The organism is Streptomyces sp. NPDC001970, from assembly GCF_053594115.1.
Genome location: NZ_JBSFDW010000043.1, coordinates 1 through 55,584, shown reverse-complemented (window position 1 = coordinate 55,584; position 55,584 = coordinate 1). Strand labels below are relative to the sequence as shown.

Annotated in this window: 56 protein-coding genes, 1 pseudogene and 1 riboswitch (1 of these 58 only partly in view); of the genes and pseudogenes, 30 read left to right on the top strand and 27 right to left on the bottom strand. The window is 72.0% G+C overall.

Annotation, left to right across the window (positions count from 1 at the left end; genetic code table 11):
* Positions 1–250: the 5' portion of a protein kinase domain-containing protein gene (locus ACWCP0_RS35760; RefSeq protein ID WP_451082926.1), read on the bottom strand. The gene continues 1,379 nt to the left of window position 1, outside the view; only the first 250 of its 1,629 coding nucleotides appear in the window; the start codon lies at positions 248–250; its stop codon lies off the left edge, out of view.
* 199 nt (positions 251–449) lie between these two features.
* Here ACWCP0_RS35760 and ACWCP0_RS35755 point away from each other — a divergent pair, with 199 nt between their 5' ends.
* The 16 genes from ACWCP0_RS35755 (at position 450) to hypE (ending at position 15,870) form a co-directional block, all read left to right on the top strand.
* The gene (locus tag ACWCP0_RS35755) at positions 450–740 is read left to right on the top strand and encodes a hypothetical protein (protein WP_351224699.1); all 291 of its coding nucleotides are present in this window, start codon (positions 450–452) and stop codon (positions 738–740) included.
* 251 nt (positions 741–991) lie between these two features.
* Entirely contained in the window at positions 992–2,707 is a 1,716-nt protein-coding gene (locus ACWCP0_RS35750) for an enoyl-CoA hydratase-related protein (RefSeq protein WP_451082925.1), read from the top strand.
* Positions 2,708–2,765: 58 nt separating this feature from the next.
* Positions 2,766–3,854 carry an NADH-quinone oxidoreductase subunit B family protein gene (locus ACWCP0_RS35745; protein WP_451082912.1) on the top strand — a complete coding sequence of 363 codons (1,089 nt, stop codon included), beginning with the start codon at positions 2,766–2,768 and terminating at the stop codon, positions 3,852–3,854.
* Between the two features lie 66 nt (positions 3,855–3,920).
* Complete coding sequence (locus tag ACWCP0_RS35740) at positions 3,921–5,699, top strand: nickel-dependent hydrogenase large subunit (protein WP_451082911.1); 1,779 nt, start codon at positions 3,921–3,923, stop codon at positions 5,697–5,699.
* Positions 5,696–6,274, top strand: a complete 579-nt coding sequence (locus ACWCP0_RS35735) for a hypothetical protein (RefSeq protein ID WP_451082910.1) — start codon at positions 5,696–5,698, stop codon at positions 6,272–6,274. The genes ACWCP0_RS35740 and ACWCP0_RS35735 overlap by 4 nt, the downstream gene beginning before the upstream one ends.
* Positions 6,271–6,924: a DUF5947 family protein gene (locus ACWCP0_RS35730; RefSeq protein ID WP_451082909.1), complete on the top strand. Its 654-nt coding sequence runs from the start codon at positions 6,271–6,273 to the stop codon at positions 6,922–6,924. The genes ACWCP0_RS35735 and ACWCP0_RS35730 overlap by 4 nt, the downstream gene beginning before the upstream one ends.
* The gene (locus ACWCP0_RS35725) at positions 6,921–7,562 is read left to right on the top strand and encodes a DUF6084 family protein (protein WP_451082908.1); all 642 of its coding nucleotides are present in this window, start codon (positions 6,921–6,923) and stop codon (positions 7,560–7,562) included. Before ACWCP0_RS35730 ends, ACWCP0_RS35725 begins: the two co-directional genes overlap by 4 nt.
* The gene (locus tag ACWCP0_RS35720) at positions 7,559–8,974 is read left to right on the top strand and encodes a hypothetical protein (RefSeq protein WP_451082907.1); all 1,416 of its coding nucleotides are present in this window, start codon (positions 7,559–7,561) and stop codon (positions 8,972–8,974) included. Before ACWCP0_RS35725 ends, ACWCP0_RS35720 begins: the two co-directional genes overlap by 4 nt.
* A complete protein-coding gene (locus ACWCP0_RS35715; RefSeq protein WP_451082906.1) occupies positions 8,971–9,504 on the top strand; it encodes a hydrogenase maturation protease in 534 nt (177 codons plus the stop codon). The genes ACWCP0_RS35720 and ACWCP0_RS35715 overlap by 4 nt, the downstream gene beginning before the upstream one ends.
* Entirely contained in the window at positions 9,501–9,605 is a 105-nt protein-coding gene (locus ACWCP0_RS35710; protein WP_451082905.1) for a DUF6893 family small protein, read from the top strand. The genes ACWCP0_RS35715 and ACWCP0_RS35710 overlap by 4 nt, the downstream gene beginning before the upstream one ends.
* A gap of 152 nt (positions 9,606–9,757) precedes the next feature.
* The gene (locus ACWCP0_RS35705; RefSeq protein ID WP_451082904.1) at positions 9,758–10,162 is read left to right on the top strand and encodes a hydrogenase maturation nickel metallochaperone HypA/HybF; all 405 of its coding nucleotides are present in this window, start codon (positions 9,758–9,760) and stop codon (positions 10,160–10,162) included.
* A 3-nt stretch (positions 10,163–10,165) separates the two neighbouring features.
* Entirely contained in the window at positions 10,166–10,861 is a 696-nt protein-coding gene (gene hypB / locus ACWCP0_RS35700) for a hydrogenase nickel incorporation protein HypB (RefSeq protein ID WP_451082903.1), read from the top strand.
* Positions 10,858–13,299, top strand: coding sequence for a carbamoyltransferase HypF (hypF, locus tag ACWCP0_RS35695; protein ID WP_451082902.1), 2,442 nt, complete (start codon positions 10,858–10,860; stop codon positions 13,297–13,299). The genes hypB and hypF overlap by 4 nt, the downstream gene beginning before the upstream one ends.
* Positions 13,300–13,335: 36 nt before the next feature.
* Positions 13,336–13,656, top strand: a complete 321-nt coding sequence (locus tag ACWCP0_RS35690) for a HypC/HybG/HupF family hydrogenase formation chaperone (protein WP_451082901.1) — start codon at positions 13,336–13,338, stop codon at positions 13,654–13,656.
* Complete coding sequence (gene hypD, locus ACWCP0_RS35685) at positions 13,653–14,777, top strand: hydrogenase formation protein HypD (RefSeq protein ID WP_451082900.1); 1,125 nt, start codon at positions 13,653–13,655, stop codon at positions 14,775–14,777. The genes ACWCP0_RS35690 and hypD overlap by 4 nt, the downstream gene beginning before the upstream one ends.
* Before the next feature lie 34 nt (positions 14,778–14,811).
* Positions 14,812–15,870: a hydrogenase expression/formation protein HypE gene (gene hypE / locus ACWCP0_RS35680; RefSeq protein WP_451082924.1), complete on the top strand. Its 1,059-nt coding sequence runs from the start codon at positions 14,812–14,814 to the stop codon at positions 15,868–15,870.
* Positions 15,871–15,962: 92 nt separating this feature from the next.
* Here hypE and ACWCP0_RS35675 read toward each other — a convergent pair whose 3' ends face one another.
* A complete protein-coding gene (locus tag ACWCP0_RS35675) occupies positions 15,963–17,243 on the bottom strand; it encodes an RNA polymerase sigma factor (protein ID WP_451082899.1) in 1,281 nt (426 codons plus the stop codon).
* The gene (locus ACWCP0_RS35670) at positions 17,240–17,575 is read right to left on the bottom strand and encodes a YciI family protein (RefSeq protein WP_451082898.1); all 336 of its coding nucleotides are present in this window, start codon (positions 17,573–17,575) and stop codon (positions 17,240–17,242) included. Before ACWCP0_RS35670 ends, ACWCP0_RS35675 begins: the two co-directional genes overlap by 4 nt.
* A gap of 158 nt (positions 17,576–17,733) precedes the next feature.
* On the opposite strand from ACWCP0_RS35670, the gene ACWCP0_RS35665 reads away from it, so the two are divergent.
* The gene (locus tag ACWCP0_RS35665; RefSeq protein WP_451082897.1) at positions 17,734–18,030 is read left to right on the top strand and encodes a hypothetical protein; all 297 of its coding nucleotides are present in this window, start codon (positions 17,734–17,736) and stop codon (positions 18,028–18,030) included.
* Positions 18,031–18,204: 174 nt separating this feature from the next.
* Complete coding sequence (locus ACWCP0_RS35660; protein ID WP_451082896.1) at positions 18,205–18,456, top strand: DUF6296 family protein; 252 nt, start codon at positions 18,205–18,207, stop codon at positions 18,454–18,456.
* Positions 18,457–18,485: 29 nt separating this feature from the next.
* Here ACWCP0_RS35660 and ACWCP0_RS35655 read toward each other — a convergent pair whose 3' ends face one another.
* The gene (locus tag ACWCP0_RS35655; protein WP_451082895.1) at positions 18,486–21,284 is read right to left on the bottom strand and encodes a SpoIIE family protein phosphatase; all 2,799 of its coding nucleotides are present in this window, start codon (positions 21,282–21,284) and stop codon (positions 18,486–18,488) included.
* Positions 21,285–21,457: 173 nt separating this feature from the next.
* Here ACWCP0_RS35655 and ACWCP0_RS35650 point away from each other — a divergent pair, with 173 nt between their 5' ends.
* Positions 21,458–22,336, top strand: a complete 879-nt coding sequence (locus tag ACWCP0_RS35650) for a YhjD/YihY/BrkB family envelope integrity protein (RefSeq protein ID WP_451082894.1) — start codon at positions 21,458–21,460, stop codon at positions 22,334–22,336.
* 38 nt (positions 22,337–22,374) lie between these two features.
* Here ACWCP0_RS35650 and ACWCP0_RS35645 read toward each other — a convergent pair whose 3' ends face one another.
* Positions 22,375–23,283 carry an NAD(P)-dependent oxidoreductase gene (locus ACWCP0_RS35645; protein WP_451082893.1) on the bottom strand — a complete coding sequence of 303 codons (909 nt, stop codon included), beginning with the start codon at positions 23,281–23,283 and terminating at the stop codon, positions 22,375–22,377.
* Between the two features lie 154 nt (positions 23,284–23,437).
* On the opposite strand from ACWCP0_RS35645, the gene ACWCP0_RS35640 reads away from it, so the two are divergent.
* Together ACWCP0_RS35640 and ACWCP0_RS35635 are read left to right on the top strand one after the other, a co-directional pair.
* The gene (locus ACWCP0_RS35640; RefSeq protein WP_451082892.1) at positions 23,438–24,280 is read left to right on the top strand and encodes a PP2C family protein-serine/threonine phosphatase; all 843 of its coding nucleotides are present in this window, start codon (positions 23,438–23,440) and stop codon (positions 24,278–24,280) included.
* Between the two features lie 61 nt (positions 24,281–24,341).
* Positions 24,342–25,328 carry an MASE1 domain-containing protein gene (locus tag ACWCP0_RS35635; RefSeq protein ID WP_451082923.1) on the top strand — a complete coding sequence of 329 codons (987 nt, stop codon included), beginning with the start codon at positions 24,342–24,344 and terminating at the stop codon, positions 25,326–25,328.
* A 72-nt stretch (positions 25,329–25,400) separates the two neighbouring features.
* Here ACWCP0_RS35635 and ACWCP0_RS35630 read toward each other — a convergent pair whose 3' ends face one another.
* Both ACWCP0_RS35630 and ACWCP0_RS35625 read right to left on the bottom strand, forming a co-directional pair.
* Complete coding sequence (locus tag ACWCP0_RS35630) at positions 25,401–25,763, bottom strand: DUF952 domain-containing protein (protein WP_451082891.1); 363 nt, start codon at positions 25,761–25,763, stop codon at positions 25,401–25,403.
* A 91-nt stretch (positions 25,764–25,854) separates the two neighbouring features.
* The gene (locus ACWCP0_RS35625; RefSeq protein WP_451082890.1) at positions 25,855–26,634 is read right to left on the bottom strand and encodes a DeoR/GlpR family DNA-binding transcription regulator; all 780 of its coding nucleotides are present in this window, start codon (positions 26,632–26,634) and stop codon (positions 25,855–25,857) included.
* A gap of 148 nt (positions 26,635–26,782) precedes the next feature.
* On the opposite strand from ACWCP0_RS35625, the gene ACWCP0_RS35620 reads away from it, so the two are divergent.
* From ACWCP0_RS35620 to ACWCP0_RS35600, 5 genes are all read left to right on the top strand, one after another.
* Positions 26,783–27,667 carry an SIS domain-containing protein gene (locus ACWCP0_RS35620; RefSeq protein ID WP_451082889.1) on the top strand — a complete coding sequence of 295 codons (885 nt, stop codon included), beginning with the start codon at positions 26,783–26,785 and terminating at the stop codon, positions 27,665–27,667.
* A 3-nt stretch (positions 27,668–27,670) separates the two neighbouring features.
* A complete protein-coding gene (locus tag ACWCP0_RS35615) occupies positions 27,671–28,543 on the top strand; it encodes a class II fructose-bisphosphate aldolase (RefSeq protein ID WP_451082888.1) in 873 nt (290 codons plus the stop codon).
* A 232-nt stretch (positions 28,544–28,775) separates the two neighbouring features.
* Entirely contained in the window at positions 28,776–30,767 is a 1,992-nt protein-coding gene (locus ACWCP0_RS35610) for a GTP-binding protein (protein WP_451082887.1), read from the top strand.
* Between the two features lie 45 nt (positions 30,768–30,812).
* A complete protein-coding gene (locus ACWCP0_RS35605) occupies positions 30,813–32,051 on the top strand; it encodes a cytochrome P450 family protein (RefSeq protein ID WP_451082886.1) in 1,239 nt (412 codons plus the stop codon).
* Between the two features lie 122 nt (positions 32,052–32,173).
* On the top strand, positions 32,174–32,620 hold the full coding sequence (locus ACWCP0_RS35600; RefSeq protein WP_451082885.1) for an SRPBCC family protein: 447 nt from the start codon (positions 32,174–32,176) through the stop codon (positions 32,618–32,620).
* A 155-nt stretch (positions 32,621–32,775) separates the two neighbouring features.
* On the opposite strand, the gene ACWCP0_RS35595 is transcribed toward ACWCP0_RS35600, so the two are convergent.
* From ACWCP0_RS35595 to ACWCP0_RS35560, 8 genes are all read right to left on the bottom strand, one after another.
* Positions 32,776–33,303, bottom strand: a complete 528-nt coding sequence (locus tag ACWCP0_RS35595; RefSeq protein WP_451082884.1) for an SRPBCC family protein — start codon at positions 33,301–33,303, stop codon at positions 32,776–32,778.
* Entirely contained in the window at positions 33,300–33,647 is a 348-nt protein-coding gene (locus ACWCP0_RS35590) for an ArsR/SmtB family transcription factor (RefSeq protein ID WP_451082883.1), read from the bottom strand. The genes ACWCP0_RS35595 and ACWCP0_RS35590 overlap by 4 nt, the downstream gene beginning before the upstream one ends.
* Before the next feature lie 93 nt (positions 33,648–33,740).
* Positions 33,741–34,130 (bottom strand): hypothetical protein, encoded by a 390-nt coding sequence (locus ACWCP0_RS35585; protein WP_451082882.1) that lies wholly within the window; start codon positions 34,128–34,130, stop codon positions 33,741–33,743.
* A 111-nt stretch (positions 34,131–34,241) separates the two neighbouring features.
* Entirely contained in the window at positions 34,242–35,288 is a 1,047-nt protein-coding gene (locus ACWCP0_RS35580; RefSeq protein ID WP_451082881.1) for a PHP domain-containing protein, read from the bottom strand.
* A gap of 14 nt (positions 35,289–35,302) precedes the next feature.
* Positions 35,303–35,671, bottom strand: coding sequence for a VOC family protein (locus ACWCP0_RS35575; protein ID WP_451082880.1), 369 nt, complete (start codon positions 35,669–35,671; stop codon positions 35,303–35,305).
* A gap of 60 nt (positions 35,672–35,731) precedes the next feature.
* The gene (locus ACWCP0_RS35570; protein WP_451082879.1) at positions 35,732–36,415 is read right to left on the bottom strand and encodes a glycoside hydrolase family 75 protein; all 684 of its coding nucleotides are present in this window, start codon (positions 36,413–36,415) and stop codon (positions 35,732–35,734) included.
* A gap of 33 nt (positions 36,416–36,448) precedes the next feature.
* Positions 36,449–36,934 (bottom strand): NUDIX domain-containing protein, encoded by a 486-nt coding sequence (locus ACWCP0_RS35565; protein WP_451082878.1) that lies wholly within the window; start codon positions 36,932–36,934, stop codon positions 36,449–36,451.
* A gap of 70 nt (positions 36,935–37,004) precedes the next feature.
* Entirely contained in the window at positions 37,005–37,760 is a 756-nt protein-coding gene (locus ACWCP0_RS35560) for a hypothetical protein (protein ID WP_451082877.1), read from the bottom strand.
* Between the two features lie 262 nt (positions 37,761–38,022).
* Between ACWCP0_RS35560 and ACWCP0_RS35555 the strand changes: the two genes are divergently transcribed.
* Complete coding sequence (locus ACWCP0_RS35555; protein ID WP_451082876.1) at positions 38,023–39,438, top strand: NADP-dependent succinic semialdehyde dehydrogenase; 1,416 nt, start codon at positions 38,023–38,025, stop codon at positions 39,436–39,438.
* A gap of 96 nt (positions 39,439–39,534) precedes the next feature.
* Positions 39,535–40,431, top strand: a complete 897-nt coding sequence (locus ACWCP0_RS35550) for an ABC transporter substrate-binding protein (RefSeq protein ID WP_451082875.1) — start codon at positions 39,535–39,537, stop codon at positions 40,429–40,431.
* A gap of 280 nt (positions 40,432–40,711) precedes the next feature.
* On the opposite strand, the gene ACWCP0_RS35545 is transcribed toward ACWCP0_RS35550, so the two are convergent.
* From ACWCP0_RS35545 to ACWCP0_RS35535, 3 genes are all read right to left on the bottom strand, one after another.
* Positions 40,712–41,098 (bottom strand): VOC family protein, encoded by a 387-nt coding sequence (locus tag ACWCP0_RS35545; RefSeq protein ID WP_451082874.1) that lies wholly within the window; start codon positions 41,096–41,098, stop codon positions 40,712–40,714.
* A gap of 120 nt (positions 41,099–41,218) precedes the next feature.
* Positions 41,219–42,670, bottom strand: a complete 1,452-nt coding sequence (locus ACWCP0_RS35540) for an FAD-dependent oxidoreductase (RefSeq protein WP_451082922.1) — start codon at positions 42,668–42,670, stop codon at positions 41,219–41,221.
* A gap of 15 nt (positions 42,671–42,685) precedes the next feature.
* Entirely contained in the window at positions 42,686–43,075 is a 390-nt protein-coding gene (locus ACWCP0_RS35535; RefSeq protein WP_451082873.1) for an ArsR/SmtB family transcription factor, read from the bottom strand.
* 109 nt (positions 43,076–43,184) lie between these two features.
* Here ACWCP0_RS35535 and ACWCP0_RS35530 point away from each other — a divergent pair, with 109 nt between their 5' ends.
* Positions 43,185–45,245 carry a heavy metal translocating P-type ATPase gene (locus ACWCP0_RS35530; protein WP_451082872.1) on the top strand — a complete coding sequence of 687 codons (2,061 nt, stop codon included), beginning with the start codon at positions 43,185–43,187 and terminating at the stop codon, positions 45,243–45,245.
* A gap of 824 nt (positions 45,246–46,069) precedes the next feature.
* Here ACWCP0_RS35530 and ACWCP0_RS35525 read toward each other — a convergent pair.
* The 9 genes from ACWCP0_RS35525 to dhaK form a co-directional block, all read right to left on the bottom strand.
* Complete coding sequence (locus tag ACWCP0_RS35525) at positions 46,070–46,600, bottom strand: PadR family transcriptional regulator (protein ID WP_451082871.1); 531 nt, start codon at positions 46,598–46,600, stop codon at positions 46,070–46,072.
* A 32-nt stretch (positions 46,601–46,632) separates the two neighbouring features.
* Positions 46,633–48,648 carry an oxidoreductase gene (locus ACWCP0_RS35520; RefSeq protein WP_451082870.1) on the bottom strand — a complete coding sequence of 672 codons (2,016 nt, stop codon included), beginning with the start codon at positions 48,646–48,648 and terminating at the stop codon, positions 46,633–46,635.
* 94 nt (positions 48,649–48,742) lie between these two features.
* Positions 48,743–49,579, bottom strand: a complete 837-nt coding sequence (locus ACWCP0_RS35515; RefSeq protein WP_451082869.1) for an energy-coupling factor ABC transporter ATP-binding protein — start codon at positions 49,577–49,579, stop codon at positions 48,743–48,745.
* Complete coding sequence (cbiQ, locus tag ACWCP0_RS35510) at positions 49,576–50,325, bottom strand: cobalt ECF transporter T component CbiQ (protein ID WP_451082868.1); 750 nt, start codon at positions 50,323–50,325, stop codon at positions 49,576–49,578. The genes ACWCP0_RS35515 and cbiQ overlap by 4 nt, the downstream gene beginning before the upstream one ends.
* Before the next feature lie 6 nt (positions 50,326–50,331).
* Positions 50,332–50,688, bottom strand: coding sequence for an energy-coupling factor ABC transporter substrate-binding protein (locus ACWCP0_RS35505; RefSeq protein ID WP_451082867.1), 357 nt, complete (start codon positions 50,686–50,688; stop codon positions 50,332–50,334).
* Positions 50,685–51,377 carry an energy-coupling factor ABC transporter permease gene (locus ACWCP0_RS35500; protein WP_451082866.1) on the bottom strand — a complete coding sequence of 231 codons (693 nt, stop codon included), beginning with the start codon at positions 51,375–51,377 and terminating at the stop codon, positions 50,685–50,687. The genes ACWCP0_RS35505 and ACWCP0_RS35500 overlap by 4 nt, the downstream gene beginning before the upstream one ends.
* A gap of 29 nt (positions 51,378–51,406) precedes the next feature.
* Positions 51,407–51,660: riboswitch (cobalamin riboswitch) on the bottom strand.
* A 17-nt stretch (positions 51,661–51,677) separates the two neighbouring features.
* The gene (gene dhaM / locus ACWCP0_RS35495) at positions 51,678–52,079 is read right to left on the bottom strand and encodes a dihydroxyacetone kinase phosphoryl donor subunit DhaM (RefSeq protein ID WP_451082865.1); all 402 of its coding nucleotides are present in this window, start codon (positions 52,077–52,079) and stop codon (positions 51,678–51,680) included.
* Entirely contained in the window at positions 52,076–52,726 is a 651-nt protein-coding gene (gene dhaL, locus ACWCP0_RS35490; protein ID WP_451082864.1) for a dihydroxyacetone kinase subunit DhaL, read from the bottom strand. Before dhaL ends, dhaM begins: the two co-directional genes overlap by 4 nt.
* A gap of 2 nt (positions 52,727–52,728) precedes the next feature.
* Entirely contained in the window at positions 52,729–53,721 is a 993-nt protein-coding gene (dhaK, locus tag ACWCP0_RS35485) for a dihydroxyacetone kinase subunit DhaK (RefSeq protein WP_451082863.1), read from the bottom strand.
* 534 nt (positions 53,722–54,255) lie between these two features.
* Between dhaK and ACWCP0_RS35480 the strand changes: the two are divergent.
* Positions 54,256–55,459 (top strand): annotated as a pseudogene (locus ACWCP0_RS35480) (RNA-guided endonuclease InsQ/TnpB family protein); the annotation flags it as partial.
* Between the last annotated feature and the right edge of the window lie 125 nt (positions 55,460–55,584).

The window sequence follows — 55,584 nt, the reverse complement described above, 5'->3', positions numbered from 1 at the left end:
TGGCCGCGCCCTCCGGCGCTTCGACGTACTCGTACAGCCGCACCACGTGCGGTGTGTCGAGCCTGCCGAGCAGTCGTGCCTCCGACCTGAACTCCCGTACGAAGGCCTCGTCCCGGCGCAGCCGTTCGCCGAGGTACTTGACGGCCACCGGGATGCCCGTCGCGTCGTGGACGGCGAGGACGACGCGGCCGCTGCCGCCCGCACCGAGTTCCCTGGTCTCCGTGTACCCGGGGACCGACCAAGCGTTCATTCCGCCCCCCTCGGCGGCCGGGCCCGCCCGGTTGGTGCGGGCCTCGGGTGCTGTCCCCACGACAGACACATTTCCGTCACATCCGGTTCCCGGCGACGCCGCGAAGCCTGCCGTAGCCCGCCTCGCCCCCTTCGCCCCACCTGCGGGGGTCTCAGACCGGACTTAGTCTGAGGTGGGGGCGGCACTGCGGAGGTGTGCCATGTCGCGCAACCACCACTTCCACCTGGACCAGGGCAGTCACTCGATCACGGTGAACGTGGGCCCCGGCAGACACGGCGGCATCGAACTCCTGGTCGATGGCAAAGTGATCGCATACCGGCGTGAGCACGGCACGGGAACGACGGTACTGTCCGGCGAGTTGCCGGACGAACCCGTCCGCAGTTTCCTCGTGCGGGTGCACCAGCCGCACCTGGTGCGGGTCAAGCCCGGCTGCACGGTGGAACTGGACGGCGTGGAACTGCCGATGCCGGAGAGGTACGCCGCGTTCTGAGCGCCCGGGAAGATCGAGCAGGGCGGCCCCGCGCGCAGGTCCGCTGAGGACTCCACGCCGAGGGCTCCGCATGAGCACTCCGCTGAGCACTCCGCCGGCTGGTCGGCCACAGCCGATCGGTCGGCTGTGCTGTCCGCTTTCGAGTGACACCCCGGCCCGGCAGCGGCACGCCCCCGGCCCGGCGGGCCCACGATCGCAGGCAGCCGGATCCGCTTCCGGCCATGAGCCGCCGGATCCGGTGGAAGGCCGCCATGCACATCCTGCTCGTCGCCAGCGCGTACAACAGCCTCACGCAGCGAGTCCATGCCGAACTGCGGGACCGCGGACACAGCGTCGCCGTGGAAGCGACCCCGAACGGAGCAGCCGTACGGGACGCCGTCCGCCGGCACGAGCCGGACCTGGTGCTGGCGCCCCTGCTGAAGGCCGCCGTCCCGCGTGACGTGTGGTCCGCACACACCTGTCTCATCGTCCATCCTGGGCCGGTGGGCGACCGCGGGCCGTCGTCGCTGGACTGGGCCATCCACGAGGGTGCCCGTACCTGGGGCGTCACGGTCCTGCAGGCGGACGAGGAGATGGACGCCGGCGACGTGTGGGCCACGGCGAGCTGTCCCCTACCGCCCGTCGCCAAGAGCGACCTGTACCGGAACGAGGTCTCCGACGCCGCAGTGGCCGCGGTCCTGCTGGCCGTCGACCGCTTCGCGTCCGGTCGGTACACCCCGCAGCCGCAGAGCAGCCTGCCGATCGCGGCCATCAGGACCCGTCCGCACGTCCGCCAGGAGCTGCGGCGCGTCTCCTGGGAGGACGACTCCACCGAGACGGTCCTGCGCACGCTGCGCGCCGCCGACTCGCAGCCCGGTGTGCTGGACGAGCTGCTGGGCGACGAGTGGTTCCTCCACGGCGGCCACCCGGAGGACGGGCTGCGCGGCCGCCCCGGGGCGCTGCTCGCGACCCGCGCCGGTGCGGTCTGCCGGGCGACGACGGACGGTGCGGTCTGGATCCCCGAGCTGCGCCCCCGCCGCAGGCCCGGGGGCCCCGCCACGTTCACCCTCCCCGCGACGCTGGCCCTCGGCGCCCGGCTGCCGCCGCTGCCGGAACTCCCCGCCCCCCTGCACCGCGACGAGCGCCGCCGGACCTGGAGCGACATCCGCTACCGGGAGGAGGGGCAGGTCGGGATGCTGTCGTTCTCCTTCCCCGGCGGCGCGATGAGCACCTCGCACTGCCGGCGACTGCTCGACGCCTACCGGGTGGCCTGCTCGCGGCCGACCTCGGTGCTGGTGCTGGGCGGCGGCCGGGACTTCTTCTCCAACGGCATCCACCTGAAGGTGATCGAGGCGGCCGCCGACCCGGCGGCCGAGTCCTGGGCCAACATCAACGCGATGGACGACCTGGTCGAGGCCGTGCTGACCACCACGGACCGGCTGGTGGTGGCCGCCGTCGGCGGCAATGCCGCGGCAGGCGGGGTGATGCTCGCGCTGGCCGCCGACGAGGTCTGGTGCCGGGCGGGCGCGGTGCTCAACCCGCACTACCGGCTCATGGGGCTGTACGGCTCGGAGTACTGGACGTACACCCTGCCCCGCCGAGTGGGTGAGCCGATGGCCGAACGCCTCACCCGGGAGGCGCGGCCGATGACCGCGACCGCCGCGCTGCGGACCGGTCTGGTGGACCGGGTCGTCGACTGCGGACCGAAGGAGTTCACCGCCGAGGTGAGCGCACTGGCCGCCCGGCTGGCCCCGTTTCCCGCGACGCAGTCCCGCATCGCCGCGAAGAAGGCGGAGAGCGAGCGCCGGGAGGCCGTCAAACCGCTCGCCCGCCACCGGGAGGAGGAGCTCGCCCGCATGCTGCGCACCTTCCGCGACCCCACCGCCCCGTACCACGCGCTCCGCCGCGCGTTCGTCCGCAAGGAGTCCCCGCCCGGCGGCCCCGCTTCGGAGCAGCGCGCGGTGGCAGGGGGACCGAGCGCCTGTTAGCAAGAGAGAAGTCCCGAACGCGGGACTTTGTCGTCATACCTCCCCAGGAGGCGTCCTCATGGATGCAGCAACGCCGACCACGGTCGACGCCGCGGACTCGTCCGGCGGCGCGGCCACGGACGAAAAGCCGATCCATATCCTCTGGATCAACGCGGGACTGAGCTGCGACGGCGACTCGGTCGCCCTGACCGCAGCCATGCAGCCCAGCATCGAGGAGATCGCGCTCGGCGCGCTTCCCGGCCTGCCGAAGATCCAGGTCCACTGGCCTCTGATCGACTTCGAGTGCGGACCGGTCGGCGGCGCCGACACCTTCATCGAGTGGTTCTTCAAGGGGGAGCGCGGCGAGATCGATCCGTTCGTGCTGGTCGTCGAGGGCTCGGTGCCCAACGAGTCCATCAAGCAGGAGGGTTACTGGTGCGGCTTCGGCGACAATCCGGAGACCGGACAGCCCATCACGACCAGTGAGTGGATCGACCGGCTGGCGCCCAAGGCCCTGGCCGTCGTCGCGATCGGCACCTGCGCCACGTACGGCGGCATCCATGCGATGCAGGGCAACCCGACGGGTGCCATGGGCGTGCCCGACTATCTGGGCTGGGACTGGACGTCGAAGGCCGGAATCCCCATCGTGTGCGTCCCCGGCTGCCCGATCCAGCCCGACAACTTCGCGGAGACCCTGACCTATCTGCTCTACCAGGCCGCGGGGTCCGCGCCGATGATCCCGCTGGACGACAAGCTCCGCCCGACCTGGCTGTTCGGCGCGACCGTGCACGAGGGCTGCGACCGGGCCGGCTACTACGAGCAGGGCCAGTTCGCCGAGACGTACGACTCGCCCAAGTGCCTGGTCAAGATCGGCTGCTGGGGCCCCGTCGTCAAGTGCAACGTACCCAAGCGCGGCTGGATGAACGGCATCGGCGGCTGCCCGAACGTGGGCGGCATCTGCATCGCCTGCACCATGCCCGGCTTCCCCGACAAGTTCATGCCGTTCATGGACGAGCCGCCCGGCGCCCGGCTGTCCGTCACGGGCAGCGGAGCGTACGGGGCCTTCATCCGCAGACTCCGATCGATCACCGCCAGGACGGTGGACAAGGAGCCCAAGTGGCGGCACACGGGCGAGAAGATCACCACCGGCTACCGGCCCCCGTGGTGACCCGCCTTCAGGACATCGACCCACCCCCTCCTGCTCGAAGACGTGAAGAAGGGCACCGCACTCACAATGGCGACACAGGCGAAAACGACCGGCGACGGCCTGGTGGAGATGTCCTGGGATCCGATCACCCGGATCGTGGGCAGTCTCGGCATCCACACGAAGATCGACTTCAAGCAGAAGCGGGTCGCGGAGTGCTACAGCACCTCGTCGGTCTTCCGCGGCTACAGCGTCTTCATGCGGGGCAAGGACCCGCGCGACGCACACTTCATCACGAGCCGCATCTGCGGCATCTGCGGCGACAACCACGCCACCTGTTCGGTCTACACGCAGAACATGGCCTACGGCGTGAAGCCGCCGCACCTCGGTGAATGGATCATCAACCTCGGCGAGTCCGCCGAGTACATGTTCGACCACAACATCTTCCAGGAGAACCTGGTCGGGGTCGACTACTGCGAGAAGATGGTCCGCGAGACCAACCCGGGCGTCTGGGAGCAGGCGCAGCGCACCGAGGCGCCCCACGCCGCCGAGCACGGCTACCGCACGATCGCCGACATCATGCGCTCCCTCAACCCGCTCGAAGGCGAGTTCTACCGCGAGGCCCTCCAGGTGAGCCGCTACACGCGGGAGATGTTCTGCCTGATGGAGGGCCGCCATGTGCACCCCTCCACGCTCTACCCGGGCGGCGTGGGCACGGTCGCGTCCGTCCAGTTGTTCACCGACTACATGACCCGCCTCATGCGCTACGTGGAGTTCATGAAGCGCGTCGTGCCGCTGCACGACGATTTGTTCGACTTCTTCTACGAGGCCCTGCCGGGGTACGAGGAGGTCGGCCGCCGGCGTGTGATGCTCGGCTGCTGGGGCGCGCTCAACGACCCCGAGTACTGCGACTTCACCTACGCCAACATGAGCGACTGGGGCCGGCGCATGTTCGTCACCCCCGGCATCGTCGTCGACGGCAAGCTCGTCACCAACGACCTCACCAAGATCAACCTCGGTATCCGCATCCTGCTCGGCAGCTCGTACTACGAGGACTGGGAGGGCCAGGAGCAGTTCGTGACGCACGACCCGCTCGGCAACCCCGTCGACCCCCGCCACCCCTGGAACCAGCACACCATCCCCGCCCCGCAGAAGCGGGACTTCGCCGACAAGTACAGCTGGGTGATGGCCCCGCGCTGGTTCGACGGCAAGGAGCACCTGGCGCTGGACACCGGCGGCGGACCCATCGCCCGGCTGTGGTCCACCGCGCTGTCGGGGCTCGTCGACATCGGCTACGTCAAGGCGACCGGGCACAGCGTCGTCATCAACCTGCCGCGCACGCTGACCAAGCCGGAGACCACCTTCGAGTGGAAGATCCCGCAGTGGAGCAACGCGCTGGAGCGCAACCGCGCCCGCACCTACTTCCAGGCCTACGCCGCGGCCGTCGCCCTGCACTGCGCCGAGAGGGGCCTCGACGAGGTGCGTGCCGGACGCACCCAGACCTGGGAGAAGTTCGACGTGCCGGACGAGTCCATCGGCGTCGGCTTCACCGAGGCCGTACGCGGCGTCCTCTCCCACCACATGGTCATCAGGGACGGCAAGATCGCCAACTACCATCCCTATCCGCCGACGCCGTGGAACGCGAGCACCCGCGACACCTACGGCACCCCCGGCCCGTACGAGGACGCCGTGCAGAACACGCCGATCTTCGAGGAGAATCCGCCGGAGAACTTCAAGGGCATCGACATCATGCGTACCGTCCGCAGCTTCGACCCCTGTCTGCCCTGCGGCGTCCACATGTACGTGGGCGACGGCAGAACGGTGAAGTCGATGCACGTGCCCACCGGACTGAGCGGCCTCGCCGGATGAGCGCGGTGACCGCGGAGCAGGCAGGCCGCCGTGTCGAGGAGATCCTCGACCGGCTCGCCGCCGACGGCGACGGGCAGGCGTGTGCGGCCGCCGAGGAACTGGTGCGGGTCCTGATGGACTTCTACGGCGCCGGGCTGGCCAGAACCCTCGAAGTGCTCGGCCGCCCCGCTGCCGTGCGACCCGGCGGAGACCCCCTCGCCGGGCTCCTCGGCGACGAACTCGTCGCGAGCCTGCTGGTCCTGCACGACCTGCACCCCGAGGACGTCCCCACCCGGATCGCGCGCGCCCTGGGCAGCGTCCAGCACTCCGTCGAGTCGGCGGGGTTCGACGAGGCGACCGGCGTGCTGCGACTGCGGGTCACGGGCGCGTCCGGCTGCGGCTGCCCCAGCACCCAGGAGGTCGCGCGGCAGGCCGCCGCCGAGGCCCTGTCCCGCTTCGCACCCGAAGTGACCGCTGTGGAGCTGGACACGGCGGCCGTCTCGCGCGAGCCGGCCCTCCTCCAGATCGGCTCGGGCCCGCCCCACGCGGCGCCCGCCGAGGCCACCGCCGGCCGCACCGCGGCCACGGCACGGTGAGCGCGATCCGCACCGGGCCGGATGCTCCCGGCCCCCGGGGCCTGCGCCGCTTCACCGGACCCAGGCCGCCCCGCGAGGAGCGGTGCGAACTGTGCGGGGTCGCCCTCCCGGACGACCGTCACCGGCACCTCGTGGACATCGAGAAACGGGCACTGGCCTGCGCCTGCGTCCCCTGTGCCCACCTGATGGACCGCCCGGGCGCCTCGCAGGGCCGCTTCCGGGCGGTCCCCGGCCGCTACCTCGCCGACCCCGGCCACCGGATCGACGACAACGCCTGGGAACTGCTGGGCATCCCCGTCGGCGTCGCCTTCTTCTTCCGCAACGCCGCACTCGACCGGCTGGTCGCGCTCTACCCGAGCCCGGCCGGCGCCACCGAGAGCGAACTGGACCCGGCGTCCTGGCAGAGCGTCCTCGCGGGCACCCGGCTCGCCGCCCTGCTCGAGCCCGACGTCGAAGCCCTGCTGCTGCGCCGCTCCGGCGGACGCATCCAGTGCTACCTCGTGCCGGTCGACATCTGCTACGAACTCGTCGGCCGGATGCGGCTGCACTGGCAGGGCTTCGACGGGGGAGCGGAGGCCCGCGCCGCACTCGACGCCTTCTTCGACCACGTGCGACAGCAGGCCCGCGAGCCGCAGGGGAGCCGGTCATGACCGATTTCACCTTCAGCTGCACCGGCGTGCGCGCCGACCCGTACGCCGCAGGTCCCACCCTTGTCTTCCGGCTGCGGATCACCGCATCGGAGGAGACCCGGGTCCACGCCCTCGCGCTGCGCTGCCAGGTGCGCATCGAACCGGCCCGGCGCGCCTACGCGCCCGCGGAGGCCGACGGGCTCACCGACCTCTTCGGTGACCGCTCACGCTGGGGCAGCACCCTCCACCCCGTGCAGTTCGCCCAGGTCTCCCTCATGGTGCCCGGCTTCACCGGAGAGACCGAGGCGGACCTCGTCGTGCCCTGCACGTACGACATGGACGTCGCCGCCACCCGCTACTTCCACGCGCTGTCCGAGGGCGACGTGCCGCTGCTCATGCTCTTCTCCGGCACCGCCTTCACCGGCGCCGGCGGATTCCACGTCGAACCGGTGCCCTGGGACCGGGAGACCGTCTGCCGGATGCCGGTGAAGGTCTGGCAGGAGATGGTCGATCAGCACTTCCCCGGCTGTGGCTGGGTCCGGCTGCCCGGCGACACGCTGGACGCCCTGCTCGCCTACCGGTCGCGGCGGGCGCTGCCGTCCTGGCAGGCGACGGTCGAGGCCCTCCTGGACGCGGCGGGCGAGAGGACGGCGCCGTGACCGACGCCTCGTTCCCCCCGGCGACGGAAGCCCGGCTCGCCACCGCCCGGCACGTCGCCGACGCCGTCCTCTTCGAGGGCTATGTGCTGTACCCGTACCGGGCGTCGGCGGCGAAGAACCGGCTGCGCTGGCAGTTCGGTGTGCTCGTACCGCCCGCCTGGAGCGCCTCCTGCGAGGAGCACGAATTCCAGCACACCGAATGCCTGATGGAGCCGAGACCCGGCGCGACCCTCGCCGTCGAGGTGCGCTTCCTGCACACCCGGCGACGCATCGTCCAGCAGGCCGGTGCGGACGGCCGCTACGAGACCGTGCGCGAACTCCACCTCGACGACCGCGTCGTGGTTCCCTGGGACGAGGGCGTGGAGGAGCGCGTCGAACTGACGGTCCCCGTGGCCGAGTTGACCGGGGAGGGAACAACGGTCCCCTTCACGCGGCCCGCGCGCGAGGAGACCGAACCCGTCCTGGACACGGCCGGGCGGACCGTGGGGCGGCTCGTCCGCCGGCGCGAGGAGGTCAGCGGTGCCGTCCGGCTCCGTGCCGCCGAACTCGACGGCCCGTACCGGACGATGAGGCTGACCGCCGTCCTGGAGAACACCAGCACCTGGATGCCGGAGCCGGGCGGGGACCGCGATGCGGCCCTGCCGCACTCGCTCGTCGCCAGCCATCTGCTGCTGTGCCTGGACGCCGGGGCGTTCCTCTCGATGACCGACCCGCCCGAGTGGGCCAAGGGCGCCGTCGCGTCCTGCCGGAATCTGCACACCTGGCCGGTGCTCGCGGGCAGGACCGGCGAGGCCGACCTCGTGCTGTCGTCCCCGATCATCCTCGAGGACCATCCGGCCATCGCGCCGGAGAGCCCCGGGGCACTCTACGACGCCACCGAGATCGACGAGATCCTCGCGCTGCGCACAGCGGCCCTCACCGACGAGGAGAAGCGCGAGGCGCGGGGCACGGACGCCCGGGCGGCGGCCGTGATCGACCTCGCCGACTCGATGCCGCCCGAGGTCCTGGAGCGTCTGCACGGCGCGGTGCGCAGCATGCGGGAGGTCACCGCAGGACCCGGGCAGCCCGCCTCCGCCGAACCCGGTGCGGACGTCCTCCGGCCGGACACGCCCTGGTGGGACCCGGGGAGCGACACGAGCGTCGACCCGGCACGCGATCGCGTCCTGGTCGACGGCCGGCAGGTCGGCGCCGGCAGCCGCGTCCTGCTGCGGCCCGGCCTGCGCCACAGCGACGCCCAGGACCTCTTCCTGCACGGCCGCAGCGCACACGTCGAGGCCGTCCTGCACGACGTGGACGGGGGAGTGCACATCGCGGTGACCGTCGAGGGCGACCCAGGTGCCGACATCCGCCGCGAACAGGGCCGCTTCCTCTACTTCCAGCCCGACGAGGTCGAACCCCTGGAGGACGCGTGAACGGCAGCGCACCGGACACCGCCCGGACGCTCGTGGCCGGCGTCGGCAACATCTTCCTCGGCGACGACGGCTTCGGCGTCGAGACCGCACGCAGGCTGACGGAACAACAGCTGCCGGACGACGTCCACGTGGTGGACATCGGCATCCGGGGCGTCCACCTCGCGTATCAGCTGCTCGACGGATACGACACGCTCGTCCTGATCGATGCCGTCGCCCGCGGCGGCGAGCCCGGAACGCTGTATCTGATCGAGCCGGGGACCCCCGCCACCGACGCCCCGGCGAGCGTTCCTCTCGACGGCCACCGAATGTCCCCCGACGCCGTTCTGGCCCTGCTGGACACCCTGTGCGCGGGCACGGGCGCCACGCCGCCGCGGCACACGTTCGTCGTGGGCTGCGAACCCGGCTGCCTCGACGAAGGCATCGGACTCGGCCCGCAGGTGGCCGCCGCCGTGCCCGAGGCCGTGCGGATGGTCATGGACCTGGTGCGGCACAAGGCCCCGACGAACACCCTCACGAGGAGAACACCATGAAGAAGAACATCATCGGCGGCGCTGCCGTCGCCACCGTGGTCGCCGCTCTCGTCCACTTCCTGCCCGACATCAGACGCTATCTGCGCATCCGAGCGATGTGACGAGGCGCCAGGGGGCCGCAGGCTGCTGCCGGCCCGGGCGCTGCACCGAATGACGTACGCAACCGTGTGGTGTCGGCGTGCCGGTGCACCAGCCCCGTGGCCCCGCCCTGTAATGGCCCTGGGGGCCCGCCCGCCGCGCAGGACGGAGACCGATGCACGAGATGTCCATCGCGCTGGCCGTCGTCGACCAGGTCGAGGAGGCGGCGCGCCGCTCCGGCGGCGCCGCCGCGGTCAAGGCCGTACGGCTCCAGGTCGGTGAACTGGCGGGAGTGGTCCCGGACGCCCTCACGTTCTGCTTCGAACTCGCCTGCGCCGGCACCGTGCTGGAAGGCGCGGAACTGATCGCGGAGCCGGTCCTCGGCCGGGCCCGCTGCCAGCCGTGCGCGGACGTCTGGGCGGTCGGGATGCCGCCGCAGCTGTGCTGCCCGGCGTGCGGCACGGCGACCGCCGAGCTGGTCTCGGGCCGTGAACTGAGGATCGCCGCCGTGGAGTGGGACGACGACCCGGCGTACGCATCCGTCCGCCCCCATCGCGAACCGATCTCCGAGGAGAGCTGACCCATGTGCCGTGTCGTGGATCTGCAGCAGGCGGTGCTCGCCAAGAACGACGCCGCAGCGCACACCCTGCGCGCCGAACTCGCCGCCCGCGGAACCACCGTGGTCAACCTCCTGTCCAGCCCCGGCAGCGGCAAGACCGCGCTGCTCGAGGCGGAGCTGCTGCTGGCACGGGAACGGGGTGTGCGGGTCGCCGCACTGACGGCCGATCTCGCGACCGAGAACGACGCCGAGCGCCTGGCCCGCTCCGGCGTCCCGGTCAAGCAGGTGCTCACCGACGGGCTGTGCCACCTGGAGGCCGGAATGCTGGCCGGGCATCTGGACGGCTGGCTGCCCGAGGACACGCGGCTGCTGTTCGTGGAGAACGTGGGCAACCTCGTCTGCCCGGCCTCGTACGACCTCGGTGAGTCGCTCCGCGTGGTCCTCGCCTCGGTGACCGAGGGCGAGGACAAGCCGCTGAAGTACCCGACGGCCTTCGGCCTCGCGCACCTGGTGGTCGTCACCAAGACCGACATCGCCGACGCCGTCGGATTCGACGAGGCCGCATTCCGCACCCATGTCCAGCAGGTCAATCCGGGTGTGGACGTGATCCTCACGTCCGTACGCGCGGGACAGGGGGCCGGCGCCCTGCTCGACCGCGCACGCGCGGCGGCCGACGGCACCCCCGTCCATGCGCCGGTCATGGCGCAGGCCCGCCCGTGAGCTCCCCGCGGCCCGGGTCTGCGGCGGCAACCTCCGTTCGGCGCCGCCGGGTCACCGTGCGGGGCGTGGTGCAGGGCGTCGGCTTCCGGCCCTTCGTGTACTCCCTGGCCACCGGACTGGAGCTGACGGGGCATGTGACCAACACCGGGGACGGGGTCGTCGCCGAGGTCGAAGGCACGCCGCTGGCCGTGGCGCGGTTCTGCACGCGCATCGGCAGGGACGCCCCGTCCCTGGCGATGGTGGAGTCGGTCCACGACGAGGAGGTCCCCGCGACCGGCGGCAGGGGTTTCGTCATCATTCCCTCCGTCACCGAAGGACCCGTCCGCACACTCGTCTCCCCGGACACCGCCACCTGCGCCGACTGTCTGGCCGAGCTCGCCGACCCGGCCGACCGGCGCCACCGGCATCCCTTCATCACGTGCACCCACTGCGGGCCGCGCTTCACCATCGTCACGGGGCTGCCCTACGACCGTGACCACACCACGATGGCCGACTTCCCGATGTGCCCCGACTGCGCCCGGGAGTACACCGATCCGGCCGACCGCCGCTTCCATGCGCAGCCGGTCGCCTGCCCCTCCTGCGGGCCCCGGCTGCGGCTGATCATCGCGCCGGCCGCCCCGGGGCTGCGGCCCCGGCAGGTGCACGCGCCCGATCCGAACGACCGTAGCCTCGGCGGCCCGGCGGGCGCGGCGGACCCGGTCGCCGAGGCCCGCGCACTCCTGGCAGGTGGCGCGATCCTCGCGGTCAAGGGGCTCGGCGGCTACCACCTCGCCTGCGATGCGACCAACTCCGGGGCGGTCGCGCTGCTGCGCCGCCGCAAGGCCCGCGGTCACAAGCCGTTCGCCCTGATGGCCAGGGACATCGCCGCCGTCCAGCACCTCGTCCACGTCGGCGCCGAGGAGCGCGAGCTGCTCACCGGCAGCGCCCGGCCCATCGTCCTGATGCGTCGCCGCAGCGTACCCGCGCCGGCGTCGGGCGCCCCCCGGATCGCGGACGCGGTCGCCCCCGGCAGCCCCGACCTCGGCGTCATGCTCCCGTACACCCCGCTGCACCATCTGCTGCTCGGGCTCGACGGCGACGAGGCACCTGCGCCCCGACTCCTCGTCATGACGAGCGGCAACCGCTCGGGCGAGCCCATCGTCACCGACGACACCGAGGCGCTGGACCGGCTCGGCCACCTCGCCGACGCGTGGCTGCAGCACGACCGGCCGATCCATGTCCCGTGCGACGACTCGGTGGTGCGCGTGTGCGACGGGGAGGCGCTGACGCTGCGCCGTTCTCGCGGCTACGCCCCGCTGCCGGTCCCGCTGCCCGTGTCCGTGGCGCCCGCCCTCGCCGTCGGCGGCGATCTGAAGAACGCCTTCTGTCTCGGGACCGGCCGCAAGGCCTGGCTGTCCGCGCACGTCGGCGACATGGACGACCTCGCCACGCAACACGCCTTCGAGGAGGCCGAGGAGCAGCTGGAGGCGATCACGGGAGTACGGCCCGGCCTCCTCGCGGCCGACCGGCACCCCGGATACCGCTCGGGCACGTGGGCCCGGCGCCACGCCCGAGAACGGCCGCTCGTCCAGGTCCAGCACCATCACGCGCATGTCGCGTCCACCATGGCCGAGCACGGCCTGGACGGCAGCCGGCCCGTGATCGGCGTCGCGTTCGACGGCACCGGATACGGGGAGGACGGAGCCGTGTGGGGCGGGGAGTTCCTGCTGGCCGACTACGACGGCTTCGACCGCTACGCCCACCTCGCGTACGTACCGCTCCCGGGCGGCGACGCGGCCGTGGAGCGGCCGTACCGCATGGCCATCGCGCATCTGCGGGCGGCGGGCCTGGACCTGACCGCCGGCCTGCCCTGCGTCGATGCCTGCATGCCCGGGGAACTCGCGCTGCTCGACCGGCAGTTGGAGCGCAACCTCAACTGCGTACCCACCTCAAGCATGGGCCGGCTCTTCGACGCCGTCTCCTCCCTCGCGGGCGTCTGCCACCGCGCCGGATACGAGGCGCAGGCCGCCGTCGAACTCGAAGCCGCGGCGGTGAGCGCCGCCGCCGACGACGACCGCCGTTACGCCTTCGCGCTGCGTGCGCCCGGTCAGGACGGCCGCGCCGCGCTGGCCGCCGACCCGGCGCCCGTGCTGGCCGCGGTCGTCGACGACGTACGCACCGGCACTCCGGCCGCCCTTGTCGCGGCGCGCTTCCACGGGGCGGTCGCCCGGCTCGTCCGTACCGTCTGCGGCACGGCACGCGAGCAGCACGGCCTCGGCACCGTGGCACTGACCGGGGGAGTGTTCGCCAACGCGCTGCTCTCCTCGGCCTGCGCACGAGGACTGCGGGAGGACGGCTTCACCGTCCTGCGCCACCACCGGATCCCCCCGAACGACGGAGGGCTGGCTCTCGGCCAGCTCGTCGTGGCCGCCCGTACGGCGGCCGAGCCCGCCGGATGACGGAGCGCGCAGCGGCGCGACAGCGAGGAGACACACATGTGCTTGGCGGTACCCGGCAAGGTGCTGGCCATCGAGGACCGGGACGGCACACGTATGGCCACCGTCGACTTCGGCGGAGTGGTCAAGGAGGTGTGCCTGGAGTATCTGCCCGACCTCCAGGTCGGTGAATACGCCATCGTCCACGTGGGGTTCGCCCTGCAGCGTCTCGACGAGGAGTCGGCCCGGCAGACGCTGGAGCTGTTCGAGAGCCTCGGCATGCTCCAGGAGGAGTTCGGTGATCCATGGGAGCCGGTCGCCGAAGCGGACGGACCGCCGCCGCCCGCCGCCGGCAGCGTCCCCGGGGAGGCAGGGCGATGAAGTACATCGACGAGTTCCAGGACCCGGAGCTGGCCCGGCGGCTGCTCGACGAGATCCGCGCCACCGTGACCCGGCCCTGGGCGCTGATGGAGGTCTGCGGAGGCCAGACGCACACCATCATCCGGCACGGGATCGACCAGCTCCTCCCGGACGGGATCGAGTTGATCCACGGTCCCGGCTGTCCGGTGTGCGTCACCCCGCTGGAGGTCATCGACAAGGCCCTGGAGATCGCCTCACGCCCCGACGTGATCTTCTGCTCCTTCGGCGACATGCTCCGCGTGCCGGGGACCGGCCGCGACCTGTTCCAGGTGCGCAGCGAGGGCGGTGACGTACGGGTGGTCTACTCACCGCTCGACGCCCTGGGCATCGCGCAGCAGAACCCGGACCGCGAGGTCGTGTTCTTCGGCATCGGCTTCGAGACCACCGCTCCGCCCAACGCCATGACGGTCCATCAGGCCCGCAGGCTGGGTATCCCCAACTTCAGCCTGCTGGTCTCCCATGTGCGGGTCCCCCCGGCGATCGAGGCGATCATGCAGTCGCCGAGCTGCCGCGTCCAGGCCTTCCTCGCCGCCGGGCACGTGTGCAGTGTGATGGGCGTCGGCGAGTACCCGCAGCTCGCCGAGAAGTACCAGGTTCCCATCGTGGTGACCGGATTCGAGCCGCTGGACATCCTGGAAGGCGTGCGCCGTACGGTCCGGCAGCTCGAAAACGGCGAGCACACCGTGGAGAACGCCTATCCGCGAGCCGTCAGACCCGAGGGAAACCTCGCCGCACAGGCCATGCTGGACGACGTCTTCGAGGTCACCGACCGCGCCTGGCGCGGCATCGGGGTGATCCCCGGCAGCGGCTGGCGGCTCTCCCCGCGCTACCGGGGCTACGACGCCGAGCACCGCTTCTCGGTGACCGGCATCGACACCCGAGAACCGGCCGAGTGCCGCAGCGGCGAAGTCCTGCAAGGACTGCTGAAGCCCCACCAGTGCGAGGTCTTCGGCACCACCTGCACCCCGCGCACCCCGCTCGGCGCCACCATGGTCTCCAGCGAGGGCGCCTGCGCCGCCTACTACCTCTACCGGCGGCTCGACCTGGCCGCCGCCGCCCGGGAGGAAAGCCCCGTTGTCTGAGACGACCCAGTCCGCGACCACGCCTGCGCCGGACATGCTGGCGTGGACCTGTCCCGCCCCGCTGCGGGACCAGCCGCGTGTGGTGATGGGCCACGGCGGGGGCGGCGCCATGTCCGCCGAACTCGTCGAGGAGGTCTTCGCGCCCGCCTTCGGCGGCCCTGCGCTGGCCGGTCTCGGCGACTCCGCGGCACTCGAACTCGGCGGTGTGCGCCTCGCGTTCTCCACCGACTCGTTCGTGGTGCGGCCACTGTTCTTCCCCGGTGGCAGCATCGGCGACCTCGCGGTCAACGGCACCGTCAACGACCTCGCCATGAGCGGGGCCCGGCCCGCGTACCTGTCCTGCGGCTTCATCCTCGAGGAGGGGGTCGAGCTCGCGGTCGTCAGTCGCGTGGCCGAAGCCCTCGGAGCCGCCGCCCGTACCGCGGGAGTGGAGGTCGCGACCGGCGACACGAAGGTCGTGGAGGCGGGCCATGGCGACGGCATCTTCATCAACACCTCCGGCATCGGCCTCATCCCGCAGGGCGTCGATCTGCGCCCGCGGCGCGTCGTCCCCGGTGACGTCGTCATCGTGAGCGGCCCGATCGGCGTCCACGGCGTGGCGATCCTGAGCGTGCGTGAGGGCCTGGAGTTCGCCGTGGAGATCGAGAGCGACTGTGCCGCGCTCGGCGGCCTGGTCGAGGCGATGCTCGCGGTCGGAGGGGAGCGCGCGGGCGGGTGTCCGCTCCACGTGCTGCGCGACCCGACGCGCGGCGGGCTCGCCGCGGCCCTCAACGAGCTCGCCGCGGCATCCGGCACGGGCGTCGTCGTCCAGGAGCGCGCGGTCCCGGTCCCACCGGCCGTGGCCAACGCCTGCGCCGTCCTGGGCCTGGACCCGATGTACGTCGCGAACGAGGGCAAGCTCGTCGCGTTCGTCGCCCGCGAGCACGCCGACGCGGTCCTGGCGGCCATGCGCGCACACCCGCTCGGCAGGGACGCGACGGTGATCGGGGAGGCGGTCGCCGACCATCCCGGCATGGTGGTCGCGCGCACCGGACTCGGCGGCACGCGCGTCGTCGATATGCCGCTCGGGGAACAACTGCCCCGTATCTGCTGAGCCTTCGCATCGAGGAGAGGGCGTGCCGCACCTGCGGCCCGCCGTTCCCCGCGGGCGACCGGGGGGAACGGCGGGCGGGAGGAGCCGCGGCTCTACCCGTCCAGCTCGGCCAGCCGGCGCTCCAGCTCGGCCCGTTCCACCGTGTTGGCGCTGAGCTCGATCGCCCGCTCGTAGGCCTCCCGTGCCGCGCCGGTGTCGCCGGCGCGCCTCAGCAGGTCGGCCCGGGCTGCGTGAAACGGCTGATAGCGCGTCAGCCGGGAGTCCTCCAGCAGCGGTTCGAGCAGCGCGAGACCGGCACGCGGACCGGAGGCCCGGCCGACCGCCACCGCGCGGTTCACCTCGACGACCGGCGACGGGGACAGCACCGTCAGAGTCCCGTACAGGTCGGCGATCTGCTCCCAGTCGGTCTCCTCCGCGCTCGGCGCACGGACGTGCAGCGCGGCCACGGCGGCCTGCACCTGGTACGGGCCCGGGCGGCGGAGCGCCAGCGCGGAGTCGAGCGTGTCGAGGCCCTCCATGATCCGTGCCAGGTCCCAGCGCGTGCGGTCCTGTTCGTCGAGCGGTACGTAGCGCCCTTCGTCGTCCACCCGCGCGGCGCTCCGGGCGTCGTGCAGCAGCATCAGCGCCGGCAGTCCTCGCACCTCGGCGTCGCCGGGCATCAGTGCGCACAGCAGCCTCCCCAGCCGGATCGCCTCGCCGCACAGTTCGCCGCGCACGAGCCGGTCGCCGCCGGTCGCCCCATAACCCTCGTTGAAGATCAGGTACACGACCGACAGCACGCCCGTGAGCCGCTCGGGGAGAGCCTCCGCACCGGGTACGCGATACGGGATCCCGGCATCGGCGATCTTCCGCTTGGCGCGAACGAGGCGCTGCGCCATGGTGGTCTCGCCGACGACGAAGGCACGGGCGATCTCCTCCGTGCTCAGGCCCCCGAGCGTCTTCAGCGTCAGCGCCACCCGGGCGGGCAGCGCCAGCGCGGGATGGCAGCAGGTGAAGATCAGCCGCAGCCGGTCGTCGGTGACATCGCCGTTCTCGTCACCCGGCCGGTGCTCCTGGGCGTCCAGTCGGGCGAGCTCGGCCAGCCGCGCTGCCCGGTCGGCGACGGCACGCTCGCGCCGCAGCCGGTCGATCGCCTTGCGGCGCGCGGTCACCATGATCCAGGCGCCCGGATTGCCGGGAATCCCCTCCCGGGGCCAGGTCGCCACCGCTGACACGAACGCGTCCTGGACCGCGTCCTCGGCGAGCTGGAAGTCCCCGACATGACGGATCAGCGTCGCCAGGACCGCACCCTGCTCCTCGCGGAAGGCATGCTCGGCGGCGGCGGCCGGGTCCTGGCCCGGCCTCCGCCGCCGTCGGTCGTCGCCCGTGGTCACGCGCCCCAGGCCGGACGCACCTCGACCGGCCCGTAGCTGCTGTTCGGCATCTCGGCAGCCCACTTCAGAGCCTCGTCCAGATCGGCCACGTCGATCACGAAGAACCCGGCGAGATACTCCTTCGTCTCGGCGAACGGCCCGTCGGTGATCTGCGTCTTGTCGTCGCGGACCCGCACGGTCGTGGCCGTCTCCGGCTTGGCCAGACCCGAGTTGGCCACGAGGATCCCGGCGTCCAGCATGGCCTTGTGGTAGGAGCCCCAGCGGGCGCCCACCTCCTCGGACGTGGGCTCGCCACCGTCGGGCAGGTAGGTCAACAGGACGTACTTGGGCATGGCGCTTCTCCTTGCACTCGCATCACCGCGCGTTTCGCGGCCTCATCCACGACGACGCCGCACGTGCACCCGATTCGACACTTCTCGGAAGATTTTTTGTACGAAGCGGTCGTGCGTGTTCCACGGCGCTCGGGCGACGCGGCCGCGGCAGCTCGGGCGTGGCTTCCGGCCGCTTCGGGCTGCTCCTGGCCACCGTCGGAACGTCGGACTCCCGGTCCGGGGTCGTCCACCGTGGCGCAGGTTTCCGGCGCACCGCCACCCCCGGCCTCAGGATCGCCGCACCGTGCGCGTTCGAGCCGGATCCACAGGGAACCGGGTACGGCGCGGGCGGGCGGCGTACGCCCCGGGCGGGAACGGACGACCGTCCGGCGGCGATCGCCCAGCGCCGGCCCATCGTCACGCCCGAGACGATCGACCGGTTCGAGGAGGTCATCACCGCGCACGCGCGGCTCTGAGCCTGGTGAATCCGCTGGAATCCGCGTCCGCATCCGGGTGCTGGAACGATCGCTCACGGTCGTCCGTTGATCACACGGCGCTCGCGTCCGGAGTGAACTCCCTGATAATGGTCATTCGGGTCTATATCAGGACGCGATGCACGGCTGTACGCCTGCACGCCAGAGGAGGGCGTTATGAACCGGGACGACACAGGCGGGGAGTACGAGCTGGTCTTCTCGCACGGCGAGCCGACCACGAAGGGCGAGGGCGAGGATGCCGTCGTGGTGCATCGCACCGACCGCAAGGGCCCCGGCGGCCATCCGGTCTACGCCGACGACACGGGCATCGTGCAGGCGGAGATCAGCGACCGCGGCGAAGTGCGGATGATCGCCAGCGGCGGCCACCAGCAGCCCCGGTCGGGGGTCGAGGCCCGGCCGGTCGCCTGAGCCTGCCGGCCGCCTGAGCCTGCCGGGCGTCACCAGGCCAGTTCGTCGTCGAACATCATCATCGCCGACTCCTCGGGCAGCTCGCCCGCAGGCGCCAGTTCGGCCCAGATGATCTTGCCTCCGGTGACGTACCGGGTTCCCCAGCGCTGCGAGAAGTGCGCCACCAGGAACAGTCCCCGCCCGCCCTCGTCGGTGGTGGCGGCCCGGCGCAGATGCGGCGACGTGCTGCTGCCGTCGGACACCTCGCAGACGAGCGTGCGGCCGTTCAGCAGCCGGGCCCGCACGGGCTCGGTGCCGTAGCGCAGCGCGTTCGTCAGCAGCTCGCTCAGCACGAGCTCGGTGACGAACGACGACTCCTCCAGCCCCCAGTCCACGAGCCTCCGGGTGGCCTCGGCGCGCACCCGGGAGACCTCCGCGACATCGAGCGGCACGTCCCACACGGCGACGTTCTCCGCCGGGAGCAGCCGTGTGCGGGCGACGAGCAGCGCGATGTCGTCGCTCGACTGGCTCGGCGGCATCGCGGTCGTCACCGCCAGGCAGGTCTCCTCCGGAGTGAGACCGGGCGGGGCGATCGCTGTCCGCAGCAGCTCGAACCCCTCGTCGATGTCCCGGCGGCGGTCCTCGATCAGCCCGTCCGTGAACAGGACGAGCCGGCTGCCCTCCGCGAGATCGACCTCGATCTCCTCGAAGGGGTGTCCTCCGATGCCGAGCGGCGGCGACACCGGCATCTCCGGATACGTCACCCCCCTGACCGGATCGACCAGCGCCGGCGGAGGGTGCCCGGCGTGTGCGAGCGTGCAGCGCCCGCTGACCGAGTCGTACACGGCGTACAGACACGTGGCGCCGGTCACCGGCGCGCGTTCGTGGTCCTCGGCCCTCTGGTCGGCGTCGATACGGATGACGAGGTCGTCGAGGTGCGCCAGGAGATCGGCCGGAGGCAGGTCGAGGGACGAGAAGTTGAGCACGGCGGTACGCAGCCGCCCCATTGTCGCGGCGGCGTACATGCCGTGCCCGACCACGTCGCCCACCACCAGGGCCACCCGGAACCCGGGCAGCGGAATGACGTCGAACCAGTCGCCCCCCACACCGGCCTGCGCGGGAAGGTAGCGCCAGGCCACCTCCAGCGCGTCCTGCTGCGGCAGATCACGGGGGAGCAGACTGCGCTGCAGGGTCACGGCCATCGCGTGCTCCCGGGTGAACCGGCGGGCGTTGTCGATCGCCACCGCCGCCCGCGCCGCCAACTCCTCCGCGAACGACGCGTCGTCCTCGTCGAAGCGGGGCTGGACCTCGGTCCGCCAGAAGTTGGCCATGCCGAGGACCACGCCGCGGGCCTGCAGCGGCACGGTGATCAGCGAGCGGATCCCGTACTCCAGCGCCTGCTGTGCCCCGTCCGGGTCCTGGCTCCGCCAGCCCTGGAGCGTGGTGAGGTCCCGCGCGAGCACGGCGTGGCCGCTGTTCATGGCCGTGGCCATAGGGGTGGCGGGGATGACGAACCGGATCACGTCCCCGACCGGCTGGAGCGGCGGATCGTCACGGATGCCGTGCAGCGCCGTGCGGCGCATCTCGGTGGCCGCGCTGTTCGGCTCCTCGCCGCGCAGCACATGATCGAGCAGTTCCACGGTGGTGAACTCGGCGAACCGGGGGACGGCCACCTCGGCGAGCTCCTCGGCCGTCCGTTGTACGTTCAGCGTGGTGCCGATCCGCACCCCCGCCTCGTACAGCAGGGTCAGACGTTCCCGGGCGATCTCCGCCCGGCCGGACAGGGCCCGCAGTTCGGTGGTGTCGCGAAGGCTCGCGACCACGCCCGGGACGCCTCCGTACGGGGCGGTGGGCCGCGTGCTGACGGCGAGCAGCCGGTCGCCGGAGAGGAACACCTGGTCGGAGACCTCCTCGCCGGACACCAGCAACTGGGTCATGTCCGCGCCGAGGTTCAGCTCGGACACGGGCTTCCGGTCCGCGTCGGGCGGCAGATCCAGGAGCCGTCGCGCCTCGTCGTTGGCGAGCACCAGCCGACCGTCGCCGCCGACGATCAGCACACCCTCGCGCACGGCGTGCAGCACCGCGTCGTGATGCTCGTACATGCGGGTCATCTCCGCGGGGCCGAGGCCGTGCGTCTGCCGCCGCAGCCGCCGGCTGACGAGCGCCGCACCCCCGGTGGCGAGCGCCAGGGCACCGGCCGCGGACGCCAGCATGCCCGGCATCTGCCGGTCGAGGAGTTCGCCGATGTTCGCGACCTGTATCCCCGCGGTGACCAGGCCGACGACCCGTCTTTCGGCATCGGTGACCGGAACCACGGCCCGGACCGCGTCGCGCGGCGCGCCCTCGAAGGTTTCGGTGAACGCCTCGCCCGCGACGGCCCGGGAGATGTCCCCCTCGACGCGCTCGCCGACCAGCGGCGCCTCAGGGTCCGTGTGGCGGACCCCGTCGAGGCTCAGCACGGAGATGAAGTCGACGCCCGCCCCGCGTTGGGCCTCGTCGGCGGCGGGTTGCAGGATCGCGCTCGGGTTCGGGGACTTGAGCGCCGGCGCCGTACCGGGCGCGTGCGCGAAGGTCTCGGCGGCGGCGAGTGAGCGGTTCTCCGCGTCCTCCAGGCTGTCGTTGCGCGCCTGCAGGACCAGGGCGGCCGACGCGGCGATCACGACGAGGATCACCACGATCGCCTGGAGGAGGAAGACCTGGGTGGCGAGGCTCTGCACGCCGAGTGCATGCGGAAGTCGTGAATGCGGACGTCGCTGTCGGTCCGCCGGGCGTTCGCGCTGATCGCGTGCCCCCCGGCGGCTGAGCGGCCTGACCGCCGTCAGCCGAGACCGGCGGGAACGTCCGATCATGTCCCAGTTCTAACACCGGGCCGCCCTCCGGGGCGACTGCACGACGCGGACGGTGCGGCGAGGAGCCGGCGGCCGTCACCTCCCCGCTTTCCCGCGGGACCGGGCGGGCCGGAGACACCCGTTCGGCGGCGTGCGGGAGGGGTCATGGCACCCGGGCGGGTAGGCGAGCGCACATGCCCTTCAGATTCGGTGCGCCGGGCGACGACGCCGCGGCGCACCACGGCCGCTGGTTCCCGCGGCTCCACCGGTGGGTGCTGACGTCCGTGGTCGGCCTCGCGTGGAGCCGGGGGCGCGAGATGGAGTTGATGCACCGCGCCATGGGCTTCGCGGCGCTCAGCTTCCTCACCCTCGTGCCGCTGTTGGTCGTCGTCGCGGCGGCCGACCTCGCGAGCGGCCAGGGATTCGCCAAGTGGCTTGTGCAGGGCCTCGGCGTGTCGCAGGTGTCGCAGGAGCAGGTCGAGCAGCTGTTCGGCAAGCCGGGGCAGGCCCTGCAGCGCACCACCGCGCTCGGTCTCGCCGCGCTGGCCGCGTTCGGGGTGACCTTCGGCTCCGCCGTGCAGACAGGGTACGAGCGGGCCTGGGCCCTGCCGACGGCGCGTTGGCACACCATGTGGCGGCACGTCGTCTGGCTGGGCGTGCTCATTGCCGCACTGCTGGTGTTCGTCGCCACACCGGCCCCGGCGAACGCGTCCGCCCTGACGACGACGCTCGTCGCCGGTGCGGACCTGTTCGGGACCTTCCTCTTCTTCTGGTGGTCGCAGTGGCTCCTGCTGTGCGGCCGCATCCGCTGGCGGGCCCTGGCGCCCGGTGCCGTGACGACCGCGCTGGGGCTGCTCGGGCTGCGGATCTTCTCGCAGTTCGTCTTCTCGCCGCTGATCGCGGCGAACGCGGTGACGTACGGGCACTTCGGGACCGTGCTGGTCCTGCAGTCCTGGCTGGTCGGTGTGGGCTTCGTCGTCTACGGCAGCGCACTGGTGGGGCGGCTGTTCCACGAGGACCGCGTGGCGCGCAGGCTCGTCAAGGAAGGACACATGCGGTCACCGGGTAGGTGAACGGGGCCAGTTGGCCGAACGCGCCGGCACGGGCCCGCTCAGGCGTCCGGGCCGTCGAAGGAGGCCAGGTAGGTGGCGGCCATGTCGTCGTCGCCGTGGCCGGAGCGCTCGGCGCGTTCGAAGCGGGCGAGGCCGGCCCGGGCGACGTCCATGCGGACGCCGGCGCGTTCGGCCGCTTCGGTGATGAGCCGCGTGTCCTTGAGGGCGTTGGTGACGGTGAAGGAGGGGGCGTAGTCACCGCTGAGGATCACCGCTGCCTTGGCGCGGAGATAGCCGTTGTCCAGGGCGCCGCCGGAGACGGAGTCGAGGAACGCCTGGGGATCGACGCCGAGGCCCCGGGCCAGCGCGAGGGTTTCGGCGGTGGCGTGCGTGAGCGCGGTGACCCAGTTGTTGAGGACCAGCTTGAGGCGGCTCGCCGCCGCCGAGTCGGCGTCCTCGCCCACCCAGGTGGTGTGGCGGCCCATCGCGTCGAAGACGGGGGCGAGGACGGCACGGGCCTTCGGCGGCCCCGCGGCCAGGACGAGAAGTTCGCCCGATTCGGCAGGCTGCCGGGACCCGAGGACCGGTGAGTCGACGAAGGTGAGGGCGTGTTCCCGGGCGAATGCGGCCAGTTCCGCCGTGGCGGTCTCGCCGACCGTGGCGGTCTGGGCCCACACCGTGCCAGGGGCGAGGCCACCGGCCGCCTCGCGCATCGCGCCCAGCACGCGCGGCCCGTCGTTCAGCACGGTCACCACCACATGCGCGCCGGTGACCGCGTCGGCCGGCGAGTCCGCGCAGTAGGCGCCGTCGGCCACCAGGGCCTCCGCCTTCTCGCGCGTACGGTTCCAGGCTCTGACGGGCAGTCCGGCGCGGAGCAGGCTTCTGGCCATCCCCGCCCCCATGATTCCCGTACCGAGCACCGCCACGGTGGGACGGGACTCCGCGTTGTCGGTCCTGTGCGTGGTCACGTGAGCTGCCTCCCGGCTGTGTTGTTGCCCGTGGCTGGTGAGGAGATCGTAGGCGAGCGCCGTGCGCCGCCTCGTCAAGCGGCTTCCAGGACCCGGAAGTATGATGAACGTCGGGTTCCGGCTGGCGCGAAACGGATGTACATCGGAGCGGTCAATGACGCGGCGTCGTCCACCGAGGTCGGCGAGCGCGGACGACCTCCTGATAACGCTCGGGCGTCTCACCGCACAGGCGCGGGAGAGCGCGGAGCTGCAGAGGGCCCGTGTGGACCTGGCCGAGGCGCTGCAGCGGGACATGCTCCCCGCGGCCCTGCCGTCGCTGCCGGGACTGCGGACTGCGGCGCGGTACACGCCCGCGCGCGACGGACTCGACATCGGCGGCGACTGGTTCGACGGCTTCGTCATGCCCGACGGCTCGCTCGGGTTCTCCATAGGGGACGTCCAGGGACACGACGTCGAGGCGGCCGCCTTCATGGGGCAGATCCGTATCGGGCTGCGCGCGGTCGCCACGGCGTCGACCGACCCCGGCGAAGTGCTGAGCCGGGCCAACGACCTGCTCATATCCGTGGCTCGCGAGCTCTTCGCGACCTGCACCTTCGTCCGCTTCGATCCGGCGACCTGGGTCCTCGAGAGTGCCCGGGCCGGACATGTCCCCGCCGTCTGGGCCACGGCCGACGGCTGCTGCGGCGCCACTCAGGACGACGGAGGGCTGCCGCTGGGCATCCAGCCGGGCGAGGGCTACCCGGTGACCAGACGCAGGCTGACGCAGGCGGGGGCGTTCGTCCTCGTCACTGACGGGGTGATCGAAGGCCCGACCGTCCCGATCGACACGGGGCTCGAGCGGGTGACCGGCCTGGTCGGTGCCGGTACGGGCGCCGGGGCCGGCGCCGACGAGCTGGCCGCCGCGGTGATGACGGCGGCCGAGTTCACCGACCACACGGACGACGCCGCCGTCCTCGTCCTGTGCCACGAGGCCTCCCGACCCGACGCCATCGGCTGACGTCACGCCCGGAGAGTGTCTCGGCAGGCGGCCCGGCGGGGGACGTTGTGTGATGGCAGGTGTGGTCCGCACCAGGGAACTCCGGCACACCGGGGCAGTCGTCCTGCTCATGCTCTCCGTCGCCGCCGCCTACTACGTGGCGGGGCGCCTGGGGCTGACGCTGCAGGTGGTCGTCGAGGGCGCGGTGGTCACTCCGCTCTGGCCGCCCACCGGTATCGCTCTGGCCGCCCTGATCTGGTTCGGGCTGCGGATCTGGCCGGGGATCGCCCTCGGCACCTTCCTCCTCATCCTGGCTCTCGGCCCCATCAGATCCTTCGCCATCGGCGTCCTCGCAGGGAACTGCCTCGCCCCGGTCTGTGCCTACCTGATGCTGCGCAGGGCGGGCTTCCGCGAGGAACTCGACCGGCTCAAGGACGGGCTGGCGCTCGTGTTCCTGGGCGCCTTCGCCGGGATGCTGATCAGTGCGACCATCGGGACCGGCGCTCTGGTGCTCGCGGGCATGCTCGCACCGGGCAGCTTCTGGCCGATCTGGTCGGCGTGGTGGGCGGGCGACGCCATGGGGGTCCTCGTGGTCACGCCGCTGCTGCTGGTGGCCCGGAAGGTGCGGTGGCCCTTGGCCCTCCGTCCCGCCCGCTGCGCGGAGGCCGTGCTCCTCCTGCTCAGCGTCGCCGCCGTCACGTTCGTGACCACCACGAGCTCCCTCGCCGTGCTCTTCCTCGTCTTCCCGCTGCTGATCTGGGCTGCGCTGCGCTTCCAGCTCCCCGGCGCCGCCCCGTGCGTCCTGGTCGTGTCCGTGCTGGCCATCTCGGCGGCGACGGACCGGGCGGGGCCCTTCGCCGGGCACAGCCTCCTCGAGGTCATGGGCACTCTCCAGGCGCTCAACGCGTCCGCGGCGCTCACCGGCCTGCTGCTGTCGGCGATCGTGACCGAGCAGTACACCGTCCGCCGCAAGATCGAGCTGGCCTGTGCCGAGCTGGCCGAGGTGGTCGACCGGCTCTCGCCGGGCACGGCGGTCCGCAGATGGCCGCCGGACGACTCCCGCCGCTGAGCTCCCGCCCCGGCGTGACCGCGGTCCCGCTCCGGTCCTGCCTGCCCTTGTGCCCCCGTCGCCTTGCGCTCGTCAGGCCCAGGGTGCGAAGCCCACCCCGCGCCCCTCCTCGTCCCGCTGGATCTCCAGCAGCCCTTCGACCGCTTCCCGGTCGATCGGCCCGTACACGTGCGGGAAGAGCGTGCCCGGGGCGACGCCCGGCGGTGGGGAGGAGCCGGCCGGCTCCAGGCGGACGGGACAGCGGAGCTTGGACTCGTCGATGAGCAGGGCCATCAGCGGGCCGGGGGTTTCGCGGTGGTACGCGCTGACGACGGCGAGCGTCGTCGGCTCGTCGGGGGAGCAGTGGACGAAACCCTCGGCGACGAAGGACTTCGGTGCGTACGGCCGTTCGGGGATGGCGAGCCAGTCGTCGAGCGGGGCCACATGGATGATCACTGTTCAGTTATAGCCCGCATCGGACCGGGGCGGCCCGCGGGAGCCCCGCCGGCCCGGGGCGGGCCGGCCGTCGGGTCCCGTCGTGCGCTCGTCAGGCCCGGACCACGGCCACGCCGGCCTCCTCGAAGCGCGCGACCGTCTCGTCGGAGACGGCCGCGTCCGTCACCAGTGTGTCCACCTGGTCCGTGCCGCAGATACGGGCGAAGGCACGGGCCGCCAGTTTCGTCGAGTCGGCGGCGACCACGACCCGCTGGGCGCGCTCGCAGAGCAGCCGGTTGATCGCGGCCTCGTCCTCGTCGTGCGCCGCCGCACCGTGGACCACGTCGAAGGCGTCCACGCCCAGCACGGCGACATCCATGGTGATCTGGCTGAGCACTCCGTCGGCGAGCGGGCCGATGAGCTCGTACGACTGCGGGCGCGCCACCCCGCCCGTCACGACAATCTTGAACTGCGGCCGGATCGCCAGCTCGTTGGCGATGTTGAGGGCGTTGGTGACGATCGTGAGCGCGGGCGAGCCCGTGGCCAGGTCGGGTCGCGCGGCCAGCGCCCTGGCGACCTCCGTGGTCGTGGTGCCGCCCGTGAAGCCGACCGCTTCGCCGTGGGAGATGAGCCCGGCGACCGCCGCGCTGATGCGCTGCTTCTCCGCCGCGCGCCGGGACGTCTTGTAGCGCAGGGGGAGTTCGTACGAGACCCCGTGGACGACCGCGCCTCCGCGGGTGCGTACGAGCATCTGCTGCTCGGCGAGCTGGTCGAAGTCACGCCGGATCGTCGCGGCCGAGACGTCCAGTGCAGCCGCGGCCTCCTCGACGTCCAGCCGCCCCTGCTCGACCAGTAGTTCCAGCAGTGTTTTCCAGCGGGCGTCGCGGGACATCAACAGCTCCGTTCCTCGAATGGTCGACGTGACCTTAGCGCACGCCACTCTGCGCGAATGCTTGAAGATGATTGAAAGCTCGCGCTATCTTGCAAGAATATGCACGCAGCGCTCGTGGGGCGTCGCACTCGAAAGGTGGAGCAGGGGCATGAGTCATGTGGCGGAAGAGCTGGCGAGCCAGCCGCACTGCTGGGAGCGGGCCGCGGAACTGGCGGCGAGCCGGGCGGGGATACTCCCGGCGGCGGGTGAACGGGTGGCGTTCGTCGGCTGCGGGACCTCGCTGTTCATGAGCCAGGCGGCGGCCGCGCTGCGCGAGGGTGCGGGCCAGGGCGAGTCGGACGCCTTCGCGGCCTCCGAGTTCCCCGAGGGCCGCCACTACGACCGGGTGGTCGCCCTGACCCGCTCCGGCACCACCACCGAGGTGCTCGAACTCCTCGGCCGGCTGCGCGGACGGACCCGCACCACCGCCCTCACCGCCGACCCGGCGACGCCCGTGATGTCCGCCGCCGACGATGTCGTCGTCCTCGACTTCGCCGACGAGAAGTCCGTGGTCCAGACGCGCTTCGCCACGTCGGTCCTCACGCTGCTGCGCGCGCACACCGGACTGCACACCGAAGCCGCCGTGGACGACGCCAGGGACGCGCTCGCCGAGCCCCTGCCCGACTGGCTCACCGGCTGCAAGCAGTTCACCTTCCTCGGCCGCGGCTGGACCGTCGGCCTCGCCAGCGAGGCGGCGCTCAAGGTGCGGGAGGCATCGGCGTCCTGGGCCGAGGCGTACCCGGCGATGGAGTACCGGCACGGCCCCATCAGCGTCACCACCCGCGGCACGGCGACGTGGATGATCGGTGACGCGCCGTCGGGGCTGGCCGACGAGGTGCACGGCACCGGCGGTATGTGGGTGGCGGGCGGCCTCGACCCGCTGGCCGAGCTCGTACGGGCCCAGCGCCTCGCCGTCGCCGTCGCCGTCGCACGCGGCCTCGACCCGGACCGCCCGCGCCACCTCACCCGCTCAGTCATCCTCGCCGGAGACTGACCGATGCCGCTCGCCGAAACCGGAACGCTGGTCGCCGAGGCCGCCGCGGAGTGCCGCGCCGTGGCCGCGTTCAACATCATCACGCTCGAGCACGCCGAGGCCGTCGTCGCGGGGGCGGAGTCCGCGGCCTCCCCGGTCATCCTGCAGATCAGCGAGAACGCGGTGAAGTACCGCTACGGACGGCTCCGTCCGCTCGCCAGGGCCGCGGTCGAGGCGGCCCGCGAGGCCGCCGTACCCGTCGCGCTCCACCTCGACCACGTCAAGAGCGGGAACCTGCTGCGCCAGGCCGCGGACGCCGGGTTCAGCTCGGTGATGTACGACGCGTCGCACCTGCCGTACGAGGAGAACCTCGCGGCGACCCGCGCCGCGGCCGACTGGGCGCACACCAACGGTCTCTGGGTCGAGGCCGAGCTGGGCGAGGTCGGCGGCAAGAACGGTGCGGCGCCGCTGGACGCCCACGCGCCGGGGGCCCGCACCGACCCGGACGAGGCGCGGGCCTTCGTCGAGGCGTCCGGTGTGGACGCACTGGCCGTCGCGATCGGCAGCTCCCATGCGATGACCTCCCGCACGGCCTCCCTCGACCACGAGTTGCTGGGCCGGCTCGACGGGGCGATCGGCGTGCCGCTGGTGCTGCACGGTTCCTCGGGCGTCCCGGACGGGGAGCTGTCGGCCGCCGTGTCCGGCGGAATAGCGAAGGTCAACATCGGGACCGCGCTGAACATCGCGATGACGGCGGCCATCCGTGAGTATCTGGCGGCCCATGCCGACGCGGTGGACTCCCGGAAGTATCTGTCCGTCGGCAGGCGGGCGATGGCCGAGACGGTGACCGAGCTGATCGGGGTGCTGCGGGGAGCGGGGGAGCCGGTCGCCCGGTGACGGAGGCCTACGGGCCCGGTGACTCCGGTGACGGGAGGACTCGGGCCCGGTGACTCCGGTGTCCGCCGACCGGGTGACCGTCGGCGGAAATTCGGTTGCCCGTCCCGCGGGGCGTCTGCTGCACTGCCGACACCAGCCGGGACCCGGCAACAGACCAAGGAGCGGGTAATGCGCACTGCGTTCATGTCCAACGCGAAGGGAATTTCCGCCAATTCGAAGGACATGACACGCAGTGCGCACACTGAACCTGGGAATTCTGGCGCATGTCGACGCCGGTAAGACGAGCCTGACCGAGCGGCTGCTGCACGCCGCCGGTGTCATCGTCGAGATCGGCAGCGTCGACGACGGTAGTACCCAGACCGATTCACTGGAGCTGGAGCGGCAGCGCGGCATCACGATCAAGTCCGCCGTCGTCTCCTTCGCCATCGACGACATCACGGTCAACCTCATCGACACCCCCGGACACCCCGACTTCATCGCCGAGGTCGAGCGGGTGCTGAGCGTGCTCGACGGCGCCGTCCTGGTCGTGTCGGCCGTGGAGGGCGTGCAGGCACAGACGCGCGTGCTGATGCGTACGCTGCGGCGCCTCGGCATTCCGACGCTGGTGTTCGTGAACAAGATCGATCGCGGTGGGGCGCAGTACGTGGACGTGCTGCGGAGCGTGTCCACGGGACTGGACCCGGCGATCGTCGCGATGGGAGCGGCCGGCGGACTCGGCACCGCCGACGCCCGGTTCACGCCGTACACCGGCGCCGACAGCGCGTTCACGGCCCGGCTCGCCGATGTGCTGGCCGACCACGACGACGCGTTCCTCGCCGCGTACGTGCGGGACGAGTCGGCCGTCTCGTACCGCAGGCTCCGCGACGAGCTCGCGGCGCAGACCCGACAGGCCCTGGTGCACCCGGTGTTCTTCGGGTCGGCCATGACGGGCGCGGGCGTGGATGCGCTGATCGCCGGCATCAGGGAACTGCTGCCGGCGGCCGAGGGCGATGCGGAGGGTCCCGTGTCCGGCACGGTCTTCAAGGTCGAGCGGGGTCCGGCGGGGGAGCAGATCGCGTACGTGCGCATGTTCTCGGGCACGGTACGCACCCGGGACCGGCTGCCGCTGCGCGTCGGCGACGAGGGCAAGGTCACCGCGATCAGCGTCTTCGACCGCGGCTCGGCCGACCGCCGCGAGGCGGTCACAGCGGGGCGGATCGGCAAGCTGTGGGGGCTCGGCGGCATTCGCGTCGGCGACCCCGTCGGCGTGCCCCGCGCCTCGGACGCGGACCGGCGTCATTTCGCGCCGCCGACGCTGGAGACGGTGGTCGTGCCCTGCCGCCCGTGCGACAAGGGCGCGTTGCACACCGCGCTCTCCCAACTCGCCGAGCAGGACCCGCTGATCGATCTGCGGCAGGACGACATCCGCCAGGAAGTGTCCGTCTCGCTCTACGGCGAGGTGCAGAAGGAAGTCATCCAGGCAACGCTCGCCAACGACTTCGGTGTCGACGTCACCTTCCGCGAGACGACGACCGTCTGTGTCGAGCGGCCGGCCGGTGTCGGTGCGGCCGTCGAGTTCAAGGAACAGAAGCCGGACAACCCCTTCCTCGCGACGGTCGGCCTGCGCGTCGAACCCGCGAAGGTCGGCGCCGGTGTGGAGTTCCGGCTGGAGGTCGAGCTCGGATCGATGCCGTACTCCTTCATCAAGGCGGTGGAGGAATCGGTCAGGGAGACCCTGCAGCAGGGTGTTTACGGATGGCAGGTTCCCGACTGCACGGTCACCATGACGCATTCGGGCTACTACGCGCGCCAGAGTCACGCACATGCCGTCTTCGACAAGAGCATGTCCAGCACTGCCGGCGACTTCCGCGGTCTCACACCGCTGGTCCTGATGAGCGCGCTGCGCGAGGCCGGCACCTGTGTGCACGAGCCGCTGCACCGCTTCCGGCTCGAAGTCCCCGCGGACACGCTCGGACCGGTCCTCTCCGCACTGGCGCGACACCGTGCCGTTCCGCAGGACACGGCGCTCCACGGAGCGACGTACGTGCTGGAGGGAGAGGTTCCGGTGGGCCGGGTGCACGGCCTCGAGCAGCGGCTGCCGGGCCTGACCCGCGGTGAAGCCGTACTGGAGTGCGCCTTCGAGCGGTACGCACCGGTCAGCGGCGCTCTTCCGACCAGGCCGCGCACGGACCGCAATCCGCTGGACCGCAAGGAGTACCTGCTGCATGTCGTACGGCGGGTGTGACAGCACGCGTCGTCCGCAGGCCCGTTCCGCCGAGACAGGAGACCGATGTCGGACACCTCACCCACCACGCCGCACCGGATGGACCCCGCCGGAGGCTGCCCGCACGCGGACAACGCACGGCTGCTCGCGCGGGGAGCCGTGGCCGCGGTCGTACTCCCCGGCGAGGTGGCGGGCATGGCCGTGCTCGGACACGACGCGCTCAGGGAGTTCCTCGCCCATCCGGACGTCGCCAAGGGCGCCGAGCACTTCACCGCCCTGAGCGAGGGGCACATTCCCGACGGCTGGCCCTTGATGACCTTCGCGACCGTGCAGGGCATGACGACGGCCGACGGCGCCGACCACCGGCGGCTGCGGGCGCTGGTGAGCAAGGCTTTCACCGCGCGCCGGGTGGAGGAGCTGCGGCCGCGCGTCGAGACGGTGACCGCCGAACTGCTCGACGGCCTGGAAGCGGCCGCGGCCGGGTCGGGCGGAGCCGCGGATCTGCGGCGGCACTTCGCCATGCCGCTGCCGATGGGCGTGATCTGCGGGCTGCTCGGCGTGGACACCGGGTACGCGGACCGGCTGCACCGGCTGTCGCACAAGGTCGTCGCCACCGACATCGGACCCGAGGAGGCGATGGCGGCCAACAAGGAGCTCGTCGAGGTGCTCTCCGCGGTCGCCGCCGCCCGCACGGCCGATCCGGGTGACGACCTCACCAGCGCACTGATCGCGGCGCGCGAGGAGGACGGTGACCGGCTCAGCCGCCACGAGCTGCTCGGCACCCTGCTGCTGATGATCATCGCCGGGCACGAGACCACCCTGAACCTGATCACCAACGCCGTGCGCGCCCTGTGCGCCCACCGCGAGCAGCTCGCCCTCGTGCAGGACGGGAAGGCGAGCTGGGCGGACGTGGTCGAGGAGACCCTGCGCTGGGACAGCCCGGTGAGCTACTTCCCGTTCCGCTATCCGACGAAGGACCTCCCCCTCGACGGAACCGTCATTCCCCGGGGCACACCGGTGCTCGCCGGATACTCGGCCGCCGGGCGCGACAAGGCCGCGCACGGCCCGGACGCGGACCGCTTCGACCTCACCCGCGGCACCGCGTCCCGTCACCTCTCGCTCGGCCACGGCCCGCACTACTGCCTGGGCGCCCCGCTGGCCCGGATGGAGGCGACCATCGCCCTGGAGCGGCTGTTCACCCGTTTCCCCGAACTGGACCTGGCCGTTCCGGAGGCGGAACTGCCGCGTCACGCCAGCTTCGTGGGCAACAGCGTGGAGAAGCTGCCGGTGCGGCCACGCCCGTGAGCCGGCCATGACCCGGTCGGAGTGAGCCGATGGTCGGCGCCGGCTCGCCCGGGCGCCGGGGCCCGGGGTCTGCGACCCTGAAGTGATGCCGGGGCACCGGCGCGGATCAGCAAGGAGAGACGATGGCTGGACAGTTCGAGGCGACCGTCGTGATCGACCGCCCTGTCGAGGAAGTCTTCGCCTTCCTCGCCGACGGTGAGAACGATCCGAAGTTCAGCCCGAGGGTGCAGAGGATGGCGAAGACGACGGACGGCCCGACGGCCGTCGGGACCGTCTACCGCAGCAAGGTCAAGGACGCCGGGATGACGACGGACCGGGAGTTCCGGATCAGTGCCTTCGAGTCGCCGCGCAGGATCCGCTGGACCGAGATCTCGAAGAACATCGTGACGGCTCCCGAGGGTGGTTACGACCTGGAGGCCGTCGACGCCGGCCGGACCCGGCTGAGGGTGTTCAACACCCTGGAGGGCCACGGCCTGGGCAAGCTGCTCGTCGGGTTCGCCCTGAGCGCCGCGCGCAAGGACGCGGACGCCTTCGCGCACCGCATCAAGGCGGCCGTCGAGGCATCCTGACGCGCGGCCCCGCCCTCCCGAATCGAGGGCTCTTCCCCCGTGTCCGCTTCCCCTGCGCCTGGGCGGGCGCGGGGGGAGCGCCCACGCGTTCGGCGCCCGGGCGGCAGCGGGTCCGAGGGTGTCATGTCACCCCCAGACGGCTGAGCTGGGCCTCCTCACGCGTCCTGCTGCGGCGCGCCCGGGATCTCGGCCCCCGACGGCATGCCCGCCGCGACGTATGCGTCGTAGTACGGCTGCCACGGCTCGGCCGACTCGCTGTGGGGGCCGCCGGCCCCGGTCCCGGCGAGGTGCTTGTCGAGCTCGCTGAGGCAGACGCTCCAGCCCGCGGCGTTGCGGGCCGCGGTGTTCTCGGCGCCCAGGACGTTGGTCAGCGTCAGCCGGCACCCCGAGTCGCCCTCCGGCGCCACCTCCAGGTGGATCTCGTCGCCCTCCCAGGTGAAGGCGAGCCGGTGCGGCGGCTCGAAGACGAGCACGGTCCCCGTCGTCTCGTACATGTGGGGATCGTCGGAGAACTCGATCTTCCCTCCGGCCTGCGGCTCCAGCCGCACCGTCGACGGGAACCAGTGGGCGAGGCCCTCCGGCTCGGAGACAGCGGCCCAGACCCGCTCGACGGGGTGCGCGTACGAGCGCTGGAACTGGACGGCCGGACGGCCGTCGAAGGTGATGAAGGTCCCGCGGTTCATGATGGCTCCTCTGTGCGTTCGCCGCCGCCGTCGACCTGGCCGACCTCGTCGAGGTAGCGGTCGAGTGCGTCGAGTCGTTCGTTCCACAGACGCCGGTAGGGCGCGAGCCAGGCGTCCAGCTCCGCGATCGGGCCGGGCTCGATCGCGTAGATGCGCTGCTGCGCCTGCTTGGTCACCCGGACGAGCCCGGCCTCCCGCAGCACCTTCAGATGCTTCGACACATTGGGCTGGGACTGCCCGAGCACCTCGACCAGCTCGCCGACCGCCCGGTCGCGGTCGCGCAGCAGATCGAGCACGGCCCGCCGGTGGGGATCCACCAGGGCCGCCCAGATGGCGTCCGTCATGGCTCGAATATGCGTCACCGGTTATATGCCTGTCAAGGCATGTAGGAGAGGCGCTCGCCCGCCGTCTCCTCCTCACGGCGGCGCACGCCCAGGTCAGGCGCCCTTGGCCGCAGGCGAGTCGAGACGCAGTCGCAGCTGCTTCTCCCCGTCGCCCGACACCTCGTGCTCCACCTCGACCGCGAAGCCCGAGGTGAGCGCCTTGGCCAGCCGGTCCACCGCCGGATACGAGCCGGACAGCTCAGCCGCCACGGGCTCGCCGAGCGCCGTGGGGGCCACCGGTCCTGCCGTGTCGACGGGCGACACGTCATAGGTGGCCATCCAGATCGTGGGGTGGCCGCCCCGGCCCAGCCGGTGCGGGTGCTCCTCGGCGTCCCGATCGCAGGGGTACGCCGTGAGCAGCGCGCCGAAGACGGCGTCCGCGTCCTCAGGTGCGCCGCTGAGCTGCACCGATACTTCCTCGCCGTGCTTGTCCGTCGCGGTCACGCTGATCCCTGTCCTCTCATGCCCTGGGGCCTCACTCTCCAAGGTCCCACCTCGCGCCCCGCACAGCACGAGCAGAGCCTCGTCCGGGTGGCGGCGGCTCGGGACGGCTGCTCAGCCCTGCGCCGGCACCTCGCGGGTGCGCGTCCAGCACAGCAGCTCCTCCGCGGACCATGTGTTGATCACCCGCGCCTCGGGCACCCCGCACTCCTCCGCCCGTGCGCAGCCGTTGATCTGCCAGTCCAGCTGGCCCGGAGCATGGGCGTCCGTGTCGATCGCGAAGAGCGTTCCCGCGTCGACCGCCCGTCGCAGCAGCCGCCGCGGCGGATCCAGCCGCTCCGGCCGGCTGTTGATCTCCACCGCCGTCCCGTGCTCCGCACACGCGGCGAAGACCTCCTCCGCGTCGAACTCCGACTCCGGCCGGCCCCGACCGCCGTCACGTCCTGTCAGCAGCCGCCCGGTGCAGTGCCCCAGCACGTCCACCAGCGGATTCCCGACAGCGGCGATCATGCGCCGCGTCATCGGCCGTGCCTCCATGCGGAGTGTGGAGTGCACGGACGCCACCACCACATCCAGCCGGTCCAGGAGTTCCGGCTCCTGGTCCAGCGAGCCGTCGGGCAGGATGTCGCACTCGATCCCGGTCAGCAGCCGGAACGGCGCCCAGGTGCGGTTCAGTTCGGCCACGACGTCCAGCTGCTCCCGCAGCCGGTCCGCCGTCAGCCCGCGCGCGACCTTCAGCCGCGGTGAGTGGTCGGTGAGCACGGCCCACTCGTGGCCGAGCGCTGCCGCGGCCCTGCCCATCGCCTCGATAGGACTGCCCCCGTCCGACCAGTCCGAGTGCAGATGGCAGTCGCCGCGCAGCGCGGCGCGCAACCGCGTCCCGGCAGCGCCGTGGACGGGCTGCGCGCCCGACCCCTCCTCCAGCCGCCGCAGATACGCGGGCACCTCACCGGCCAGAGCCTCCCGCACCACCTGCGCGGTCTTCGGTCCGAGGCCTCGCACCGCCTCCAGCGATCCGGTCGCGGCACGCTCACGGACCATGTCCTCGCCGAGTGCCGTGACGGCTGCCGACGCGGTACGGAAGGCCCGTACCCGGTAGGTGGGAGCCCCGGAGCGCTCCAGCAGGAACGCGATCCGGTCCAGTGCCTCCACAGGGTCCATGGCGGTTCGGTCTGCTACGTCCCGAGCACCGACAGGATGTTGCCCGCCGGGTCCTTGAACCAGGCGATCTCCGGGCCCCGGCCGCGGTGGATGCCCTTCTCGTCCTGCTCGAAGCCCTCGTAGCGCTCGAACGTCACGCCGCGCGCGACGAGTTCGCCGACGGCCCGGTCGATGTCGGCCACCGGGAAGTTGAGCAGGGTGAACGTGGCGGGCGTGTGACCGTCCTTCGGGTACACCAGCACGTTCGTGTCCCCGGCGAGGTGCAGCGTCAGAAGTCCGTTCTCCTCGGAGACGCGCAGACCGAGTGTGCCGCCGTAGAACTGCTTCGCCTTCTCGAGGTCGTCGACCGAGAAGCCGCTGAATGCCCTGCTGTCACCCAGCATGGTCCGTCCCTCCGTCGTCGCTGCGGCACCGTGCTCCCATGGTCCTCCGGGGGCCGGTCATCAGCGACCGACGAACTCGCGCGCCAGTCGGTTGCCCAGGGTGACTGCGGCACTGTGGGACTCGACCGGTGAGACCCGCGAGTCGCGGAACACGATGTACGTGACACCGGAATTGACGCCGCCGGTCTGCGGATCGGGATCGATGCCCAGCGCGTCGGCCGTGGCCCACGAGGCCTCGCCGATGATCTTGCTCGGTCCGACGTCCCCGACGACCGCGTACACCACCCTGCCGCGATAGATGACGGCCGCGACGCTGCCGGCGCGTATGCCGGAGTCGCTGTAGTCCCAGCGCGAGCTGGGTGCCGGGACCACGACGAACGGGATGAACTCGGAGCTGAGCGGATCACCCTCGGAGTCCAGGACCGCCGTCGCGTCCTGGAAGTAGGGGTCCGTGTCGCTGTTGCACTCCTCCGTGGGCCATCCGTCGCAGTCGATGTCCATGTCCGCCTTCCAGAACACGGCATCGCTCGTGCCGCAAACCGGGATGTCGGCGGGCTCGCCCTCGTCTATTCGGTACCGGCCGTCAGATATTCGGTCACATTCGCTGACCTGGGCCAGTAGCTCTGCCGCGCTCACCGAACCCTCGTAGTACGCGCGGGTGGAGGTGGAGGCGGAGGCGGGGAGAACGGTGGCGGCGAGCAGCGCCGCACTGGTGGCGGCGACCGCCTTGGAACGATGGGGCACGGGGTATGTCCTTCGCTTCGGGCGCGGCGGCTGTCAGCGGCCGTCGCGCATGTGGTCGCGTATGTGGTGACCGAGGCGGTCCAGAAAGATCCGCTGTCCCGGGACGAGCAGCTCGGCCGCACGCTCCAGGGAGAACCAGCCGACCCGGTCGACCTCGGGGAACTTGCTCAGCACGCCGGACCGCGGCGGCCATTCCATGGTGAAAGTGCCGGGAACCACCTGGTCGGGGTCGAGGTCGCCCTCGACCGCCCAGACGGTGACGACCTTGCCGCCGGGCTGGCGGCTCTCGCCGAGCGCCACGCGGTCCCCGTCGGGCACGGGCAGTCCGAGTTCCTCCTCGAACTCGCGGAGCGCGGCGGCCTCCGGCTCCTCGTCGGAGCCGTACTCGCCCTTGGGGATCGACCACGCGCCGGCGTCGCGGGCCGCCCAGAAAGGACCGCCCATGTGCCCGATCAGCACCTCGACGTCAGGTCCTTCGACCCGGAAGAGGAGAAGACCAGCGCTCTGCTTGCCCGACATGCCGTCGAGTCTGCTGCCGGCCTTCCGCCGCCGCCATCGCTGCCGAGCGGCTCCGATCGGCAGGAACGGCTCAGTTCTCCTGCTCGGACACCCGGGAAATGTCGACGGACTTGTCCGCCGGGGGAGTGGCGGAGGGAACCGGCTCGTCGTACGCGGAAAGGGTGATGCTGGCCTTCGCCGATCCCGCTGTCGTCTCCAGCCGCACCGGATAGGGCGTGCCCTCGGTGGCGACGTACATCGTCGTCGTCCGCCCCTGCCGCTTCCCGGTGACCGTGACGACGTCGACGCCGTCGATCTTCGTCGTCCCGCCCTTCGTGAGCGGGACCTTCATGTCGGGGGAGTCGGCGATCGAGTCCAGCAGACGGTCGAGGTCGCACACGTCGGCCATGCTCTTGAGCATGCTGTCCTTCGTGCTTCCGCGCAGGTAGCGGTCCTTGAAGAGCTCCGCGGCCTGCTCACCGGCCCCGGGCACCTGACTCTTCCAGAAGAGCTCGTCCGGCTTCATCCACACCGTGTCACCGCGCTTGATGATCTCGACGGAGCCCTTTGCGCCGGTGCTGACCGTGCCCGCGCAGTTCCCGTCGCGGTCCATCGTGAGATCGAGTTCGCTGGTGGAGCCCGCGGGGCGCAGATCGCCCTCCGTGCTGATGTGCACCGACGTGGCGCTCAGCATGGCCTCTTTCGCCCGGTCGGAGATCTGCTGGGCGCTGAGGGATTCGATGTCGTCGTCCGCGTGGGCAGGTGCGGCGCCCGCGAGTGCCACCGCGACCACGACCGCCACGAGCGCCTGTACAGACGTCCGTGCGGTGGGACGATGTCCGGTCACGCCGCTCGCCTCCCTGGCGTGTGATCCGTACCTGACGAGCGTACGTCGGCGGGCTGCGCCGCGCCCATCCGGGGGGCCGCGCCCCCCGTCGCACCCGTCCGTCCTCACCAGGCCACCGCCCCCGGCCACCGTCCCGGGGTGCGCGGGCGTCGGCGGAATCCCCCAGGGCTTCGACGGGAACCACCGCGGCCGCCGCAGCCGCGTTGCGTCACAGCCCGGGGCGCGGCAGGGTCGTAGATGCGAGTCCAAGGAGGACACAGCCATGCCCATCGCCACGGTGAATCCCGCGACCGGCGAGACGCTCAAGACCTTCGAAGCACTCGGGCCCGAGGCGATCGAGAGCCGCCTCGCCGCCGCCCACGAGGCGTTTCTGCAGTACCGCACCACCGGATTCGGCGAGCGTGCGCTGCTGCTCAAGAAGGCCGCAGGGCTCCTGGAGAAGGACCAGGAGGACATTGCGCGGACCATGACCACCGAGATGGGGAAACCGATCACGGCCGCGCGGGCCGAGGCGGCCAAGTGCGTCAAGGCCATGCGCTGGTACGCCGACCACGCCGAGGAACTCCTCGCCGACGAGCCCGTCGCGGAGGCCGACGTGAAGGACTCGGGCGCCGCCGTCGCCCACGTCCGCTACCGGCCGCTCGGCGTCGTCCTGGCCGTGATGCCGTGGAACTTCCCCCTCTGGCAGGTCGTGCGCTTCGCCGCCCCCGCGCTCATGGCGGGCAACACCGGACTGCTCAAACACGCGTCCAACGTCCCGCAGACCGCCCTCTACCTGGGTGATCTCTTCCATCGGGCCGGCTTCCCCGACGGCTGCTTCCAGACTCTGCTGATCGGCTCCGCGGCGGTCGAGGGCGTCTTGCGCGACCCGCGGGTCGCCGCCGCGACGCTCACCGGCAGCGAGTCCGCCGGCCGGTCGGTCGCGTCGGTCGCCGGCGACGAGGTGAAGAAGACCGTCCTGGAGCTCGGCGGCAGCGATCCGTACGTGGTGATGCCGTCGGCCGACGTCGACAAGGCCGCCAGGACCGCGGTCACCGCGCGCGTCCAGAACAACGGCCAGTCCTGTATCGCGGCCAAGCGCTTCATCGTCCATGAGGACGTGTACGACATGTTCGTCGAGCGGTTCACCGCCCGTATGGAAGGGCTCACCGTGGGGGATCCCCTGGACGAGTCCACCGACGTGGGCCCCCTCGCCAGCGAGCAGGGCCGTACCGACCTCGAAGTGCTCGTCGACGACGCCCTGCGCCTCGGCGCGCACGCGCTGTGCGGCGCCGGCCGGCCGGGGGAGCAGCCGCGCGGCTGGTTCTACCTCCCGACCGTCCTCACCGGGATCACCCCCGAGATGCGGATCCACCAGGAGGAGACCTTCGGTCCCGTGGCCACCGTGTACCGGGTCGGTGACCTGGACGAGGCGGTGCAGGTCGCCAACGACTCGCCCTTCGGACTGAGTTCGAACGTCTGGACCCGCGACGAGAGCGAAGTGAGCCGATTCGTACGGGATCTGGAGGCGGGCGGCGTGTTCGTCAACGGGATGACGGCGTCGCATCCCGCCATGCCGTTCGGCGGCGTGAAGCGCTCCGGGTACGGCCGCGAGCTGTCCGGCCACGGCATCAAGGAGTTCTGCAACACCACGACCGTCTGGCGGGGCACGGCACCAGAGCCCGCCCGGGCCGGCTGACCCCGGAAGCGGCGGGTCCGTCGTTCGAGACTTCCGATCCGTGGGCAGGAAACCCCTCGCATCCACCAGTGGGCGAGGGGCAGGAGCACACGGATCATGGAGCGGCAGACGGACTGGCAGTTTCTCGACGACCGCGGCCACTTGGCGACGGCGCCGCGGCGGCCGCGCAGAGCCGTCGCGTACATACAGGCCGGAGCGAGCCTCTGGGACCACGGCGTACTACCCGCCGGACTGTTCGGGTCGAACCACGACGGCGACGGGCCCGACCCGGTGAAGGCGGGAGGACTTCCGCTCGACGACATCGCGTACCTCGGCTCCGGCACCGCGCTCGACGCCGATGCGCTGCTCGGCGGCGACCCCGATCTCGTCGTCGCCGTCACCTACGGCGGGGCGCAGGTCTACGGGCTCGACCCCGACGCGGCCAAGCATCTCGAGGAGCGCGTGCCCCTGGTCGTACTCGACGTGGGCCAGGGCCGCTCGCTCGCCTCCGTCCGCGCCCGCTTCGCCGAACTCGCCCACGCGCTGGGGGCCGACGGCGAGCTCGCCATGGCCGGCCCCCTCGCCCGGGCGGAGGCCCGGCTTCGCGACCTGGCGGCGGCCGGGGCTCCCGATGCGCGTCCTGTGCTGCTCGCGCTGTCGCCCTCATCCGCGGACAGCGCGTATCTCGCGAAGCCGTACTCCTGGCCGGACCTGCGGGAACTCGCCGGCTTCGGCCTCGATCTGGTCGACCCGCAGGGCGGTCCGAGCACCAACTGGTTCACGGCCGACTGGTCCGACGTCGCCGCACTCGGCCCCCAGGTCCTCCTCGTGGACGTGCGCGCAAACGCCTATCCGCTCGAATCCCTGCGCACCGAAGCGGCCTGGCGGTCCGCCGCCTCCGGGACTCGCATCGTGCCGTGGAACCCGGAGGCCCCGTGCAGCGCGGGCGCGCACGCCCGGTTCTACGACCAGGTCGCGGACGCGGTCGAGGCGGCACGCGATGCGCGTCCCTGAGCCCGTACAGGACCGGGCCCGTCTGACATGATCGCGCCCCCATGGAGCAGCTGCAGGCACCCTCGATCGCCCCCACCAGGGAAAGTCGAGCGGCGGCGCTCCGGGCCCGTCGCCACAGCTTCTCCCGGCCAGAAAGCAGGCAGACAACAAGGGCGACAGGCACCCCGAGTTGACTCTTCCTTTCCGCGCTCCGGCAACCACCGCTTCCCGCCCTCAGCCGTGCAAGCGGCCGTCGGCTCCGGACGTCGGTGGGTCGGTGGGTCGGTCCGAAGGGTGCCGATCAGTGCGACGCGTGACGGACCAGGCAGAACGGATGCCCAGCCGGGTCGGCAAAGACGCGCCAGCTCCGCCCGTCGGGACCGTTGTCCAGAACCGTCGCACCCTGGGCCAGGACTTGCTCCTGGGCCCGATCCAGGTCCGAAACGCCGAAGTCCAGATGGAACTGCTGGGGTCTGGCAGGGTCCCGCCATCGTGGCGGCCGGTGGTCCGCTGCCCGTTGGAAAGCGATCACCAGTCCGGTCGGCGTGTGCAGCGTCGCCCAGTCGTCGCCGAGCGCCCACCGGCGGTCCTGCCGATTGACGGTCCCGCCAAGCAGCAGGTGGTAGAACTCGGCGAGTTCCCTGGGATCGGAACAGTCCAGCACCACACACTGCAGGTCAGCGATCATGGGGAGATCCTAGGCAGCCGCCGGCGTGTACTCGCCCTTGGGGCGGCCGGCAGAGCCGTGTCACCGGGGGCTTCGACAACCGGGGCGGCCGCGGCCGTGACCGCGGCCGCGCCAGTGCTGTCAGCCCTCGCGCAGCGTCGGCCCGCTCGCCGGCTCGCGTGTCATCGGGGGCTCGACGGGCGCCTTCGCGGCAGGGCGGAGGAGTACGGCCCGCGCCACCTTCGGGGCGAACAGCGAGGTGAGCGGTGAGGCCAGGGTCAGTACGGAGCGGAAGGCGGCACCCACGACGGGGTCGGTGGGGTAGCGCTCCTGGACGCGGCGCAGATACCAGCCGACGGGCCGGTCCAGGGCGCCGGTGGCGAGCGCGTTCCCGGCGGCCCCCGGCATCTTTCTGTCCGCGCCCGCCGAGATGTCCCACGCCTGGCGCGACGCATCGAAGAGTGCCTGCTGGACCCGGCGTGTCGTGGGCGTACGGCGTGGGTCGGCCAGCGTGTCGCGCAATGCCACGGCGCTCATCGCGGCGACGGCCATGCCCTGCCCGTAGACCGGGTTGAACGTGCACAGCGCGTCGCCGATCGCGAGGAAACCCGCGGGACGGCGGCCCGGACGGTCGTACCGGCGGCGGAGGTTCGTGGCCGACCGATGGCCGAAGAGCGGTGTCAGCGGCTCCGCCTCGAGCAGCCAGTCATGGATGAAGGGATGCGGCAGCCGGGCCGCGAAGGCGATGAACCCCTCCTCGTCCGTGGGCGGTTCCAGACCGCGCACCCCTGACAGGACCACGAGATGGGTGCCGTCCTCCAGGGGCAGCACTCCGCCGCCGTACACCTGCGAGGGGTTCGGGATGACGTAGTAGCCGAGCGCATGGGTGCCGAGGTGCTCGCCCTTGTTGCGGTAGATGCGCGAGGCGTAGGCGAGACCGGTGTCGATGGTCTCCTCCTCCGGGGCCTCGGCGCCGATCGCGCTCAGCCACTGCCCGGCGCGCGAGCCGCGGCCGGACGCGTCCACGACCATGTCGGCTTCCATGGTGCGCGGTTGCTCCTGGGACGGCCTCGCACCCTCGCCCCGCTCGCGCAGCAGCACTCCCCGAACGCGTGAGGGATCACCGGCCAGTCCGACGGCCTCCGTCGACGTGACGGTCGTGATGACGGGGTTGGCCAGCACCCGCTGCCGCACCAGATGCTCGATCTGGGCCCGGGAGCCGGTGTAGAGGTACGTCGTCGGGTCCGTACGGCGAAACCAGCGGCCCAGTTGCCACTGCACCATGTCCGACGGCATCCCCACCCGGGGCGCGCCCGCGGCCCTCAACTCGGCCATGAATCCCGGCAACAGGGAGTCCAGGGCCAGCTGACCCCCCTCCAGCAGCACATGGGCGTGGCGGCCCTGCGGCACGCCGGAGCGCGGCTGCGGGCCCTGGGGAAAGCGGTCGCGCTCGACGATCGTCACCTTGTCGGCGTGTCCGGCGAGCACATGGGCCGCGAGCAGTCCCGCGAGGCTTCCCCCGATGACGACGGCGTGGCGTCCGGAGGCTCCCTTGCGCCGCCAACTGTCGGTCCTTTGTGCGTGGTTCACGATGTCCGCCCCTCGTGGTCAGCGAGTCGATCCAGGCTGACCAGTATCTCCGGCCCGCACCGGCAGATCACGGGCGCCGAGCCGCAGGTGCTCGATGTGGTAGACGGCCTCGTCCAGGAGCTGGGCGACGTGGTTGTCGTAGAGGCTGTACTCGATCCGGCGACCCTGGCGCGTGCCGGTGACGAGCCCCAGCGCGCGCAGCAGGCGCAGCTGGTGGGAGACCGCGGACTGCTCCATCGCGACGGCTTCGGCGAGTTCGGTGACTCCGCAAGGGCCCTGCCGCAGGCGGGTGAGGATCATCAGCCGGGAGGGTGTGGCGAGTGCCTGGAGTGTCGCGGCGATGGTGGCGGCGGAGTCCGCGTCAAGAGTGGCCGCGGGGGTGATCCGGCCGTCGGCTCCGTGTCCCATGCCGCCCATCGTAGCCGGGCGATCCAATCGTATGAATGAAGAGCTCTTCATGTATTCCGGTATGGTGAGGGTGATCCGTCCGACGTTCGGTGATGCAGAGGTGTGCCCGATGGCTTCCCCCGTGCTCGACGCCCGCCCTGCGGCTCCCGCCGCTGCCGCCCCGCCGGTGCTGCGCCGCGCCGCCGGGCTGTTCGCGCTGCCCGAGGTCCGCTGGGCGGCGCTCTCCGCGGCCGCCTTCCTGCCGGCGCTGACGCTCGACCTCGGCGGCGCGCCCGCCTGGGCGTGGGGGCCGCTGTACGCGCTCTGTTACGCAGCCGGCGGCTGGGAGCCGGGCTTGGCGGGGCTTCGGGCGCTGCGGGAGCGGACGCTGGACGTGGACCTGCTCATGGTGGTGGCCGCGATCGGCGCCGCGGCGATCGGGCAGTTCCTGGACGGCGGACTGCTCATCGTGATCTTCGCCGTGTCCGGGGCGCTGGAGGCGCTGGCCACGCGGCGCACCGCCGACTCCGTGCGCGGGCTGCTCGACCTCGCGCCGGCCCGGGCCGTGCGGCTCTCGCGTGACGGAAGGGCCGGCACGGCGACGCAGGAGGCCGAGCGGGCCGGGGGTGCCGAGAGTGCTGGGCGGGCCGGGGGTGTCGAGGGCGCTGAGGGCGCCGGGGGCGCCGGGGGCGCCGAGGAGATCGTGGACGTTGCCGAGCTGACGGTCGGCGACACCGTGCTCGTGCGGCCCGGGGCGCGGCTGCCCGCCGACGGCACGGTCCTGCACGGCGCGAGCGACGTCGACCAGGCGACCATCACCGGCGAACCGCTCCCGGTCGCGAAGTCGCCCGGAGATCAGGTCTTCGCGGGCACCCTCAACGGCACGGGCGCACTGCGGATCCGCGTCGACGCGGACGCCGCCGACTCGGTCATCGCGCGGATCGTCGCCATGGTGGAGGAGGCAGGCGCGACCAAGGCCCCCACGCAGCTGTTCATCGAGAAGATCGAGCAGCGCTACTCGGTGGGGGTCGTCGTCGCGACGCTCGCGCTCTTCGCCGTGCCGCTCGCCCTCGGCGCGGACGTGACGCAGACGCTGCTGCGGGCCATGACCTTCATGATCGTGGCGTCGCCGTGCGCCGTCGTGCTCGCGACCATGCCGCCGCTGCTCTCCGCGATCTCCAATGCCGGGCGGCACGGCGTCCTCGTGAAGTCGGCCGTGGTGATGGAACGGCTCGGCGAGGTGGACCGGGTGGCCCTGGACAAGACCGGCACGCTGACCGAGGGCGCTCCGCGCGTGACGGGTGTGCACCTGCTGCCCGGTGGCGGTCTCGACGAGCGCGAGGTGCTGGCGCTGGCCGCGGCGGCCGAGCATCCGAGCGAGCATCCGCTGGCCCGTGCGGTGGTGGCCGCGGCACGGGAACGGGGCCTGGAGCTCCCCTCCGCAGCGGAGTTCGACTCCGAACCCGGCCGCGGTGTGCGCGCCGTCGTCGCCGGCCGCAAGGTCCGGGTCGGCAGCCCGGCGGTGCTGCTCGGCGAGGGCTGCGAGGCGGTTGACGTGTGCGAGGGCGACGGGCACACCGCGGTCGCCGTCGTCGTCGACGGTGTGCCCGTCGGCGTCCTGGGCCTCGCCGACCGGCTCCGGGCCGGAGCCCCCGCCGCGGTCGCCGCCCTCGGCCGCCTCGCCGGAGCGGCGCCCGTCCTGCTGACGGGCGACAACGAGCGCGCCGCCCGCCAGGTCGCCGACGAGACCGGCATCGACGACGTACGGGCCGCACTGCTGCCCGAGGACAAGGCTGCCGCGGTCCGGGCCTGGGAGCAGGCGGGGCGGCGGGTGCTGGTCGTCGGGGACGGCATCAATGACGCGCCCGCGCTGGCCGCCGCCCATGCATCGGTGGCGATGGGCCGGGCAGGCTCCGATCTGGCCCTGGAGACCGCGGACGCGGTCGTCGTACGCGACGAACTGACCGCAGTCCCCGCGGTGGTGGCTCTCTCCCGACGGGCCCGCGCGCTGGTGGCGCAGAACCTTGTCATCGCGGGCGTGTGCATCGGCGCCCTGGTGATCTGGGACCTCGCCGGCCATCTGCCGCTCCCGCTGGGCGTCGCGGGGCACGAGGGCTCGACCGTGCTGGTCGGGCTCAACGGGCTGCGCCTGCTGCGCGAGTCGGCGTGGCGGCGGGCGGTTGCGGCGTAGCGGTGCGGGGGTGATCGGGCGCGGGGGCGCCTGCGGCGGGCCGTCTCCCCGCCCCGCCCCTTCCCGAACCGGGGCGCTGCCCCAGCACCCACTGGGCTCCGCCCCAGCCCCCGGACCGGGGCTCCGCCCCAAGTCCCTTGCGAGAGGGGGCTCCGCGCCCGAAACCCCGCGTCTCCATCTCCCGCTACGCCCTGCGGCGTGGGGACCCTGGCGGGGCTCCTCCCGAGCCCTTCGGCCGAGCCCCCTTCGCCCTGCGGGCTTGGGGCGCGGGCGGGGGTTTGTTTGGAGTCCGTCCGGCTCGAGGCCGAGCGCTCTACGCCGGGCGGGCTTGGGGCGCGGGCGGTGGGGCTCCGTCCGAGTCCGTTCGGTACACGAGGACGGGCCCCCTTCGCCCTGCGGGCTTGGGGCGCGGGCGGGGGCTTGTTCGGAGTCCGTCCGGCTCGAGGCCGAGCGCTCTACGCCGGGCGGGCTTGGGGCGCGGGCGGTGGGGCTCCGTCCGAGTCCGTTCGGTACACGAGGCCGAGCCCCCTTCGCCCTGCGGGCTTGGGGCGCGGGCGGGGGCTTGTTTGGAGTCCGTCCGGCTCGAGGCCGAGCCCCCTTCGCCCTGCGGGCCTGGGGTGCGGGTGGTGGGGCTCCGTCCGAGTCCCTCCGGCTCGAGGACGGGTCCTGCGGGCTTGGGCGCAGGCGCGGGGGCTCCTTCCGAGCCCGTTCGGCGTCTGAGGACGGACACCCCTGCCGACCGGGCGGTGCGGGGCAGGCTTGAAGCCCGTCCGGCGTTTTCGGACGGGCATCCGGGCCCACCCGGCGCTACGGGGCGCGCCCCGTCAACCCTCCAGTTCCCGCAGCGCCTGCGTCAGCCATGCGATCCAGAACCGCTCGAGATCGATCCCGCCCCGCAGCACGACATGCCGGAGCCGGTCCTCGACCGAGTCCCGCTCCGGCGGGAAGTGCCGCTTCTCGATGTCGAGGTACTCGGTCAACTGGAGTTCGTGCAGGGAGAGGTGACGTCGCAGCTCGGCTTCCAGACCCTCCGTCCCGACCACGGCCGCCGCCCGCATCCGCAGCAGCAGCGCGTCCCGGATCGGCTTGGGATCCTCGGTCCTGCCCACCCACGCGGTGAGCTCCGTGCGGCCCGCGGGCAGGACCTCGTACTCCTTCTTCTGCCCGCGCGTGGGCTGCGCGGCGGGCAGGGCGCGGATGTGCCCCGCCTCCTCCAGCTTCCCCAGCTCCCGGTAGATCTGCTGGTGCGTGGCCGACCAGAAGTAGCCGATTGACCGGTCGAAGCGACGGGTCAGCTCCAGCCCCGACGACGGCTTTTCCAGCAGGGCGGTGAGGATCGCGTGCGGGAGTGACATGACCGCATCCTAAGGACGGGCGACCGGGGCGATCAGATCGCCGCCGCCAGCCGTGTGCCCTGGTCGATGGCGCGCTTCGCGTCCAGCTCCGCCGCGACGTCGGCGCCGCCGATGAGGTGCACGGTGAGTCCCGCCGCGCTCAGCTCCTCGTACAGATCGCGCCGCGGCTCCTGTCCCGCGCACAGCACGACCGTGTCCACGGCGAGCGTCGCGGGTGTGCCGTCGACGGTGAAGTGCAGACCGTCGTCGTCGATCCGGTCGTACGTCGCCCCGGCGACCATCGTGACCCCGCGGTGCTTGAGTTCGGTGCGGTGGATCCAGCCGGTCGTCTTGCCGAGTCCCGCGCCGACCTTGGTCGCCTTGCGCTGCAGCAGATGCACCGTGCGCGGGGGCTCCGGCCGCTCGGGGGCCCGCAGCCCGCCCGGTGTGGCGTAGGACGTGTCCACGCCCCACTGCCGGAAGTACGTCTCCGGATCCAGACTCGCCCCCTCGCCGCCGTCGGTGAGGAACTCCGCGACGTCGAAGCCGATCCCGCCCGCGCCGACGATGGCCACGCGCTCGCCGACCTTCGCCCCGTCGCGCAGGACATCGAGGTAGCTGACGACGCTCGGGTGATCGGCACCCTCGATCGCGGGCGTGCGGGGCGTGACCCCGGTGGCGACGACGATCTCGTCGTACCCGGTGACCAGCTCCGGCGTGACCGGCGTCTTCAGCCGCACCTCCACACCGCGCAGCTCCAGCTGCGTACGGAAGTAGCGGAGCGTCTCCTCGAACTCCTCCTTGCCCGGCACCCGCTTGGCGATGTTGAGCTGTCCGCCGATCTCGTCCGCGGCGTCGAAGAGCGTCACCTCGTGCCCGCGTTCGGCGGCCGACACCGCGAAGGCGAGCCCCGCGGGTCCTGCGCCGACGACGGCGAGGCGCTTGCGCAGCCGGGTGGGGGAGAGGACCAGCTCGGTCTCGTGGCAGGCACGCGGGTTGACCAGGCAGGAGGTGATCCTGCCGCTGAAGGTGTGGTCCAGGCAGGCCTGGTTGCAGCCGATGCAGGTGTTGATCGTCTCGGCGCGGTCCTCGCGCGCCTTCGCCACGAAGTCCGGGTCGGCCAGGAAGGGCCGCGCCATCGACACCATGTCGGCGCGTCCCTCGGCGAGCAGCCGTTCGGCCACCTCGGGCGTGTTGATCCGGTTGCTGGTGACGAGCGGCACCGACACCGAGCCCATGAGCTTCTGCGTCACCCAGGTGTAGGCGCCGCGCGGCACCGAGGTCGCGATCGTCGGGATGCGGGCCTCGTGCCAGCCGATACCGGTGTTGATGATCGTCGCGCCGGCCTCCTCGATCTCCTCGGCGAGGGCGACGACCTCCTCCAGCGACGAGCCGCCCGGCACCAGGTCGAGCATCGAGAGGCGGTAGATGATGATGAAATTTTCGCCGACGCGCTCGCGCGTGCGGCGGACGATCTCGCGCGGGAAGCGGGTGCGGTTGGCGTACGAGCCGCCCCAGCGGTCGTCCCGGCGGTTGGTGGCGCTCGCGATGAACTCGTTGATGAGATAGCCCTCGGAGCCCATGATCTCGACGCCGTCGTACCCGGCGGACTTCGCGAGCTCCGCCGCCCGCACGTAGTCCTCGACCGTCCGCTCGACGTCCTCGTCGGTGAGGGCACGCGGAACGAACGGGCTGATGGGGGCCTGGAGCGCGCTGGGCGCGACCAGCTGAGGGTGGTACGCGTACCGGCCGAAGTGCAGGATCTGCATGGCGATCCGTCCGCCCGCCGTATGCACCGCCTCGGTGATGGTGCGGTGCTGCGCCGCCTCCTCCTCGGTGGTGAGCTTGGCGCCGCCGTCGTACGGACGCCCCTCCTCGTTGGGGGCGATGCCGCCGGTGACGATCAGGCCGACCCCGCCGCGCGCGCGGGCGGCGTAGAAGGCGGCCATCCGCGCGAAGCCGTTCTCCGCCTCCTCCAGGCCGATGTGCATCGAGCCCATCAGCACCCGGTTGGGGAGTGTGGTGAACCCGAGGTCGAGCGGGCTCAGCAAGTGGGGATACGGGGTCATCCGGCGCCTCCTCGCGCAATGTCGTCGCCCCCTTTGTAGACGCCGGGGGGCCCGTTGTGCAACAAGTTGCACAACGGGCGGGGGGTGATGTGCGCTACGCCGGCACCGCCCAGCGGTCCAGCTCCTCCGGGGTGCGCGGCCCCGGAGTGTCCCCGGTCAGCAGGCCGTGCGCGCGCAGAACCTCCGCCGCCGCCAGCGCCCACGGCCTGCGCAGCCGCGCCACGTCGAGCAGCTCCCGGTCGGCGAGGAGCGCGGAGATCGCTCCCGTGCGCAGGCCCGCGGGGGACAGGACGGCCGCGTCGTCCGCCCAGCGCAGGGCGAGATCCACGTCGTGCGTGGCCATCACCACGGTCGTGCCCGCTCTCCGGAGCCGGTCCAGCACCTCCAGAAGCCGCTCCTGGCCGTGCGGGTCGAGGCCCGCGGTGGGCTCGTCCAGGATCAGCACCCGCGGCCGCATCGCCACCGCACCCGCGATCGCGGCCCGTTTGCGCTGGCCGTACGAGAGGAGATGCGTCGGCCGGTCCTCGAGCGCCGTGATGTCCAGCGCCTCCAGCGACTCGGCGACCCGCGCCCGTACCTCGTCCTCCGGCAGCCCCAGATTCATCGGCCCGAAGGACACGTCCTGACCGACGGAGGCCGCGAACAGCTGGTCGTCCGGGTCCTGCACGACGAGCTGCACGGTCGTCCTGAGCCGGGTCAGCCCGGTGCGGTCGTACGACACCGGCTCGCCGTCCAGCAGCAGCCGCCCCTGCCCGCACGGCAGCCCGCCGCTCAGCATCCGCAGCAGCGTCGTCTTGCCGCTGCCGTTGCGGCCGAGCAGCGCCAGCGAGCGCCCGGCGGCCACGGCGAAGTCCACTCCGGCGAGCACCTGCGGTCCCTCGGCGTACGCGTACCCGGCGTCGACCAGCTCCACCACGGGAGACTCGCTCATAGGACGGACCTTTCCAGTACGAGGGTGAGGGCGACGATCCCCGCGAGGAGCCCGCCGGTCGCGGCCAGGAAACGCACGGACACCGACGCCTGCGGCACCAGGACCCGAAGCGTCCCGTCGTAGCCGCGTCCGGCGAGCCCCGACTGGAGCCGCTGGGCCCGGTCGAAGGCGCGGACGAACGCGGTCGCCCCGAGGCCCGCGAGGGAACGCCACGTCGCCGCGCGGGAGGTGTGGCCGAGCCGGGCCGCCTGCGCGTCGCGGATCCGGCGCACCGAGTCGAGGAGCAGAAAGCTGATCCGGTACATGACCAGCGCCACATCGACCACCGGTGCCGGCACGCCCGCGCGCACCAGCCGGGGCAGTACGTCGGACACCGGTGTGGTGAACGCGAACAGCAGCACCCCGAGCGACGCCGCAGACGTCCGCAGCAGCAGCCGCCCCGCGTGCAGCGCCCCGTCCGGCGCGAGCGCCACGAACCCGGCGGGCCCGCCCACCGCGAACAGCAGCGGCACCGCCCCCGTCACACAGAACCCGAGCGGAATGCGCCACGCCCGCCACAGCTGCCGCGGCGCCACTCGGGCCGGGCCGAGCAGTACGGCGACGGCGGCGGCCGCGACCAGCACGGCGCCCGGCCACGGCGGCAGCGAGATCGCACAGACCGTCAGCCCGAGCCCGAGCACCGCCTTCTCGCACGGATGGCGGCGGCGCCAGCGACTGCTGTGCGCCGCCGCGTCGATCGGCAGCATCCGCGCCTACGCCTTGGTCTCCGTGGCGGAGGAGCCGACGTCCTCGAAGGCGCGCGCCGCCGCACGGGCCTCACCCTGCCGCCGCCCCCTGTTCAGCCCGAAGCAGTACGCCAGGACGCCGGCGCCGATCGCGGCCTGCAGCGAGAACAGCGCCGACTCGATCTCGCCCGACGGCGGTTCGTACAGAGGGCTGAACCAGGGCTCGTAATCCGGCTCGAGCTCGGTGATCGCCGCCTCCGCCTGCGCATCGGCACCGGTGAACGGCACCTCCTCGCCGTCCCCGAGACCCAGGACGAGCGGAAGTACGGCCAGCGCCGCCACGATCGCCAGCAGCAGCGTGTTGATCTTCGCATTACGGCTCATCGGACGACCGCCTCCGTCGTGTTCCCGCCCTGCAGCAGCACACCGAGCCGGGTCAGCTCACCCGTGCTCGACTGCACCAGCAGACGCATCACCAGCACGGTGAGCAGCCCCTCGCTGACCGCCAGCGGGAGCTGGGTGACCGCGAAGATGCCGCCGAACTTGCCGAGCGCGCCGAGGAAGCCGCTGCTCGGGTCGGGGAACGCCAGCGCCAGCTGCACGCTGGTGACGCAGTACGTGGACAGGTCCGCCACGAACGCGCCGAAGAACACGCTCACCATCAGCGGCAGTCCGGACCGCCGCAGCAGCCGGTACACCGCATATCCGGCCCACGGTCCGACGACCGCCATGGAGAAGACGTTGGCGCCGAGTGTGGTGAGCCCGCCGTGCGCGAGCAACAGTGCCTGGAACAGCAGGGTGATGGTGCCCAGCACCGCCATGATCGGCGGCCGGAACAGGATCGCGCCCAGACCCGTGCCGGTGGGATGGGAGCAACTGCCCGTCACCGAGGGAATCTTGAGCGCCGAAAGAACGAAGGTGAACGCACCGGACGCGCCGAGCAGCAGAGTCGACTCGGGATGGGACTTGACCTCGCGGGTGAGCGCCCGCACGCCGTGAACGACGAACGGGGCGGACGCGGCGCCCCAGGCGGCCGCGTGCAACGGGGGCAGATACCCCTCGGCTATATGCATGGTTGGGAGACCCTCTCCAGCACCTCGTGGATGGACAACGCGCCTTGGCCGGTCTCCTGGCTGACGGGAGGGGGCCTGGGGGTCTCTCCCCCAGATAACACAGGCTGCCGCCCAGGCTCCGCCTTCCCGGACGCCGCGGTCTCCCGCGGTGGTCCAGTGGCTTCCTTGCGGATGGAGCCGGACTTCCCGATCACAGTGGCGAGGGCCGCACCGGTACCGCACCGGTTTCCCGTTCACCAAGGCGGTGCGACACTAGTGCTTTGACCAGGTACATCACAAGTCGCGCACGGATGCGCACGGTCACACCTTGCGGTACGCGTACGCCTCCGTGGCCGCCGCTTCCACCGTGTCGAGGTCGCCGCCGGCGGACGCCGTGACGGCCGCGGCGATCGCGCCCTCGACGAACGGCGCATCCACCAGCCGGGTGCCCTGCGGCAGCTCGTCGCCCTCGGCGAGCAGCGCCTTCACCGTCAGCACGGCGCTGCCGAGGTCGGCCAGGACGGCGACGCCGGCTCCCTGGTCCACGGCCTCGGCGGCCGTCGTGATGAGCTCAGAGCTGGTGCCGAGCCCCCCGTCCGGAGTGCCGCCGGCGGGCGCGACCGGGGCCGCCGCGTCGCCGCCCGCGAGCTCGCGGGCGAGCTCGGCGACGGAAGCGGCGACCTGTGCGCTGTGCGAGACGAGGACGATCCCGACGAGGCTCACGACGCCTCCGCCGCAGCCGCCTCGTCCCCCGACACCGCTTGGCCGAGGGCGGCGATCAGCAGCGCCGAGGACGTGGCGCCGGGATCCTGGTGCCCGATGCTGCGCTCGCCCAGGTAGCTGGCCCTGCCCTTGCGCGCCAGCATCGGCACGGTCGCGAGCGCCCCCTGCTCGGCGGCCTCCCGGGCGGCGGCGAACGACTCGCCCAGCGCTTCCACGGCCGGCTCCAGCGCATCCAGCATCGTCTTGTCACCCGCGGTCGCGCCGCCGAGCTGCGCGACCGCGGCGACACCCGTGCGCAGGGCGTCGGCGAGCTGTTCCTGCGACACCTCGGTCGCGTCGCCGAGCGCCTTGCCCGCACGCCTCAGCAGGGTTCCGTAGAGCGGCCCGGAGGCTCCGCCGACCGTCGAGATCAGATGCCGTCCCGACAGGACGAGTACGGCTCCCGGGGTGTCGGGTGCCTCCTTGTCCAGAACGGCCGTGACGGCGGTGAACCCGCGCTGCATGTTGGTGCCGTGGTCGGCGTCGCCGATCGCCGAGTCCAGCTCGGTGAGGTGCGCGGCCTCACGGTCCACGGCGGCGGCGGTGGCGGACATCCAGCGGCGGAAGAACCCGGTGTCCAGTACGCGTGTTCCCTGACCCTCTGCCATGGTCAGCGCCCCCAGCGCAGCGCCGGGGTCTGCACGGGCGCGTCCCACAGCCGCAGCAGCTCCTCGTTCATCGCGCAGAGCGTCACCGAGCAGCCGGCCATGTCGAGCGAGGTGACGTAGTTCCCGACGAGCGTACGGGCCACGGGTACGCCCCGCTCGCCGAGCACGCGGTGCACCTCCGCGTTGAAGCCGTACAGCTCCAGCAGCGGCGTCGCGCCCATGCCGTTGACGAGCAGGAGGACCGGGCTGGACGGCGCGAGGTCCTCCAGGACCGCGTTCACCGCGAAATCCGCGATCTCTCGCGACGTCATCATCGGCCGACGCTCCCGGCCCGGCTCGCCGTGGATACCGATGCCCAACTCCAGTTCGCCCGGCGGGAGGTCGAACGTAGGACTTCCCTTGGCCGGTGTCGTGACCGCGCTCAGCGCCACGCCGAGGCTTCGCGACCGCGCGTTCACGTCGCGGGCGATCGACTCGACCCGCTCCAGCGGCGCGCCCTCCTCGGCCGCCGCGCCCGCGATCTTCTCCACGAACAGCGTCGCGCCGGTTCCGCGGCGGCCCGCCGTGTACAGACTGTCCGTCACCGCCACGTCGTCGTTCACCAGCACCTTGGCGATCTGGACGCCCTCGTCCTCGGCGAGCTCGGCCGCCATGTCGAAGTTGAGGACGTCGCCGGTGTAGTTCTTGACGACGAACAGGACTCCGGGCCCGCTGTCCACGGCGGCGGCGGCCCGTGCCATCTGGTCGGGCACCGGAGACGTGAACACCTCGCCCGGGCATGCCGCGGACAGCATCCCCGGACCGACGAACCCCCCGTGCAACGGCTCGTGTCCGGACCCGCCCCCGGACACCACCGCCACCTTTCCGGCGACGGGCGCGTCACCCCTCAGCACGACCCGGTTCTCGACGTCGACGGTCAGCTCGGGATGCGCGGCGGCCAGTCCCCGCAGGCCGTCGGCGACGACCGTCTCGGGCACATTGATGAGCATCCTCATGGGAACCTCCTGATGAGACTGGTAACGATCACTCTGTGCGGTCTGCTCAGGTCGGACGGGCCGGCGTCGGGGTGCACGCCCGGTCCTGCCAGTATCGGCGCAATCGGGCAGCGGGGCGCAGGACCCGCTTGGCTCGATTCGGCGGTTCGCCGTCGGCCCGCCGTACGCGGGCGCACTACGGCGGGGTCACACGGGGGGCCACGGCTGCCGCTTCCCGGCCGGAGAGCTCGTCGAGCGAGCGGCCGGCCGGTTCGATGCGGAAGACCAGGGTGACCACGAAGGCCAGCGCACCGGTCGCGGCGATGCCGTACAGCAGCGCGCTCTCTCCGACGGCCGTCAGCAGTACGGGGAAGAGGAACGTCCCCAGCGCGGCGCCGAGCTTGCCGCACCCGGCCGCGAAGCCATGACCCGCGGCAGAATCGCTTCTCGCAACTGTTCAGACCTCGGCTTTCTGCATGATCTGCACCATTGTCAGTGGTGCCCAGTAGGTTGGTTGGCCGTACCGGCTTTGATCGTGTGAAGGGGGTGGGCTGGATGATGCGTGCATACAAGTTCCGGCTCCGTCCCACGGCCCGGCAGGTGCAGGCATTGACGGAGATGCTGCGCGATCACTGCTCGCTATACAACGGCGCACTTCAGGAGCGGCGTGACGTCTTCCGGCACGCCTCCAGGACCACCGTCCGCTACGGGGCCCAGTCGGCTCAGCTCAAGGAGATCCGGGCGTGTGACCCGGAGCGTCAAGGCCGCTGGTCGTTCTCCAGCCAGCAGGCCACCTTGCGTCGGCTGGACAAGGCGTTCGCCGCGTTCTTCCGGCGCATCAAGGCTGCTCAGACACCCGGTTACCCCCGGTTCAAGGGCATCGGCCACTTCGACACGGTGGTGTTCCCGAAGGACGGGGACGGCTGCCGCTGGGACTCCACCCCGCACGACACCCAGACCCGCGTACGCCTCCAAGGTGTCGGGCACATCCGTGCACCAGCACCGGCCCGTGCGCGGCCGGGTGAAGACGATCTCGGTGAAACGCGAAGGCAGGCACTGGTACGTGATCCTCGCCTGTGACGAGGTGCCCGCCGAGCCGCTCGCGGCCACAGGGTCGATCGTCGGCATCGACATGGGTGTCACGCACTTCCTCACCACCAGCAACGGTGAGCACATCGCCAACCCGCGATTCCTTCAAGCTGCCGCCGAGAAGCTGGCCCAGACACAGCGCCACCTTTCGGCTTTCCGGAAGCGCACGAAGCGCCGGACGAAGAAGCATCGGGCGGTGGTCCGGAGGGTCGCCAAGCTGCATGCCAAGATCCGGCGGCAGCGGCTCGACCACCACCACAAGGCCGCGCTGGACCTTGTGCGCGATCACGACGTGATCGCCCACGAGCGGCTGAACACAGCAGGCATGACCCGCACCCCCAAGGCCAAGCCCGACCCCGGGAGAGAGGGCGCGTTCCTGCCGAACGGCGCGAGCGCGAAAGCGGGCTTGAACCGCAGCATTCTGGACACGGGTTGGGGCATCTTCCTGTCGATCCTGGCGAACAAGGCTGCAAGCGCCGGTCGCCACGTGATCGCAGTGGACGCCCGCAACACCTCCCGCACCTGTCCGCAGTGCGGGCACGTCGCGAAGGAGAACCGCACCACGCAAGCGAAGTTCGCATGCACCGCATGCGGGTTCCTTGCGCACGCCGACCACGTCGGCGCGTTGAACGTCGTCAACAGGGCCGGGCTGGTCCTCTGCGTCGGGGCCCAGCCACCGACGCAGGAAACCCGCGCCTTCAGGACTTTGTTGGCGGATTCGGTGACTGTCCTTGGTGATCTTGTTTGTTCGGGCAGTCTGGCGGTGGTTCGGTTCCATCTCGCGGGGAGGCAAGG

Coding starts and splice junctions, on each gene's coding strand:
- ACWCP0_RS35525 (WP_451082871.1), bottom strand. CDS start 46,600: ATGTCACTCCCGCACGCGATCCTCACCGCCCTGCTGGAAAAGCCGTCG.
- ACWCP0_RS35660 (WP_451082896.1), top strand. CDS start 18,205: ATGAACCGGGACGACACAGGCGGGGAGTACGAGCTGGTCTTCTCGCAC.
- cbiQ (WP_451082868.1), bottom strand. CDS start 50,325: ATGCTGCCGATCGACGCGGCGGCGCACAGCAGTCGCTGGCGCCGCCGC.
- ACWCP0_RS35640 (WP_451082892.1), top strand. CDS start 23,438: ATGACGCGGCGTCGTCCACCGAGGTCGGCGAGCGCGGACGACCTCCTG.
- ACWCP0_RS35620 (WP_451082889.1), top strand. CDS start 26,783: ATGAGTCATGTGGCGGAAGAGCTGGCGAGCCAGCCGCACTGCTGGGAG.
- ACWCP0_RS35555 (WP_451082876.1), top strand. CDS start 38,023: ATGCCCATCGCCACGGTGAATCCCGCGACCGGCGAGACGCTCAAGACC.
- ACWCP0_RS35615 (WP_451082888.1), top strand. CDS start 27,671: ATGCCGCTCGCCGAAACCGGAACGCTGGTCGCCGAGGCCGCCGCGGAG.
- ACWCP0_RS35505 (WP_451082867.1), bottom strand. CDS start 50,688: ATGAGCCGTAATGCGAAGATCAACACGCTGCTGCTGGCGATCGTGGCG.
- ACWCP0_RS35625 (WP_451082890.1), bottom strand. CDS start 26,634: ATGTCCCGCGACGCCCGCTGGAAAACACTGCTGGAACTACTGGTCGAG.
- dhaK (WP_451082863.1), bottom strand. CDS start 53,721: ATGAGGATGCTCATCAATGTGCCCGAGACGGTCGTCGCCGACGGCCTG.
- ACWCP0_RS35595 (WP_451082884.1), bottom strand. CDS start 33,303: ATGAACCGCGGGACCTTCATCACCTTCGACGGCCGTCCGGCCGTCCAG.
- ACWCP0_RS35530 (WP_451082872.1), top strand. CDS start 43,185: ATGGCTTCCCCCGTGCTCGACGCCCGCCCTGCGGCTCCCGCCGCTGCC.
- ACWCP0_RS35550 (WP_451082875.1), top strand. CDS start 39,535: ATGGAGCGGCAGACGGACTGGCAGTTTCTCGACGACCGCGGCCACTTG.
- ACWCP0_RS35670 (WP_451082898.1), bottom strand. CDS start 17,575: ATGCCCAAGTACGTCCTGTTGACCTACCTGCCCGACGGTGGCGAGCCC.
- ACWCP0_RS35650 (WP_451082894.1), top strand. CDS start 21,458: ATGCCCTTCAGATTCGGTGCGCCGGGCGACGACGCCGCGGCGCACCAC.
- ACWCP0_RS35535 (WP_451082873.1), bottom strand. CDS start 43,075: ATGGGACACGGAGCCGACGGCCGGATCACCCCCGCGGCCACTCTTGAC.
- ACWCP0_RS35575 (WP_451082880.1), bottom strand. CDS start 35,671: ATGCTGGGTGACAGCAGGGCATTCAGCGGCTTCTCGGTCGACGACCTC.
- ACWCP0_RS35755 (WP_351224699.1), top strand. CDS start 450: ATGTCGCGCAACCACCACTTCCACCTGGACCAGGGCAGTCACTCGATC.
- ACWCP0_RS35710 (WP_451082905.1), top strand. CDS start 9,501: ATGAAGAAGAACATCATCGGCGGCGCTGCCGTCGCCACCGTGGTCGCC.
- ACWCP0_RS35500 (WP_451082866.1), bottom strand. CDS start 51,377: ATGCATATAGCCGAGGGGTATCTGCCCCCGTTGCACGCGGCCGCCTGG.
- ACWCP0_RS35750 (WP_451082925.1), top strand. CDS start 992: ATGCACATCCTGCTCGTCGCCAGCGCGTACAACAGCCTCACGCAGCGA.
- ACWCP0_RS35725 (WP_451082908.1), top strand. CDS start 6,921: ATGACCGATTTCACCTTCAGCTGCACCGGCGTGCGCGCCGACCCGTAC.
- ACWCP0_RS35655 (WP_451082895.1), bottom strand. CDS start 21,284: ATGATCGGACGTTCCCGCCGGTCTCGGCTGACGGCGGTCAGGCCGCTC.
- ACWCP0_RS35605 (WP_451082886.1), top strand. CDS start 30,813: ATGTCGGACACCTCACCCACCACGCCGCACCGGATGGACCCCGCCGGA.
- ACWCP0_RS35565 (WP_451082878.1), bottom strand. CDS start 36,934: ATGTCGGGCAAGCAGAGCGCTGGTCTTCTCCTCTTCCGGGTCGAAGGA.
- hypB (WP_451082903.1), top strand. CDS start 10,166: ATGTGCCGTGTCGTGGATCTGCAGCAGGCGGTGCTCGCCAAGAACGAC.
- ACWCP0_RS35600 (WP_451082885.1), top strand. CDS start 32,174: ATGGCTGGACAGTTCGAGGCGACCGTCGTGATCGACCGCCCTGTCGAG.
- ACWCP0_RS35515 (WP_451082869.1), bottom strand. CDS start 49,579: ATGAGCGAGTCTCCCGTGGTGGAGCTGGTCGACGCCGGGTACGCGTAC.
- ACWCP0_RS35735 (WP_451082910.1), top strand. CDS start 5,696: ATGAGCGCGGTGACCGCGGAGCAGGCAGGCCGCCGTGTCGAGGAGATC.
- ACWCP0_RS35580 (WP_451082881.1), bottom strand. CDS start 35,288: ATGGACCCTGTGGAGGCACTGGACCGGATCGCGTTCCTGCTGGAGCGC.
- ACWCP0_RS35740 (WP_451082911.1), top strand. CDS start 3,921: ATGGCGACACAGGCGAAAACGACCGGCGACGGCCTGGTGGAGATGTCC.
- ACWCP0_RS35590 (WP_451082883.1), bottom strand. CDS start 33,647: ATGACGGACGCCATCTGGGCGGCCCTGGTGGATCCCCACCGGCGGGCC.
- ACWCP0_RS35545 (WP_451082874.1), bottom strand. CDS start 41,098: ATGATCGCTGACCTGCAGTGTGTGGTGCTGGACTGTTCCGATCCCAGG.
- hypD (WP_451082900.1), top strand. CDS start 13,653: ATGAAGTACATCGACGAGTTCCAGGACCCGGAGCTGGCCCGGCGGCTG.
- ACWCP0_RS35690 (WP_451082901.1), top strand. CDS start 13,336: ATGTGCTTGGCGGTACCCGGCAAGGTGCTGGCCATCGAGGACCGGGAC.
- ACWCP0_RS35745 (WP_451082912.1), top strand. CDS start 2,766: ATGGATGCAGCAACGCCGACCACGGTCGACGCCGCGGACTCGTCCGGC.
- ACWCP0_RS35705 (WP_451082904.1), top strand. CDS start 9,758: ATGCACGAGATGTCCATCGCGCTGGCCGTCGTCGACCAGGTCGAGGAG.
- ACWCP0_RS35520 (WP_451082870.1), bottom strand. CDS start 48,648: ATGACCCCGTATCCCCACTTGCTGAGCCCGCTCGACCTCGGGTTCACC.
- hypE (WP_451082924.1), top strand. CDS start 14,812: ATGCTGGCGTGGACCTGTCCCGCCCCGCTGCGGGACCAGCCGCGTGTG.
- dhaL (WP_451082864.1), bottom strand. CDS start 52,726: ATGGCAGAGGGTCAGGGAACACGCGTACTGGACACCGGGTTCTTCCGC.